The sequence below is a fragment of the Cognatiyoonia sp. IB215182 genome (genome assembly GCF_033963905.1).
In the GTDB taxonomy this organism is placed as follows: Bacteria; Pseudomonadota; Alphaproteobacteria; order Rhodobacterales; family Rhodobacteraceae; genus Yoonia.
Map to the genome: position 1 here is coordinate 57672 of NZ_JAXBMB010000011.1, position 55665 is coordinate 113336.

Consider the following 55665-nt stretch of genomic DNA (forward strand, 5'->3'; position numbering starts at 1 on the left):
GTCAAGAATACATCCTCGTGTACTCTCTCAGCCAGGCAGATCTCGTTTCCCTGCCGAGCCACAGTTTTTCGTTATTGCAACAAGACAAGGTGGACCATGGCAGAGGCTGAACTGCTGACACCCGCAGATATCCGCGATGCCTATCGCGAAAACCCGAAGACCCGCGAACGTGACTTGGCCAACAAGCTGGGTATTAGCGAGGCGGCACTGATGGCCGCCCATTGCGGAGATTTGGTAACCCGGATTGACCCGCATCCCGACACGATCATGGGTCTTGCCTGCCGTCTGGGCGAAGTCATGGCGCTGACCCGCAATGAAAGCTGTGTGCATGAAAAGGTGGGGGTTTACGACAATTACCACCCTGGCGGTCACGCAGCGATGGTTCTGACAGAAGAGATTGATCTGCGGATTTTCCCCGCACACTGGAAGCACGCATTCCTCGTGGAAAAGCACACCGAAGAGCAAATGCGGCGCAGTGTGCAGGTCTTTGATGCGGCGGGCGATGCAGTCCACAAAATCTTCCTGCGTACGGCCGAGGGGCATGATGTGTGGGAGGCGTTCCGAAAAACAAACGCGCATGCCGATCAAAGTCAGCAGATTGAGACCAAACCACGTCAGGCCCCAGAGGTCCCCAAAGCAGATGCCGCAAATGCCGATATCCTGCGCAAGGAATGGGCGCGCATGACCGACACGCATCAATTCATGCGTCTGACCAGCAAGCTGAAGATGAACCGTTTGGGGGCGTATCGGATTGCCGGGCCAGAGTTTACGCGCGCCTTGTCGGTTGATGCGGTCTCGCATGCTTTAGCGAACGTGGCCGCACTCGGAGTTCCGGTCATGATCTTCACAGGCAATCGCGGCTGCATCCAGATCCATACCGGCCCGATTGAAACCTTGCGGCCCATGGGGCCTTGGCAAAACGTGATGGACCCACGTTTCAATCTGCATCTGCGCGGCGATCACATCGCCGAAGTTTGGGCGGTGGAAAAGCCAACCAAGCGAGGGCTTGCCACGTCGCTCGAAGCATTTGACGCCCAAGGCGCTCTGATCTTCCAGATCTTCGGCGTTGGCAAGGAAGGACGGGACCGCAGGCAGGACTGGGCGGATATCGTGAAGGCGCTGCCGGATGCCGCTGAAGAGGAGACTATGGCGTGAAAATCTGGTTGAAAAAGGCGGCCGGTCTGGCGCTCGCAATGATGCCTGCTGTCGCGCAGGCAGAGGGTGAAAAGAACGTCCTTGCCATCGGCGGGTCGGTGACCGAGATCATCTATGCTTTGGGTGAAGGTGACCGGTTGATTGGGCGTGACAGCACTTCTAGCTATCCTCCCGAAGCCACAGGCCTGCCCGATGTCGGTTACATGCGCGCACTCGCGCCCGAGGGCGTGCTGTCGGTCGGGCCGGGCATGATCATCTCGGAAGATGGGGCCGGGCCGCCCGAGACAATTGAAGTGCTGCAAGCCGCTAATATCCCTTTCATTACTGTGCCCGATGGCTATTCAGCCGAAGGCATCGTGCAGAAAATCCTGACAGTGGGTGAGGCGCTGGATGTGGAAGCCGCCTCTATCGCCTTGGCGAGTGATGTGCGGATGAAGCTGCAAGAGGCGGAAGAGGCCGCCGATGCGCTTGCCGGAGATGCACCCAAGCGGGTCCTTTTCATCCTCAGTACGCAGGATGGCCGCATCATGGCGTCTGGCACGAACACCGCTGCATCCGGCATTATTGAAATGGCCGGTGGCGTGAATGCTGTAACAGCCTTTGAGGGGTACAAACCCATGAGCGATGAGGCCGTGATCGCCGCCGCACCTGACGTTATCCTGATGATGGACCGTTCTGGTGATCACTTCGTTTCTGACGACGACCTTTTTGCTTTGCCGGCCATCGCCACGACCCCGGCCGCGCAAACGCAATCGGTCGTACGCATGAACGGGCTTTATCTTCTGGGGTTTGGCCCGCGCACGGCGGATGCGGTGCTTGACCTGACTGCAGCGCTTTACAAAGGCTAGAGTGGCAATCTCAGAAAGGATATCCAGTCCGGTCACGCCGAAGGACCGGCGAGTGGTTGCGCGTCAGGCCCATATCTGGCTGGCGCTCGCACTTATCCTGGTGTCGGTATTCAGTCTGGCCACCGGGCCCACAGGCACCTCACTTTGGGGTGCACTCGGCAAGATGTTCAACGCCGAACCTCTGACCGCGATGGAGCGGGTCGTGCTGTGGGATATCCGGATGCCACGCCTGATCATTGGTATTCTGGTGGGCGCGGGCCTCGCCGTCTCAGGCGCGCTGATGCAAGGGCTTTTCCGCAACCCGCTGGCCGACCCTGGTCTCGTTGGTGTTGGTGCTGGAGGAACGCTCGGCGCGATCCTGGCGATTGTGCTTGGTTCGGCGTTGCCCATTTGGCTCAGCGACATCGTGGGCAACATGCTGATCCCGGTCTCAGCCTTCTTTGGCAGTTGGCTGGTGATTGTGGTCCTTTACCGCGTCTCGACCCGCCATGGCCGCACTTCTGTTGCAACGATGCTGCTTGCAGGCATCGCGCTCGCTGCTTTGGCTGCCGCACTATCGGGCATCATGATCTTTATGGCCGACGATCAGCAATTGCGCGACCTGACATTCTGGAGCCTCGGCTCACTCGCCGGGGCGACATGGACCAAGGTTGTGATTACCGCACCTTTGATCCTGATTGCAATTGGCGGGTCGCTTTTTCTGGGTCGCGGATTAAATGCGCTCGCTTTGGGTGAGGCAACAGCGTCGCATCTGGGCATTGCCGTACAGCGGTTAAAGCTGGTCACGATCCTGATCGTTGCGATGGCGACCGGCGCTGCGGTGGCAGTATCGGGCGGCATTGGCTTTATCGGGATCATCGTGCCACATCTTCTGCGCCTCGCAACGGGGCCGGATCATCAGACGTTGCTTTTGAATGTGGCGCTGCTCGGGGCAACGATCCTTTTAGCGGCGGATATCATCAGCCGTCTGATCATCGCACCCGCCGAACTGCCCATCGGGATCGTCACTGCTGTGCTTGGATCACCTGTCTTCCTCTGGATTCTCCTGCGGCGGCGTGGGCTGGTGGACATGTGAGCGATGATTAACGCACGCGATATCCGGGTGACATTCGGCAAAAAGCCGATCCTGCATGGGGTGGATTTCACAGCACGCCCGGGCGAGGTCACCGCTATTGTCGGCCCGAACGGGTCGGGCAAAACGACGCTTTTGCGCGCGCTGACAGATGAGGTGCGCTGGACTGGGCAAATCAGCGTCAATCACCGCGATATCCGCATCTACAAACCATGGGAACTCGCGGCGATCCGCGCTGTGCTGCCCCAAGCCGCAACGCTTGCTTTCCCATTTACAGTGATTGAAGTCGTCCGACTGGGCCTTATGTCTGGCATCCATGGCGGAAAAGACAGGATCGCGCAATACGCGCTGCAACAGGTCGGTTTGGCTGGCTATGAAAACCGGTTTTTTCAGGAGCTTTCGGGCGGCGAACAGCAGCGCGCGCATCTGGCGCGGGTGCTGTGCCAAGTCTGGGACCCGGTGATTGACGGCGTGCCGCGATGGCTGCTCTTGGACGAACCGGTGGCGAGCCTAGATATCGGTCACCAGCTTCTAATCATGAATTGCGTGCAGAATTTTGCCCGGCGGGGCGGCGGGGTCGTCGCCGTCATGCATGACCTGAACCTGACAGCTATGGTCGCTGATGCCGTTACGATGATCGCGCGGGGTGAGGCGATCGCACAGGGGCCGGTGGCGGAGGTCTTTACAGATCACCGGCTATCGGCGGCCTATCAGTGCGAGCTCAAAACGAATGCCGTGCCACCAAACGCTAGCGCATTCATCCTGCCACAGACTGCTGCACTGCGCGGGCATTGATGCGACAAGGCTTGATCGTACAACCAAAGATCGCCATGGTGACACGGTCACCAATGGTCCCGTTTTCACGCTCTCAGGACTAAAGGCAGCAAATTCTCGACAGCCACCGACCAAAGGGAACCCTATGTTCATCGCCATGAATCGCTTTACCGTCGCCAAAGAAAATGAAGAGGCGTTCGAGGCACTGTGGCTGGGCCGTGACAGTTTTCTCAAGACTATGGACGGGTTTGTTGAGTTTCAGATGCTGAAAGGGCCAGAGGCTGAGGACGGAACGCGTCTTTATGCCTCACACACGGTGTGGTCATCGGAAGAGACCTTTCGCGCCTGGACTCGCTCAGACGCGTTTCGGGCCGCACACAAAGATGCAGGTACAACCGCCAAACTGCATCAAGGCAGTCCGCAATTCGAAGGTTTCAACGTGATCCAGACAATCGCATGAAACCCAATCTTTCACTTGTGAGCTTTCTGACCGGCGAACGGTGGGACCGGATCAAAGCCGGAACCGCCCCAGGCATTGCACTTGGCCAGTCGCCGCAAGTTTAACCAAAGACCATGTAAAGGGCCGTGCGTTTCTAGCGCCTCTATCGCGTATACGGAACCTGTCGGCTGAAACCGGCACGAATGGCCGAGCCATGGAACTTCAGAACCAACTGGAATAAACTGACACATAAGAATTTGTGCTTCAGCGTGAGTCCACTAACGAAGCCACGCGTCAACTTGCTAGGGCATTGTGCTTTAACACCGTCATCGCAGACCCCATGGCTGTCACCCACAAAGCAGAAGGAATCAAAGAATGTCGGACCAGCCTGAACGTATTTTCGAAGGTATTTTAAGTTCTCTGAGAAGGTAAGATCCGCCCCTCGTTAGGCGTGAGCTTTAGCTTTGAGTGGAGCTGACGCTGTGTAACCACCGTTATATGCTTCGCTCTTTCTGCGGACTTGCGCATGTTCAACGATCCGCTCGCGGGCAATGCCTCTGAAATCCTCAATCGACGAAAAACCCTTACGCTGTAGATAGTCGGTCAGATCGTCCTTGAGTTCCTGAATAAGCTTCACCCCAACCCCACCGCTGCCCTTTTCTTCCATCGCTGCCGTGCAGACCTGCAAGTTTCCGGCTCCGTGCACAATGAAATTGAACGCTTCACGAAAACCGCGAATACCGCCGATCCCTGAAATCGACCTGTCCGGATAAGCCTTTGAGATGTCACAGACGCGCTGCAGGGCCTGATGCAAAATAGCCAAACCACCCAGCCCACCGGATGTCACAAGGCCGTCTACCTCAACCTCAAATTTCATGGTCTCAGGATCCATCAACGGCAACGACGGGAAAGTATTGCAGAGCGATATCGAGGATGCCCCCGCCGCATAGGCAGCCCCGGCAGCGTCAACAAGCGTGGATGTGGCCGGGGTCAGCTTGACCCAAATCGGCACGCTCACCGCGCTGGTCACCGCCTTCAGGATGGATCGAATAACATCCTCATCATTGGCGATGTTCGCACCCATGTCTTTGCGGTCCATGTGGGGACAGGACAGGTTCAACTCCAACGCGTCGCAACCGGCGTTCACGCATGCAATAGCAAGTCTCTGCCAGTTGGCCATTTCTTCCAGACCATCGGCGCCGGCCATGATCGAGGCGATCAGCATGCGGTCGGGATAGGTTGTTTTGATCTCTTCCAGATCAGGCAGCCACAAGTCTAACGGCTGATCCGAAATCAGTTCCCAGTTCCACGATGAATGCGACACTGTTTCTGGGCGCTTTGTCCGTGACACATATGGTTTTGCCTCACTTGTGCGTTGGAAAATGGTTTTGGGACCAGCAACATTTTCTACCGGGTGCAGGCCGATCGTCTTTGTGACCACGCCGCCCCAGCCTGACTCAAATGCCTTTAGAATCTTGCGTTTGCTTTCGGTTGGCGGCGCAGACGCCAAAACAAAAGGGTTCACGAATTCGAGGCCGGTAAAACGCGTGGCAAGCATGTTTGACATTGGCTGATCCTTTTCATGACGAAAACCAGCAGGATGATTTTTGACCAAAAAGTCAATATTTGTTGTTCAAACGGTTTTCAACGCGCCCAAAACCAACGGTGGCGCACAAAGTATAAGCATTCGCGTTATGTTTTTGACGCATTCGTAGAGCGCCACAACCAACCCTACCAACGTGAGGTCAGGGTTAAACTTACCTCGCGGCCGCTGCCATAGGAGCAGACAAAGACAGATTGGCATCCCGTCACGTAGACCTCGTCAGAGACGTTCCACACGACTAAATTTGCAGATATGAACTCGTTAAACGCATAGCCACCGTAAAGATCATAGATGGTTGAGCTTGGCACTTCGAGCGTATTTGCCTCATCCGCAAAGCTGGTACCGCGGTGCCGCACACCTGCACCAAGGGTGAGGCCGTCCAGCCCGTCTGCGAACGCATAATCCATCCGGGCAGAGATTTCGCGTTCCGGCACAAGTGTCGGTGTCGTACCGATCAAATCGGGATTTTGGTCCTCTGTAACCTCCTGATCGATGAGACTCGCCGCACCGGCCAACGTCAAACCGTTCTGAAAATCGTAAACGCCTTCAAGTTCAACGCCGCGCGAGCGCACTTCGCCCAATTGGTTGAATGGCGCGAAGGTTCCGACCACGACATTTTCGCGGTTGATCTGGTAAGCGGATGCCGTGATAGAAAAATTATCATCCTCCGGCGCCCATTTAAGTCCGGCCTCAATCTGCTCTGCCGTCTCTGGCTCTGTCACACCATCGGCTTCTGACAGGATCCGTGCATCAAACGAACTGCTGACGGAAACATAGGGCGTCAACCCACTTTCTGCTTCATATGCAAGTGCCGCCCGCCATGATGTTTCATCATCAGACCGGCTGAATGCGGACCCAAAGCCCGAGCGTACGGACTGATCGCTTTCAACCCAATCATGGCGCAGATTGAGCGTTGCGATCCAACCTTGCCCCCAATTGATCTGGTCTTGCGCATAAAGACCAACCTGCTCTTGCTCTGTGATACCGTCACGATAGGGCGGAAATAGGGTCGGCTCACCCGGCGCGACCGGGTCGACCGGCAGCGTTGTCGTGCCACCGGCGGCTTGAGTTTCGTCCAGTTCATAGCGTCGCGCATCCAACCCGAAGAGCAGATCATGCGTAACGGCGCCTGCATCAACTTCGCCGTAAAAGCGCAGATCCACCTGGGCCGTGCGGACTTCGGTGTCGTGTTCAAATGCGACAAGATTCAGGGTGCCATCCGGGTCAGTTGGTGTTGGGCTCGCTGGAAAGCCGGGCGGATAACCGTTGGGGTAGTAGTACCGCTCTTCAACGCTTGCAAAACCGACGCGCCCAATGCCGGTAAAGGTCACGCCATTGTCAAAACTACGCTCAATAATCGAGGACAGCGACAGCTGATTACGTTCATAAACGTCCCAATCGGGATCAGAAAAGTTCACATCTGGATCGATGACACCGTATTCATCAGTTGGCTCAACGGTACCAAAATAGGGCAGGAATGTTGAGCCATTGTGCTGTTCATCAGCGATATGCAAATTTGCAAGAAGTGTCACCTCAGTCCCGCCCACTGTCGCGAACTTTAAGGACGGTGCCAGCGTCCCGCGCACACCATTGTTGAACTGATCGTATTTGTCGCCGCCTTCGATCCGACCTGTGACGCGATAGGCGCTGCCGTTTTCCAACGCATCACCATAATCCAATTCAACCCATGCCGCTGTCGCATCATTGATGCCGAAAGTCAGTTCGCGCACCCGTTCGCCGGGCCGCTTTGAGACATAGTTGACAATGCCGCCCGGGTTGGAACCACCATAGAGGGCCGAGGATGGACCGCGCAGCACCTCGATCCGCTCCAAAGTGTAAGGATCAATGTAAAACGACCCAAAAGCAAATGCCAGGTTTTGCGCATTGTCGAGATAGATGCCGGTCTGGTCGGCCTGGAAACCGCGAATCCGCAGCCAATCATAGTCTGTGTCATTGCCAAACACGTCTGTGGTGACACCAGCGGTATACCTCAACGCCTCAGATACCCGCGTGGCGTTAAAGCGATCAAGATCCTCTCGGCCAAGAACCAAAACAGATTGCGGGATCTCGTTCAGTCGTAAAGGCACCTTTGACCCAGTAGTTGTGGGCGGGTTTCTGTCGCCATCAACCGGTCCGGTCGCATCCTCTTGGTTTCTAAGAACAAGCGTGCCAAGGTCGACAAAATCTTCGTCTGGTTGCGCCAAAGCCAGAGGGCTTGTCGACATCAAAAGCATCATTGCGGCGAGAGCGCGCGTTGAAATGCGCGAAATACTGATCGTTTTCACCATACCATCCCCAAAAATACGCGAGGGTCCCATCAATGAACCCAGCATTTTCGGGCCGCTGATAATCGCGGTCAGTCCTTGTTGTCTTGAACGTTCGGCCCAATCGCTGCTGGCATCTGTCCGATAATCCAACGGCTCGGCACTGTGCCCGTCACCGACTTAAACGTTCGGTTGAAATGTGCTTGATCAGAAAACCCCATCACATCGGCGATTTCGACAAGGGCATGGCCTGTCACCATCATGCGCTGTGCCTCACGGATACGGCGACGCTTGACCCATTGGTAAGGGGAACACCCTGTTTCCGCCCGAAATCTCTGGTTGAACTGCGTCCGCGATAGCCTTGCGCAGTTGGCAAGATCATCGACAGTGATGTGTTGTCCAAGATTTGCATTGATGTACGATTTTGTCCGTTCGAGCCAACCCTGATCAATCGGTCCGGCGAAAGCCGCATCGCGCAGATGAAACACCTCCAACATCAGCGCATCAACAAGCGCGCGAAGATGCGTATCATTTCTGGTCCGTTGCTCACATTCCTGCGCAAGAAGCAGTCCGAGATGAGTGATCTGGGCAGTCTTCGACAGGAATGCAGGTTTTTGCAAATCTACTGACTTATCGACGCGTTTGGCGAGGTAATCGCGATGGATATGGATATCGAGATGCTGAAAGTTTGCAGCGATTTTCATCGCACCGTTCAAGTGCAAACCTGCGGGCACATAGCATGCAGCACAGGAAGTCTCATCGACCCATGACGGCGCCGAAAACGCTAAACTGACGTCACCAAACAGCAATGTCAGGCGTGGATGCAGCGATGCGTATGTGCCATGCGCACCTCTCTGACTACGCACCTTCCAATAGTCGATAACCATATTGTCGAGCGACAGAAAACGCAGTTCATCCAGCGGGACGAAACCTTGCGTTCTAGCATACATTTTTGGATGAAAAGACACCGCACACCTCTTGTTTTTGGCTGCACTGTCTTGCTGGCTACGAAACGTTAACCCTTGGAAAACTGAAGTCAACTGCGCGCGCATGGTTGAAGCGTGCGTCGGCCATCCTTACGTGCCCGGAGGTCCATCAATTCAACCCTTGCGTGAAATAGGCAAGATTGACTTACTGTCATCCGATAACACAGAAGCGTCTTTGCTTAACCTAAGCTGAGGAGACAGACAGACCGAGAGGTTTACATTCAACAAACTGAGAGATTCCATGCACCTGCGTCTCATTTTGATCCCCGTTTTCTTTACACTCTTGAGCGCCTGCGCAGAGTTAACCGATTTTCACTGCGGCAACATCAATTGGTACGATTTTGGTTATAATGCCGGGCTTGAAGGAAAATCTTCCCTCGTCATCACCCGTGAGGCAGCTCTCTGCGATGGTAGCGCGACCTTGCCTCGCGCGGATCGCGCGCTTGAGGGCTACAATGCAGGTTTGCGCAACTATTGCACACCGCGTAACGCTTTCAGTGTGGGCCAACGCGGTGAAGAGCTATCGCCTGCCTGTCCCTCGGCCGAACTGTCGCTTATGCGGCAACCCCACTTGATCGGGTTGAGAGATCACCGTCTTTTGCAGCAGATCAAGGACTTGGAACAAGACAGAGATGCACTCGAAACGCAGCGTGATAGCACCGAAATCGACGAAGACACCCGCCGTCAGATAAGGCGAGATATTCGTGACATTGACGGCCGCATCGACCGGCTAGAGGACCGCAGGCTTCTTTTGCTTATGCTTGTTTCATAATATGAGTCCATTCTTTTCGCGCTGAGGCATATATCACCTGATGAGCATTTCAGAATGTCTTTTGCACAAACGCCCCCAGCGTGCAGGGTTCGCCAATGCGGACGATGTTGTCGAAACCCGGTGACACACCAAACTGATCGACAAACTCGCTGCGGAAGTCAGCGTAGGTTTCGTCTAGAAGGTTGCGGCCGTAGACCCAGACAAGTAAGCCGTCTTCGTTTTCATATGTCAGTTCAGCGTTCAAGAGCCACCGGCTGTCATCCTCAATGGAGTTTTCGACGTCTTGAAAGGCGGCTGCAGTGTAAGACGCATCAACAGCAATGGACCATTCCGGCGTAATTGCATAGCGCCCACCAAGCGATACTGTCAGTGGACTGGCAAAAGGAAAAGCATTCCCATCAGCATCCTCGAACTCTTTGAACTCGGTCTCTACAACGGCCACCGCACCAAAAAGCGACAACGCTTCGCTGACATCGCCTTCAATCGCCAACTCACCACCGAACGTCTCAGAACGACCGGCTTTGTTGCACAAATTGGGGCATGAGCGTACTTCCCCTTTCCCCGGACGGATTTAGCCTACGGCCTCAGTAACCTGTATGCCGAGCGCTGTGTACTTGTTGAGGACGGCAACACGGATTTGGATTTCCGCGACCTGCCTGTCGAAGTCCCGTGCCATTAGGCTTTGCCCCAGCAACTTCACACAATGCATCTTGGTTTCGGCACGGCTTCGTCGGTGATATCCGCTCCACCGTCGCCAGATGGCACGGCCCAGATATCGCGAAGTATTCACTGCCTCGTTTCGGGCGATGGCTCCTGCGCTGGTGGGTTTCCAAGGTTTTGCATTCTTGCGCGGAGGGATGACCGCATGGGCATTACTGGCAGCAATTGCGTCGTGGCATTTGCGCTTATCATAGGCTCCGTCGGCGGTCACTGACCCGATGGTCTGATCAGGCGGAATTTGGTCGAGTAATTCCGGCAGCATGGGGCATCACCGACATTGCTCGTCGTGACCTCGATCGCTCGCACTTCCAGCGTTTCCTCGTCGATTCCTATGTGTATCTTGCGCCAAATCCGGCGTTTGGGGCCGCCATGCTTGCGAGCGTTCCATTCGCCTTCACCCTCGGCTTTGATGCCCGTGCTATCGATCAGAAGGTTCAGTGGACCGGTGCCACGATAGGGCAGGCTCACATTCAGGGTTTTCTGGCGGCGGCATAGGGTGCTGAAATCCGGCACCGATCAATCCAGACCAACAAGCCGAAGCAGGCTCTGCACGAACCCGGTCGTTTGCCTGAGCGGCATCCCGAACAAAACCTTCAGGGTAAGGCAGGCCTGGATCGTAGCATCGCTGAAACGCTGCTGACGACCACGATTGCCGCTCGGTGGAGGCACCCAAATCATCTCAGGATCAAACCAAAGCTCAAGCGATCCGCGTCGCTTCAGGCTGTCATTGTAAGCCGACCAGTTCGTCGTCTTATACTTTGTAGGGGACCAACTGCTCATGGCCTCTGGCTATCATGCTGGATTCGCGAGATGAATCCCATCAGGCGATTTGTGCAACAAAGCCAATTCATCAGCTACCTCTGCTCTAACCAGAAGCGGCAAATAGTGTAGTTACAGCGCTAAGCCCGTTTCGTCCGCGACCATTACCTCCACACCGTTCAGTCCGCTGCGGCATACAGGAATGTCTTGTGTGGATTTATATGGACCCCACCTTATTGCAACGATTTGTTTGGTCTGGTTCAGGATCACGATTGCTGACGTATATCCGGCTTCTGTGAGCGGCCCAATGTATTGTCACCGCAAGCCCCAATGGATTTCCGCTTGCTTCTCCCTCATTGGCTCCAAGGCATCAGCGTTGCTGTGCCGATCCACACATCAGGTTCAAGAAGCAACGGTTCGTGTCGTTGTCACCATCCCATGCCAATTTGCTGCAATATTCAGGTAGTCCGCTTGTTTTTTAAGCCTCCCGTTGACCCGTGAACGCCGGTTGATACCCAGTGCGACCTGACAAGACGGCCCAGACGATCCTGGCGTTCTTGTTGGCAAGCGCGACAGCGACCACATTGGGGTGCCGTCGATCGCGCATCCGTTCGATCCACAAACTTCTCGTATCTGTTTTGCCAGCTGCTTTCTGAAGAACTGCACGAGCGCCATGGATCAACAGGGTGCGTAAGTATCGGTCCCCACGTTTGCTGATCCCGAAGAGGCGGGATTTACCACCGCTGGATCGCTGTTTGGGAACAAGTCCAAGCCAGGCTGCAAATTGACGTCCGTTCTTGAAGCATGTCCGGTCACCAACAGCGGCAACCAGCGCCGTGGCCGTAATTGGCCCGATCCCGTCAATCCTACCAATACGTTGACACATCTCGTTGGACCGAAAGAGGTCTCGGATCCGCTTTGTGTAAGTTGCAATGCGCTGATCCAATTCATTGAGTTCTTCGTGCACGTCACAGACCAATTCGACGAGCATCACGCCCAGCATGTGATCAACACCGTCGGCAATCTGCGACAATGTACTCCGGATCCTTGAGATGTCTCGGGCAACGACGAGGCCATGCTCAGCCAACAGCCCCCGGATTTGGTTCACCAACCTGGTTCGATCTGACACCAATCTTTGACGGATACGATGAACGGCCTGGATCTCAAGCTGTTCCGCGGACTTGACCGGTACAAAGCGCATTGATGGTCGACCGATGGCTTCGCAGATCGCTTCGGCATCGTTGCGGTCATTCTTGTTGGATTTGACGTATGGGGTCACAAACTGCGGTGAGATCAGGCGAACTTCATGACCAAGATCTGCAAAGACCTTTGCCCAGTAGTGCGATCCACTGCAGGCTTCCATTCCAACTATGCATGGCGGCAAATGCGCGAAGTACTGGGTGACAGCATCGCGTCGCAGCGTCTTTTTCAGAACCACTTCATCCTTTGCATTCACGCCGTGAACCTCGAAGACTGTCTTCGCCAAATCCAAACCAATCCGCACAATTTCCATGATATGTCTCCTTGCTTTGCAAATGCGCAATCGTTGCCGCCTGAGGGTGGCGGGGTCCATACCATTGGCTCCTGCATAGCAAGACGTTTTTGAATGGGTTCGCACTGGTCAGAAGCAGACATGTGTCCGGCCTGTTTGCGCGGCACATGCGGCCGCTGGCCCTGATGGTTTCCGCAGACCAAGTCCCATACAGGTTCGCGGACAACGTTGTGTCCTGGACATTCGACGGGGTGTCTTGGTTGGCGGGCTGACTGTGCGCCATCAACTCGTTGGTCTTGCTGTCTCGGTGTTATCTGCTCCTTTTCTTCAGGCGTAGTGTGGGCGGTAGTATTCGTTCCTCGTCAAGACGGCCCATATGATCCGTGCGGTTTTGTTGGCCATCGCGACGGTCGCGAGCCTGGTCGGCTTGCGCTCAAGCAGTCCGATGGCCCATGGGTCGACACGGTCTGGATTCACCTTCATCTGTCGCAGCCGAGCCGTCATTCCGGTGACTAGGAGGCGTCGAAGGTATCGATCACCCATCTTCGAGATCCTGCCCAACCTCTCTTTGCCACCGCTGGATCGGTTGAGCGGTGTCAGGCCAAGCCAAGCTGCGAACTCGCGACCGTTCTTGAACTGGCGCGCGTCGCCGATCGTTGCTGCTATGGCTGAAGCTGTCACCGGACCGACGCCCGGTATCGTCCGAAGCAACATCACGCGCGGGTCCTGTTTTGCCTGAAGGCGCATACGCATTTCGTACCAACGGATCCGCAAGTGCAAAGCCACGAGCTGATTGCTCAAATTCGTCAGCACATCGACTGCAACTTCGGGAATTTCTGGTGGGTCTTTGTCCAACACATCCTTTGCAAATTTCACTGCGCTGCCAATTCCTTGGGCAATTGCAATTCCGAACTCGGCAAGCAGACCACGCAACATATTGCTGACCTGAGTACGCTGGCGAACGATGAGATCACGCGCGCGATGAAGGAACAGGACGCTTTGTTGCTCTTCCGTTTTGATCGCGACAAATCGCATGGTCGGGCGTGTCACGGCTTCGCAGATGGCTTCGGCATCGGCGGCATCAGATTTGCCGCGCTTGACGTAAGGCTTCACGTAATTGGCCGGGATCAAACGGACATCATGCCCGAGAGCGCTCAATTGGCGCGCCCAATAGTGGCTCGAACTGCAAGCTTCCATTCCTACCAGGCAAGCAGGAAGGTCTTCAAAGAAAGCCAAAAGCTGCGCCCGCCTTATCGCGCGATTGAAAACAACATCGCCATTTTCAGCGATGCCATGGACCTGAAAGATGTTCTTGGCGAGATCTATGCCAATCGTTGTAACCTGCATTGGGTGGCTCCTCTCATAGCAGTCATGACAACTGCACTATGGCGCATTGCGACGCCGGTTGGAGCAGGAGCCATCCACCCCATCAGGTCTTTTAAGCCGCGCCGCAGCACCCAATGCCGCGCCCGTTCGGCGACTTTCCCCGCTGCGTGCGCGCAGCACAAAATTACAATGATTGAGCTAGGAGTCTTCGGTCCCCTTCGCCACGCTTTTAACCAAGCGAGTGACCATCACATGCTATCATGCAGCAGTTCTAGCATCTGGCATATGCTGGCAGCAGTCATTGTTGCATGACTGCTTTCCGCCCAGCTGGACGTACCCGATTGCCTTCCAATAATCTGACTATTACAGTCAGGAATTAGCCATGGAGGATTCGCCGGAATTGGTTTCTTCCAAGCCACAAAGCTCAGCGAACGCCGCGCGTGACGGCACCTTTTGGGTTTGGGGATATGCATCGGCTGATCACATTCATGCTGCCCTACAAGGGAACGATGGCGGTTGTTGCGCTCGCCATCCTCGCGGTGACAGCAACTGGGTTGCTGGCCCCGTGGATGGTGCGCGAGATCGTGCTGGTTATCGAAACCGGTGCCGATGGCGCAATCGCTCATCTGACGCTGATCGCCGCTTTATTGATTATCATATATGTTGGGCGCAGCACGGCTGAGGCGGCGGTGTTTCACTATTCACATGTTGTCGCTTTCAACACGTGCCGCGATCTGCGCGATGCGGTCTATGCGCATCTGCAACGGCTGTCGCCGAGTTGGTTTGCTGCACGCAAATCGGGCGATATCACCAAGCGCGTGATTGACGATACACTGAAGCTGGAACCGGTCATTGCCGATGCCGTCTATGGGTTTGTCGTATCAATGATCCTGTCCTTGGGCATCCTGATCATCCTTTTCAACCTCTCACCGCTTCTGACGTTTCTTGCTCTGATCCCCCTACCCTTCTCGCTGGCCATCATGGCTTATGTTGGACGCAAGGCTATCCCATCATTTGACAACGAGGCGGATCGCGAAGGACAATTGGCGGCGTTGGTCCAGGATCACGTCAGCGGCATCCGCGAGATCCAGATCTTCAATCAAGAGGCGCAGACGCGGCAGCGATTTCAGCGCAAATCGGACTTTCTGGCGCGGCGGCAGATCCGGTCACGGACGCTGATTGCCCCTTTTGATCCAGCAGTTGAAGGGGCCATCGGTGTCTCGACTGCGTTGGTGGTGCTGGTCGGCGGGCGCATGGCCTTGGCGGGTCAGATCGCAGTGGCTGACCTTGTTGCCTTCATCCTTTACATCGTGACGCTCTATCAGCCGCTTTTCACGGTGGTTCAAGCAACTGAGGCGGTGCAGCGGGGGTTGTCAGGCCTCAAGCGCGTTAATGATTTGCTGGACACGCAGCCGGACGTCGCTGACCCCGTCACGCCCACTGCCTTGCCTTTGCCCTTGCAGGGGAAAATTGCGCTGAAGGATGTCAGCTTTGCTTACCGCACAGATATGCCTGTGCTGCAAGACGTGTCGCTGACGATCCAACCCGGCGAAACACTTGCGGTGATCGGTGCAACGGGCGCTGGCAAGTCCACGCTCGCCCACTTGATCGCGCGGTTCTACGACGTGACGGAGGGCAAGATCACGCTTGATGGGATCGACTTGCGCGACTTGCGCTTAGCAGACCTCAGGGGTGCCACGTCAATGGTCTTGCAGGATGTCTTCCTCTTCAACGGCACGATCCGGGAGAACATCCGTTTCGGACGCCAGAACGCGGATGAAGATGCAGTCATGGCAGCAGCTAAGGCTGCTGGCGCGCACGCCTTTATCACCGATCTGCCCAAGGGATATGAAACGCTTGTGGGCGAACGGGGCATTCGCCTGTCTGGTGGGCAGAAACAGCGGATTTCTATTGCCCGCGCCCTTTTGAAAAATGCGCCGATCCTGATCCTCGACGAGGCGACCAGCGCTGTCGACACGGAAACCGAGGCGGCCATTCAGGACAATCTGGATCAACTTCTTGCCGGGCGCACCGCAATTGTTATCGCCCATCGTCTTTCCACCATCCGCCGGGCGGACAGGATCGCGGTTCTCGAAAACGGCAGGCTGATCCAACTGGGCGCGCATGACCAGATCGCACACGAGGCAGGGGTCTATGCCCGGCTTTTGCAAGCACAGGAGAGTGCCGCGTAATGACCAGTGAGTTCCCAGCATCACCACTGACGGCCAATGGGTTGTCAGTAGGCTATGGCGATACAACTATACTGAAAAACATTGATCTGGACATTGCCGCTGGCCAGATCACCGCGCTGGTTGGCCCCAATGGTTGCGGAAAATCGACGCTGCTCAAGGCTTTTGCCCGCATCCTGAAGCCTAAATCAGGCCATGTGACGCTGGAAGGCCAGCCCATCACGTCCTATGCCACGCGCGATGTTGCAACGCGGCTGGCCATCTTGCCGCAAGGGCCCGTGGCACCCGAAGGCCTAACCGTCACGGAACTCGTTGCGCAAGGCCGCTTTCCGCACCAGACCCTGTTCCGCCAATGGTCTCCGGGAGATCGGGAGGCCGTCGAACGGGCGATGCGCCTGACCGATCTGGAGGACTTCGCAGAACGCCCAGTGCAATCCCTGTCCGGCGGACAGCGGCAGCGATGTTGGCTTGCAATGGTGCTGGCACAGGATACGCCGCTTTTGCTGCTGGATGAGCCCACGACGTTCCTCGACCTCAAAGTGCAGGTTGATCTGATGGCGCTCTTGTCCCGCATTGTGCACGAGGATGGCCGCACCATGGTGCTGGTCCTGCACGAGTTGAACCTCGCTGCCGCCTTCGCCGACCGGATCGTAATGATGCGGGACGGGCAGATCGTGGCAGAGGGCAGCGGCGCGCAGGTGATCAAGCCGGAAGAACTGCGCGCCGTCTTCGATTTGCGCTCTGATGTGATCGCAGACCCGGCCACAGGGCGCCCGGTCTGCCTGCCGCGCACGTCCGAGCAGGTCGTTCCATTGCGGAGCGCCGCCGAATGAACGCAACCCGCACCATATTTGCCGCCACTGGGTTCTGGCTTTGCATTGCAGGTGTGCTCTTTGCGTTTCTCTGGCACATCTCGGTCGGCGCGAAAGCGATTCCGCTTGGCACCGTCTGGCAGGCGCTGGTGGCACCGGAAGACGGGGTATTCGACCATGTTGTCGTCCGCGATCTGCGCATGCCTCGCGCGATCTTTGCGATTAGTGTCGGCGCAGCCTTGTCCGTGGCCGGGGCGCTGATGCAAGGCGTCACCCGCAATCCACTGGCGGAACCGGGCATTCTAGGCTTAATGGCGGGGGCGACCTTTGCGGTGATCATCGGGATTGGCTGGTTCGGGCTTGCGGGCACGGCTTATGTCCCGCTCTTCGCTGCAATTGGCGCGTTGATCGGCGCGGTGTTGGTCTGGACCATCGCAAGCGCGGCTCCCGGGGGCGCGACACCGCTGACACTGATCCTGTCAGGTGCCGCTGTTGGCGGTTTCCTTTACGCCATCGAGAGCGCGGCGATCTTGCTCAACGAAGATGCCTTCCGCAACTTCCGGGTCTGGCTTTCCGGCTCTCTCGCCGGACGCGATATGGAGACCTATCTCTGGGCCTTACCCTGGTTCATCACCGGCTTGGTCGCCGCAATGGTGATCGCGCGGCAGGTCACAGCGCTCGCGATGGGCGAAGAGACCGCCGCGGGCCTCGGTGTTGATACAGTGAAGATCAAGTTCATCTCGCTCGCGGCGGTAGTCGTCCTGACGGCTGCCGCCGTGTCTGTCGCCGGTCCGCTGGGGTTTGTTGGGCTCGTCATCCCACATGTCGTGCGGCTCTTTGTCGGCTCCGACTACCGGCTGATCGTCCCCTTCTCGGCCATCGTGGGCGCGGGCTATGTCGTCGTCGTCGATATCGCAGCGCGCGTGGTCCTCGCCCCCATCGAAATCTCAACCGGCATTGTGACCACAATGCTCGGCGCACCAATGTTCATCTGGCTGGTAAGGACAAAGCTATGAGCATGACCACGCTGGAAGGGTTCGGCGGGCGCGTCGCTCTGCAGGTTCCGATGAAGGCGCTGATGGTGAGTTGTGGGTTGGCGTTGGCCATTGTCGGCGTGCTGACCTGGAGTCTGATGACCGGCAGCTACCCAATGACCAGTGCAGAAGTCTGGGCAACGCTCTTTGGCGACCCACCCTCTGATACGGCATCAACGGTGGTGTGGGAATTCCGCTTTCCGCGTACACTTGTCGCGTTCATCGTCGGCGCATTCCTCGCCCTGTCGGGGGCGGCCCTGCAATATGTCACCCGCAACCCGTTGGCTGACCCGAGCCTTGTCGGCGTCAGTCAAGGGGCCGCTCTGGTTGTCGTGTCGGTTACCATCCTCGCACCGACAATGGGCTATTTCTGGCGCCCGATGCTCGCCTTTGGTGGATCGCTGACCGTCGCCGCGATCATCCTTGCAGCGGCATCATCGCATCGTGGCGGAGAGACGTTGCGCTTCATCCTGATGGGGATCGGTGTCGCCGCACTGATCTCATCCTTCACACAAGCATTGCTCACCTATGGCGATATCGACCGGGCGATGTCAGCCCTTGGCTGGCTTGCAGGGTCTGTCCACTCCGTCGGCTGGGACGAGGTGCGCTGGCTCACGGCGACGGCTTGCATCGTCATGCCGGCCCTCTTTTTCGCGGCACGTCCTTTGTCAGCGATCCGGTTCGGCGAGGATGTGGCCACTGGCCTTGGCATTCGGGTCCGCGTTGCCCGCTGGGGCCTTGTGATCCTCGCCGTCAGCCTGGCTGCAACGGCCGTTGCCGCTGTTGGTCCGCTGGGCTTTGTCGGTCTCGTCGCCCCGCATCTTGCCCGCAGGCTCGCCCATTCTGGCGTCGGTCTGCACCTTGTCCTCACCGCCCTCACCGGTGCGCTCATGGTCGGTCTCGCCGACTTCGCGGGTCGCGCCGCGTTTGCCCCGATCCAAATCCCCGCAGGTCTGGTCACCGCCATCATCGGCGTGCCGGTCCTCGTGTTCCTGATCCTGCGGACGCAAGCGCGCAGCCAGCTCTGACGCGCCAATAAGACAGACCCCGAAACGGGGCGCCCTGTAGCCAATCCGCAAGGCAGCGCGTCCAGCGCGACCCAGCTTTCACATCACGGAAAGGACGTGACAATGAAAACGCTTGCCTTGCTTCTAGGCGGTGCAGTCGCCTTGATTGCCAGCATTGCGCCCGCGCAGGACACACGCATTGTGGTGGATGATTTGGGGCGGACGGTTGAAGTGCCTCTAAACCCGCAGCGCATCATCTCGGGCGATGACAACACCCTAGGCATGCCGCTCGCTGACTTTGGCGTTGATTTCATTGGCGCGCAGGCTCGCGTGGCGGAAGACGGCAGCTATTTTATGCGCGGGCTGGACGTGAATTACGGTATCAGCTTTGCAGAATCCGGCATCGAGCCTGTGTCGGTTTGGTGGGAATTTGATCTGGAAAAGGTCGCCCTGCTCGACCCCGACCTGATCATCCTGATTGAATGGCAACAAGAACAGGCCGAGCTGTTCGAACAGATCGCTCCAACCTTCTTTGTGTTCGAAACGCCAGAGCCTTGGGCCGTCCAACAGGCAATTGCACGGGCGACAGGCAAGGAAGACGTTTTCGAATATCGGCGGGGCATCTACGAAGATCGGGTTGCGACGCTCAAAGCCTCTCTCGATATCCCTGAAGGCACCACCTATTCCCTGATCGGACCGGGTGACGGGACATTCTGGGCCAGCACCGGCGCCTACAATTTCACGCTCGTTCTACGCGATCTGGGCTTTGTGCCCAGCCCCGGCACGCAAGCGCTGATCGATGCGGGGTCCACTTGGGGGGAGGAGATCAGCGCCGAACGGCTGCAGGATTTCGACGCCGACTACATCTTTATCAGCTACCAGTCACAGCCTGGGCGCACGCCAAGCGAGGTCTTAACGAATATGGATGGCGTCCTGCCCGGCTGGTGCGATTTCGTAACAGCCTGCCAGAACGGCAATGTCATCCTGTATCCCTGGGAAACCATCGGCGCGCCGACCTTTGCGGCGGCCAATGCTGGCATGGACATTATCGCCACCCATTTCGCCAGCAAGTTGTTGCGTGCCCAATAGCCCCGAGCACCTAGGAAAAGGGAGCAGATCATGCATAAACACTTGATCCTTGGAGCTTTGATTTGTCTGGCGTTGTCCGCACCTTCTTTCGCGCAAGATACGCGCACCGTCGTTGACGACCTTGGCCGCACTGTCGAAATCCCAGCAGACCCTCAGCGCGTTGTAATCGCCGGCAATGAAGAACATGCTGCGATGCTCACATCTATCGGCTATGTGCCTTATGGACTGATGTGGGGCTATCATCCTGAGGTGATCCAGACACTGGAAGGGATCGGGGGTGATGTCGGTGACCTTAGCACCGCGCAGATCCTGGGTGACTCCAGCAATCCTGATCACGAAACCATCGCGGCGGCTGATCCCGACCTGATTATCATGTGGAACGATCCTGAAGCAGTCGAAAAGATGGCACTGCTTGCCCCCACACTTGGCTATAACCCACGCCAGAACAATTCCGGCGATTACGGTGATGCAAGTGGCGAACGTTACAGCAAGCAGCGCACCATCGCATCACTTGTCGGCATGGCGGATGCACTTAACGCGCAAATTATTGCATATGAGGCACAACTGGCGGATGTAAAGGCCCGCCATGGCGATCTCATCACAACGCTTGAATGGACATTCATCGACACCGGCGATGATTTCCAGCCGCATATGTATGACGCGGAAACGTATCCGACCTTCGCCTACAACGCCGTGATGACCGACCTTGGTCTCAAACGCGCCAATGCGATGGCAGAGGCGACAAAGGTCGGCCTGGGGTTTGATGACAATTTTGGCTATGCGCAAATTTCGCTTGAGGTCATCCCGGATTACGCCGCCGATCTGATTTTCGTTGGGCGCTACGACGATAAGCCGCTGGACGGGCAGCTTGAAACTGTCCTTAGCGCCACTGCCGCAGCCAAGGCTGATCAGGTGATCCGCGTCGACAGCAATGTGTGGACCTATCACCTTGTGCAGGCCGAAATCCAACTTTTGCGTCAGATCGACGAGATTCTATCGGAAGGCGTCCAAAATCTCGGCGATTTCTGAAACAAACCTACCGCGAGGCAGCGCCGGCGCGCGACCCAGCCAACATCACACCAAAGGAACGACATGATGAGACATCTTGTAGGGCCGATTACGGCTGCTTTTTCCCTTCTGTTCAGCGCATTTCCAGCGCTGGCACAGGAGATGCGCAGCTACACGGATGCAATAGGGCGCACCGTCGAAATTCCGGTCGACCCACAACGCATTGTTGCGCTTGCCGACCATGTGATCGCCCTGCCCCTGGTAGAGCTCGATGCAAATCTCACTGGCTCCTATGGCCGGATTGATGCGGACGGCAATCCATTTTTCCGCTCTTTGCGGGATGTATTTCCAATTTGGCTGGCGCAGAACGACCTCGCTTTTCTGGGCACATACGGCACGCCCGATTTTGAAGCGATGGCAGCACTTCAGCCAGACTTGATCATCGGCGGCACCTGGGCAAGCGAGCAGCTCGATCAGCTGGAACTGATCGCGCCAGTAATCTTTCTACCGCACGGAGAGGTCGAACCACTTGAATACTACCGTCGCTTAGCCGATGTCGCCGGTCGGCTTGAATTGTTTGAGACCATGCGCGCCCGATACGAAGACCAGATCGCACAGGCGAGGGATTGGCTGGGTGATCATGACTACACGTATCAATTGCCGCAATTTGAGCCGGGCGACGCCATTCTCTACGTCTGTGGGCAATATGGCGGCCTGTCCCGGGTGTTGGACGATCTGGGTTTCACGATGATCGGCATCAGCGCTGAGGTTCGGGAAACTGACGAATTTTGTAGCGAAATATCAACCGAACGGTTGCAAGAGGTTGATGCCGATTTCCTTTTCGATACCTATCGCCTTTCTGTGCCCGGCAAGATTGATCAACAGGCAGAGATCAACAACATCCTTCCGGGCGGGTGTGACATTCTCAGCGCGTGCCGCGCCGGACGCATGGCGGTTTTACCACGTGCTTTCGCCTTTCCGACGACGTTCACGACGATGGACATGATGATCCATGATGTGGTCAGTCATGTTGTCGGACGTCCTGGTATCGCTATGCCGGAATAGGCGTGGAACAGATGGAAAGCTGGCTGATCTGGGCGCTGCTCGCGGCTGTCTTTGCCGCGCTGACAGCGATCTTTGGCAAGGTGGGGGTTGAGGGCGTTCATCCCGACCTTGCCACGCTGATCCGCACATGCGTGATTTTGGGCTTTGCGGCCTTGATCGTCGCAGCACAGGGCGCCTGGACGGGGCTGGCCCAGATCACTGGCAGGACGTGGACATTCCTTGTCCTGTCCGGGATGGCAACAGGGGCCTCATGGCTGGCCTATTTCCGCGCGCTGCAACTGGGCCAAGCCGCGCAAGTCGCACCCATCGACAAGCTCTCGGTCGTCTTAGTCGCCGTCTTCGCTGCGGTGTTTCTGGGCGAAAAACTATCCCTGACAAACTGGATCGGCGTCGCTTGTATCGCGACAGGCGCGTGGCTTGTCAGCCGATCTGCATGACACGAAAGGAGACTGCAATGAGACATGCGCTCACTACAATTGGTGTACTGCTCTTGAACCCGGTATCGGCTTTTGCCGATTGCGCAAGCGCGGAGCGGCTGCTTGACCACCATATGCTGGACGCACCCGTCTGCATCCCCGCCGATCCAAAGCGCATCGCCTTTACCATGGAAGAGATCATCGCAGCCTATGCGATGGGCGGCGAAAGCGTGGTTGATAACTGGTATTTCCAATCGTTCCGCGGCAACTTTCCGGGCATGACCAAGACGGTGGATGTGCCGCCGGTTGATGTCAGCTACTACCCGCAGTCAGACATCGAAACGCTCACTCTTGCCGCACCTGACCTGATCGTGTCTTTCACGGAAATTGACAACAACGCCAAGGCAGCCGAGCTCGCGCCCGTGGTCGCGCTGACATGGGAAGATGAGACGACCTGGCGCGACCTCCATCACTTCATAGCGCTCCTGCTGGACAAGGAGGACGAAGGCCAGACCATGCTGGACGCGCTTGATGGGCGGATTGCCAGGCTGAACGCGGATCTTGGTGATATGCCCCGCAGTTTTGCCATTGTGCGCACCATGGATGACGGGGACACGCTTCAAACCTTCACTGCGCTCAATTTCGGTGCATTGATCTTACAGGATGCCGGCTTGCAAATTGGGCCCGACATCCTGTCACCAGAAGCCTCCGCAGAGCTGCGCAATGCATGGTGGTATCCGATGTCGACAGAGAAGTTGCAGACGTTGGATGTGGACCATTTGTTCGTTCTCACCGGATGGGAGCCGGAGATTGAAGCGGCATTTCTGGAAAGCGCGCTTTGGCAGGCCTTGCCCGCCGTCGCCGAAGGGCGCGTCATTCGCCCCCAAGGTGATGGAGAGCAGTTTATCCGCGAAAACATCGTCTACGCACATCGTGTCGTCGATTTCGCCTATGAACATGTTCTTGGGACAACCGCAGAGGTCGCCGGAAACCCCAACCCCTTTGCCGATTGGCTGGCGGAGTGATCACATATGCCGCTGCCACCTGACGCCCATCTGCCAGATGACACGGGCCGCATCATCGCGGACCCGGCGCGCTTTTGCACCGGCCATACGCTGGCTGCGGGCGAGCCGCTGGCAGGCACCGGCGCGCATCAGGCCCACAACATCCTGATCCAGTGGCCCAAGGGCCGGTGGGAGCATTCGTTACGCATCGCAGCCCAGATGCCCGATGATCTGGTTGCCGCGATTGACGCAGCGGTTGAGGCCGGATGGCGCGTAAACCTGATTGACCGCAAGCCTGATCCGGGCGGATGCATCATCGTGTTCCCGCAGGCCTTCCGCTGCGATCTGCCGCTGCAGGATTATCCTGCTCTGATCCAGGCCATTGCAAAGGGACAGGATCTTTCCAGTTTTGCACCTTCCCCCGTCAAACCGTCCAGCATCTTCGTCTGCACGCATGGCAAACATGATGCTTGTTGCGCCAAATGGGGCTTTGCGGCTTACAAGGCACTCTGTGTGGCCGCCCCTGCGCATGGCGACCATTTTGATATCTGGGAAATCACGCATCTGGGCGGATGCAGGCACGCAGGTGGTGCGCTGGTCCTGCCTGCGGGGCGAAAATATGGGCGTCTTGTCCCTGCAGATGCGGCCCCGCTTTTAGCGGCAGAGGTGCGCGATTTGCCCTATCTGCCAGCCTTTCGCGGCACCAATCATCTGCTAGCCCCCGCACAAGTGGCCGAGATCATCGCATTGTCTCAGCTTCCCTCATGGACACGCTGCACCGCGGTGGACGAACACACAAGCTCCGCTGACCGGATCTTCACCGTGCATACCAGCGCCGGGAAGCTCTTGGTGCGCTGTTGGGAAGAGAAGGTGCAATCGTACGGGGCCTGCGCAGATCTAACCGCGCAAAAGCCCATACCAAGCCGCAGCATCTGGCGCGGTACACTGATCGAACACGACAACAAGGTTGACATCTCATGAAATCGCTTCTCGTAACAATCCTTACGCTTCTCTGGACCAGTCTCGCGCTGGCACAGGATTTTCCGCTTACGATCGCGCATAAATTCGGCACAACGGTCATCCCCGAACCGCCGCAGCGCATAGCCAGTGTTGATTACAACGGGGCCGATAATCTTCTCGCACTTGGTATCCAGCCAGTGGCGATCCGCTATTGGTATGGCGATTATGATCAGGCGGTATGGCCTTGGGCGCAGCCGCTTTTGACCACCCAACCACAAGTCCTGGGGCGTCGTTTGAACTTTGAAGACGTGGCCGCGAGCGAACCTGACGTGATCCTCGCGCTCTGGTCGGGCATCACCGAAGAAGAGTATGAACAGCTTTCCAAAATCGCTCCGGTTGTGGCGGTTCCTGAAGGTGTTGGCGACTATGCCCTGCCCTGGGATCAACTAGCCCTGATCGCCGGCGAGGCTACGGGTCGGCGCGACACGGCACAGACGTTGGTGACCGCACTTCAGGCAGAGATGTCCGCCATCGCGGCCCGCAATCCCGATTGGCAGGGCAAAACGGCCGCGGTCGCGTATTACTGGCGCGACGCACCAGGCGTTTATGCGGGCGATGATATCCGACCCCTGCTTCTGTCCAATCTCGGTTTCGAAACACCAAAAGCTGTTGAGGAAGCCGTAGGCGATACTGAATTTGCCGTCACCTTTTCGGAAGAGGAACTGGAGATCATTGATGCCGATCTGCTGATCTGGATCACTGATGGCAGCCGGGGTCAGCTCAACCGGATTGAGGGGTTGGCCCTGCGCCCCGCGCTGACTGCCTATCAGGAAGGGCGCGAAGTCTTCACCGATGATCTGCTGACGGGCGCGTTCAGCCATGCCTCACTGCTCAGCATCCCGTTTGTGCTGGAAACACTCGAACCCCGCATTGCCGCCGCGATTGACGGCGATCCGACAACACAGGTGTCCGAATGATCCGGCGCCGTAAGGAAGGACAATACAAATGAAAAGATTGATCATCACGGTGGGCCTGCTCACCCTCACGCCACTTCTTGCTGGCGCGCAGGATACATGGACAATCGTGGATGATAACGGGACCACGATCACCGTCCCCGCAAATCCCACTCGCATTGTCGCCATCGACAATCAGATCATCACAGCGCCGCTTTACGAGCTGGGTTACAGTGTGGTCGGCACGGTGGGGCGTGAAGACGCCAACATCAACGACGGCAAGCCCTTCATGCGGTCGCTCACCGCGATGCTCGGCCTGCAATTCGACGACGAGAGCGGCATCACCTATATCGGCAACTGGCGAGAGCCGGATCTGGAACTGATCGCCTCTCTTAATCCTGATCTGATCATTACCATTACAGACGCGAATGACGTCTACGATAAGCTCGCCGTGATCGCGCCCACAGCAGCTGTTGAGTTCGAGCAACCGATGCTCGACATCTATGCGAAAGTCGCCGAAATCGTCGGGGAAACAGAACAGTTCGAGGAGCGGCGCGCGCTTTATCAGGCGCGTGTGGCGACAACGCGTGGCCTGCTTGAAGATCAGCTTGGTCCGTTGTCCGACATCACCGTCGCCGTCGTCGAACCTACATTTGACGAAGGTATCTGGATCACCCGTGATCTGCATGCGTTTTCGCAAGTTGCCGCTGACCTCGGCTTCGGCATGCCCGACTTCTACAAAAACATGCCGGAAAGCTGGGCCCAGATCAGCGCCGAAGCCATTCAAGAGTCAGAGGCGGATTTCATGGTCGGCAGCTACACGACCATCTTTCCCGAAGACCAGCCTGCCGACAAACGCGCCGCCTTTGAAGCGAACCTGCCCGGCTGGAATGAGTTTCTACACGCCCCACGCAACAACCAGCATTTCTTCCTGAACCGCGAAGAAATCCGCCCGGTGATGTTCAGCGTGCTGGAAACGACGATGGCCGTTGTCGTTTCGCAAATGGGGACACGAGAATTCGTCCCCTTTGAAGAGTGATCTCGAGAAAGGAACAACCAATGAAAAGACTTTTTTCCATCAGCGCGCTGATCCTCGCAGCACTCCCAGCCCTGGCGCAGGACACCCGCACCGTCACAGATGATCTGGGGCGTTTGGTTGAGGTCCCAGCGGACCCGCAGCGCATCGCCGTCTTGCACGACAAGAACCTTGGCACGCCGCTGATTGAATTAGGCGTTTTACCAATCGGCAGCCACGGACGCACCGCCGATGACGGCACACCGTTTATACGCGGTTCGATGACTGTCACCGGCCTCGATTTTGATAATTCCCCGATCAAATATCTCGGCGGTAATCCGGCTGATATCGAGGTGATCGCCGATACTGGACCCGATCTGATCATCACGTCCACATGGCAGGATACCGATGTCGATCAGCTTTCAGCCATCGCGCCCACTGTCGTTGTGGACACCACGGCCCGCGGCACCATCGGCGTCTTTCCACTGCTCGCCGAAGCGACAAGTCGGGAAGCGGAACTGGCTGTGCTTGAACAACGCTACCAAGCACAAATCGCACAGATCCGACGGATCGTCCCAACAAGCGAGATTACCGTCAGCAAGCTGCAGGGCGCGGACGGAGGTTATCATGTACAGCACACTTATTCGGCCCTTGGCAAAGTGCTGCGTGATGCGGGGTTTCAATTCCCCGAGGCCGTCAATGCCATTCCCGAAGGCACCTTTGAGACGTGGAGCGCAGAACGCCTGACCGATCTGGATGCTGATATCATCTTCATGACCTATCGCACCGACCGCAACCAGGTGCCTCAAGATGCGCTGGATACGGTTAGCGCGGTCTTTCCGGGCTGGTGCGAACAGCTTCATGCCTGCCGCGAGGATCAGATCGTGATCCTGCCTCGCGCTGAAGCAACCTCGGCCTCTTATGACACGCTGATGGCCATGGCGATGGCGGTGCTCGCCACAACATCGTCAACCAGGATTGTTTCCAAACCCGAATAACGACAATCAAAACAGAGAGGACAGTATGAAACTCAGACTAACCCTGGCCAGTCTTCTGACATTGGCCGCCGCCCCTGCCGCAGCACTTGATTGTAACGCAGGCTTTCGCGCCTTCACACACCATCTGGGTGAGACTTGCATCCCCGAACAACCGCAGCGCATCGCAAGTTTGCGTGGTGACAGTGTCACGACCCCCCTTCTGGATATCGGCGCTCCGATTGCGCTGACGGTGATGAACCGGATGGAGGATGGCACCACCTATATACGTGGGGCCGCCGATATCTTTGGAGAGGCGTTTATCGCCGAGTCCGGTGTCGCCTATTTCTCGGACCGTAATCCGGTCGACATCGAGGCGCTCGCCGCGGCAGGCCCAGACCTGATTATCGGGCGCATCTGGAACGAGGAAATTCTGGGCCAGCTTGAGGCGATTGCACCCACCGTTATCATTCCCCCCCAGATGCCGTATCTGGACCATCTGGCTTGGCTTGCAGATGTCTCGGGCAGCCAGCAAACCTTCGATACCGAATTGGCCCGTTATCAAGATCGTATTGCGGATGCGAAGGCGACAATCGGTGATCCGTCTGCCATCACCGTCTCGCGCTTTGATGTCTGGGAAGACGGCCTGTGGTACTATCCGAATTGGGGCGCCATTGATCAGGTGATCAACGATATTGGCTTTGCGAAACCTGCTATTCAGGCCGAAGCAACCGAAGGTATGAACGGTGTCAGCGTCGAACGGATGCAGGAGTTTGACGGCGACGTTCTGATCGCCAGTCGCGCGCCGCGCTTTGGTCAGACCATCCCGATGCTGACCGAACAATGGGATCAGGTCGCCCCGTTCTGGCGCGAACTTGGCGGTGTGAAATCCGGCAATCTCTATTGGTATGAGCGTGACATCCTTGTCGGCTACACATTCGATAGCCTGGACCGGTCGATTGATTTCCTGACAGCAATCACCGCCGGGCGTGACTTCAACTGACCCGTATAAGCCAGCCAAAGGCACCCTCCCCGCCTGAGCCAGCCTTTCTTGTCACAGAAAGGACAGACGATGAAACTACGTTACATCATGATGGCCATCATGGCCCTGACCGCCACACCAGCGCTCGCCCTGGAATGTGAGACCGGAATGCGCCCGTTTACCCACGCCGCTGGCGAAACCTGCATCCCCGCCGATCCGCAAAGGATCGTTACGTTACAGGACCAAAACGGGCTTTTGCCGCTCATGGAATTGGGTGTGCGACCCGTCGGCTCTGCAGGTGCCACGACACAGGATGGTGAAAACATCTTTCGCCGCATGGAAGGTTACGACACAACCGGGATTACATGGGTTGGCACCTATGGTGGCCCTCCAGGTGTGGAAGAGGTCGCCGCGATGGAGCCTGACTTGATCGTCGCCTCACCCTGGCCGCCGGAAGCGCCAGAGCTTTACGGTGATATTGCCCCGGTTGTCGTTATCGACATGTTCGACCAGCCGCTGCCTGACGCGCTCTATCAATTCGCGGATCTCGTCAATCGCACCGACCGCGCGAAAGAGCTTGAGGCCGAACTGAACGCCCGCATCGCCGCGGTGCGCGAAGCACTAGGGCCGGCCCGCTCAGCAACAACCGTTTCGTTCCTCACAGCGCGTCTGGACGATGGGCAGTTCTACCCGGCCAATCCCACGCAAGCGATGGGCGTGATCCTGCGTGGTCTGGACCCCATACGCCCGGCTGCCGAGCAAGGCTTGGGCAGCGAGCGCGAATACAGATCGATCGAAACGATCGGCGATCACAATGCAGATGTGATGTTCCAACTGGTTTTTGATGCGGACAATCTGGGCTTCAGCAGTTCGCATGACGAATTCCTCGCGCACCCGCTGGTCGGAGCGACCGAAGTAGGCAGGGCGAGCCAAGTTTACCAGCTGAACGGGTCAACCATGGTCGGCTCCGCCTGGGGAAAGGTGATGAACGGGTTGGATCAGATCAGCGCGGTCCTGCTGCAGGACGACCTGAACCGCGATCTGGTCGCGGAGTAAGACATATCGCCAGCCAGCCCCATGGGGCATGCCAACCGTTTCATCAGGAAAGGACAGTACATGAAACATTCCATATGGGTCGCCGCGCTTGCGCCTTTGGCAGCCTCACCCGCCTTGGCGCTTGACTGTGACGCAGGGTTCCGCGCCTTCACCCATCTTCAGGGCGAAAGCTGCATCCCCGAAAACCCACAGCGGATCGTATCGCTTGGCTCCAAGAACGTGACGGTTCCGATGATCGAACTTGGTGTCATGCCCGTCGGCAGTCAAGGTACGCTGCCCGACGGGGGGCAACCCACCATCCGCGCATCTGCCACGTCGACAGGCGTGGATTTTGGCAACTCAGACATCGCTTTTGTGGGTGATAACCCGGTCGATCTTGAGGCTGTTGCCGCTCTAAACCCCGATTTGATCATCTGGCCGGATTGGCAGGACGAGGTCAGCATCGATCAACTGGAGCTGATCGCGCCAACAATTACTTATTTCACGGATTCGACACTGCACGAGGCGCAGGAGTTCTATGCTGCCCTTTTTGGCAAAGGGGATGCACTGGCCGCCAATCGCGCCCGTTATGATGCGCAAATTGCGCAACTTGCGTCGCTGGTGCCTGACGATACGTCCTATGCCATCATTCATGGCGGTTCGGACGGTTTCTGGACCTGCACACCCTACGGGAACCTTGATCTCATCTTGCAAGATGCCGGGCTCAACCCTGTAACGTACCCCAATAATCCTGCAGCTGGGGATTGTCCCACCTACTCCGCCGAAGAACTGCAGGCCTTTGACGCAGATTGGGTATTCACCACTTATCGGACGGATCGTGGCCAAATCCCGCAGGATGCGATTGACGCGATGGAGGGCGCGTTTCCGGGTTTTTGCGATGTCCTGAGCGCCTGCCAGCAGGGCCGCCTGATCCCCATCCCGCGCGAAGAGATCACAACGCCGTCTTACGATGCAGTCGGCGGGGCGATCTTTATGCTCACAACTGTGCTGTCCAACCCGTTTTTACAGCCAGAATAGCGTCACGCCGCGCACCGCGTCAGGTGCGCGGCAATGTCTCAACCTGACATCTCCATTTATTCTCGACAGAAATACTCGGAAAATGTCATAGTGCCCACGGACAAGCCAGCGAACCTTCCACATCCAAGCTAGTTCTGAAAACACATCTGGAGAGTTCGATGAGACGGCTGACCTTTGCTGCTGCCCCCACCCCACTGATGACTGCCGCCCCTGCCCGGGACGGTAAGACAGGTTTCAAGGCGTTCACGCACTCGGAAGGCGCGCAGGCCATCTACGCATGGAAGCCTTCACCGAAATCACTGGCCAAAGTAGGCTCAACAGAGACCCCGTGATCGAATGACCCATATTCCCCGCGACCTACAGACGACAGCAGCAACGCTTGTCCCGCTTGAGGGTGATTTTTCGCCCGTTCTTCATCTGACCGGCGCCACGTCTTCTGGCGTGAACATGGCAAACCTATCCGATGATTGCGTGCGCCGTCTGATGGCCGATGCCATTTTGGATGAACCGGGTGGTGACGCGAAACTTGCGGCAGCCTACCTGATGGGCACAGTGTCTTGGAGCATCTGTGAACCACTCGCCGGATTGGCTTTGCGCGGCCTCTGGCTGGCCGCCGCAAGGTCAGAAGCGGTCAGCCTGATGCAACGGTTTGTGCATTGGGAGGAGGACGGAGAGAAAGGCGTCAGCCTTGCGTTCGACGTCCATATCGATCCGGATCGGGCCGCTTTTGTCGACATGCCCGCCCTGCCCGGCTTGGCCACGACACTGGAGCAAATCCATACGCCATTAATCGATCGGCTCTATGTACTATCCGGACTGTCGCGCGCAGCCCTCTGGCGGCTTGTCGCGGACAGCCTTGCGGCAGCGTTCCTTGAGCATGGTCGCGCGATAGGCCAGACAGATCTGGCGATGTCCCATGCACGGAACATCATACGCGACAAAAGCTCCAGACTTTTCAACAAACAGACAGATTTTGCATGGATCGACCTGCCAGAGGCACCGGAGACAGGCGACTGGATGCGCGTACGCGGTGGCTGTTGCCGCTACTACACGGCACCCAGAGAGGACGCTGACTACTGTACGACCTGCGTGCTACGATCCGACGAAAGCCGCCGCGAACGCTACCGCAATTACCTGCGCCGCACGCGCACAGAAGGTTAGGCGAAGTCATCTACTTGCGGCAGTCAAATGATGGGTGGGACTTTCAAAATATGCCTGATTTCGCGCGGCAGACCATCATGCTTTCTTCTGGACCCGCAACCTTTCTGCAGGTTGGATCGGATCATCATAAAACCGTTCTATTGCTTCATGGCGGCGGTCTTGATTGCGCAAGCCTGTCATGGCGGCTGTTGGCACCTGAATTGGCCAAACACTACCATGTCATCGCCCCAAACTGGCCCGGCTATGCCGGTTCGGCAGCGCTAGGGCGACCCTACACAATTGCCGATATCGGGCATTGGCTGATGCGGTTTCTTGATCACCAGAAAATCGACAACGCTGCCATGGTCGGTATCTCAATGGGGGGTGGTGCCGCGCTTTGGTCAGCGATCAACCACCCAATGCGCGTCAACGCGCTGATACCGGTCGGTACGTATGGCGTGGCCCCCCGCGCGCCATATCACCTGTTGTCGTTCTTACTGACGCGATTGCCGTTGAATGCCATCTCATACGCAGCGATGCGACGATATCCCAGTTTGCTGCGGCGCGCTGTCGCAGGACTTTTTGCTGACCCAAACAAGGTGACGCCTGAACTTGTTGCCGAGGTCAGCGACGTACTTGCGTCAGCAGACAATGGCACGCCCTTCACGCATTTTCAGCGGGGCGAGATGACCGCAAGGCGCCTCCGCTCATTTTACAGGGAAGACCTCCATCGCATCGCGCAACCCACTCTTTTCATTCACGGGGCGCAAGATGCTCTCGTTCCTCTTGAAACCGTTCAGATGGCGGCAAAGCAGATGCCGCACGCAAGACTGGAGGTGCTTGATGTTGGACATTGGCCCATGCGCGAACAGCCAGAACAATTCAATCGACTGGTGAGCACATTCTTGGATTCACTCAACAACTAGCGCGCACCGGTTGCCCATCGCGGCACAAGCCGTGGCGTCTTTGCGGCATAGTTCGCCCATGCAGCCCCAAACTGGTCAGCCATCATCCGTTCTTCCGGACCGATGCGGATCAGATATAGCGCGGTAAATGCCACCAAGCCAATTGGCCCCGCGATCCAATTGGTTAAGATCAGAGTCTGCCCAAGCGTGATCAGGAAAATCGCGCTATACATCGGATGGCGGATCCGGCTGTAGATACCATGCGTGATCAGACGATGCCCTTCACGAACTTCTAGATGCGCCGACCACATCGGACCCAGATCAGCATGGGACCGCCAGAACAGATAGACGCCAATGACTGCCACAACTGCTCCGATGGCCAACTGACCGGGCACAGCCGTGTAGGCCGCGAAATCCAGCAATGGCGTCGCCAGTGTCAAAAGCGGGAGGAAAATCATCCCAACACCGACAACCCCGGCAAGTGGGCGTTCGCGCTTGGCATCGCGCTCTTCCTTGACCTCAAGCGATGCGCCTTGCGTCAGTACCATGCGGACGGTGTACCATGCGGCCATGACCACGATGAACAAAGGTGTTGCATAAGGCGCGTCGCGCCAAAGTGCGAAACCTGTTGCTGCAAGCATGATCAGATAAGGAACCAGATTGCCGACCATCGTCGTTCTCCAACGCTTTGTTCCGATGGCTGGCGCAGTATGGCTGGCGCGTAATTTGACATACCTCACTTGCGAACGATTCTCAACTAAGAATTAACCCTCCACAAACCATGTTAGCCCAATGCCTGACTGGCCAAAGCAAAGGCAGACGGTAGATCATCCGCACCAATCCGCATCGCTGTGGCAGGTTCAACCTCGATGAGACCATGCGCAGCCAACCACGGGGACAAGCCGTGCGTGGCGGGCGTGTCTATCCGCAAAAACTGACCCGTATAGCGGTCAAGGAAGAGTGCAATAAGCGCCTTTGCTGTCAAAGTGTCAGATGCGACGACCGGACCAATGACACGGCCCATTCCGAACGCGCGGCAGAGCGCGTAACCCGACAACTCTCCCGACGCATCCGTTGATATTGCAACGTCACTGACCGTGACCAGCGTTTCCAAGATGTGGGAGCGTTGCAAACCGGTGACCCTTTGATCAAACTCCATGATCTGCGAGGCGACATAGCGCCCTGCAAGAACCGCATCGCCGGTTTCGCCTGTGCCCCGCGCAATACCCTGGTTCTGGCAAATCACCCCCACATCGCGAAACCCGGCACCCTGGTAAAGCGCCATGCCCTCTGGCGTCGCGTTCAATCGCAGCGTCTTGCCGGTGTTGGCCGCCAAAGCCGCTTGCATCAATCTTGTGCCAACCCCCTGCCCCTGCAGATGTTTTGGCACCATCACCATACCCAATGTCGCCGTATTCGGCCCAAGCGGCCACCACATCACAGTCCCAGCCAGCGCGTCATCAGGCTGGATTTTTAATCCCACTCCGATCCGCAGCATCAGCGCCCAGTCTTCTTGCCGATGAGGCCAACCAAACGTCGCGGACAGGGCCGCTGCGGCAGACACATCCTCTCGCGTTAATGGGACAACGTCGGTTTTCGCATCCATGCGTGTCGTCATGCCGACACCGCTGTCAGATGTATCGTTTCTGGAGGGACATTGATCGTCAGTTTCATAGCCACATCATCCGCGTTGATGCCCTGGCTAATGATCTGACTGGAGCAGTCACAGGCTATTATTGGCGCACTGATTGTCAATCATGAACACGCGTGTCATTTGGCGCGTGGACCATGATCAGTGAATCTGCAATGGGACCGTTACGACGGTGCCAGACGGATTTGCGCAATGTCGAATGCACAAAACCAAACCGTTTATAGAAACGGATAGCACCGGAATTGTCCGCAGCGACCGCAAGCCAGATTGGCAGTGGCAAGCCTTCTCTGATCACCGCGTCCAACACCAGCCCAAAGAAACGGCCCCCCACCCTGTGGCCCTGAATTTTGACGCCGAATTCTTCTACCTTTGTCCCTTTTGCTGTCTGGGTGAGCCAACAAAAACCGCACCGTTCCGCATTTTCGTCCCAGATAAAAAACCTTGCTCTGCGCGCCAGCGATCACGGCATAGATGGTGTCGTCAGAATAGGCTTCCAACTTGTCCCAATTCTCTGGCGCATTCAGGATTGACTGGATCAGAGGGATATCTGCTGGATCAGCAAGGCGTAACATCGAACGGTCTGTTTATACCATAATGCATTGAAAACATGTCAGAAATAGTCATCTGGTTGCAGAGTTCAGCCGCTTCATCACGTCGCTAAGCGGCGCGGCCCGCACACCCCCCTGCCCCGGCGCTGCGCGGTCACTGGCATAGACAAGCAATCGTTCTGTCACGTTCAGTTCCTTTGCGGCAATATGGAACCCGCGTGTGACTTTCGGGCTGGTCGTTCGCTTGACCTCGATCGCCCATAATGCGCCGTCTGGCAGTTTCAAAATCAGGTCAATCTCTGCCCCGGCAGATGACCGATAAAAGCTCGCCTCGGTTCCCCGAGGGGCAGCTGCGATCAAGTTTTCGATGCAGAACCCCTCCCAGGATCCGCCGACAACAGGATGGCCCAGCAAGGCTTCAGTCGTTTCAATTCCCAACAAAGCATGGGTCAGACCGGCATCGCGGATGTAGACCTTAGGTGATTTGACCAACCGCTTTCCGGTATTGGCATGCCAAGGCGGCAGGCGTCTGACCAACATAAGGTCGACCAAAAGATCCAAGTACCGCGCCACACTTTGGCCAGAGACGCCAAGGCCAGCAGCAAGTTTGGCGGCATTCAATAACCCGCCCTGTTCATGTGCCAGCATTGTCCAGAAACGGCGCAAGGTTTCCGCAGGGATGCGCAGACCGAAGGCCGGAATATCGCGTTCCAGATACGTTCGGATGAAATCGTCGCGCCAGGTAAGGCTGGTGCGGTCATCAGCCGCCAAAAAACTGTCTGGAAACCCGCCCCGGAGCCAAAGTTGCGCCAAGGCCCCCTGCCCTACTTCGTCCAGCATGAATGGTGTCAGCTCACGATAACTCACGCGCCCGGCAAGGGATTCCGCACTTTGCTGCAACAGTGTGTTTGAGGCTGACCCCAGCAGTAAAAACTGTCCTGTCCGATGCCCTGCCCGCCGGCGCCGATCGATCTGCCCTCGCAGCGCGCCAAACAGGCCCGGCATCAACTGCACTTCGTCTATAACAACCAGCTTGCCCACCTGTTCGTCCAGATAAAGGTCCGGCTCTGCCAATACCTGCCGATCTGCCGCCCGCTCCAGATCAAGATAAACGGCATCGCGGGCTTCTGCGATGTCTTGTGCGAGCGTCGTCTTGCCCACTTGGCGTGGACCGAGCAGCACAACGCCAGCCTGCGTTGCAAGCGCCGTTTCAAGACGGTTCAGGTGATGTCGTGCGATCATACCTTGCATTTATGCCATCACATGGAACATTTGCAATGTTTTAACAGACAGATCATGCCGCCAAACCATTCAACCGCCCCAAAAAGCTCCGCTCCAAATACAGCTCCCCTGTCTCGGCTTTTGCTACCATCCCGCGCAAATATCCGCCGGGTTAATTCACCTCGCCACCATGAACCTTCTCAAATACCAGTGCGAGTGCAGCCGCGGCCTGGATGATGACTGACAATTCGACACTAGGGTCGGGACCCATTGATTTCCGTCTAGCGGCATGGTTCACGGCTCAAAAACGAGCGGTGAATATGTCTGATCTATTCTGGCTGACGGATGCACAGACGGCACGTCTTAAGCCATTTCTTCCGAAGTCCCACGGCAAGCCTCGCGTCGATGATCGAAGTGTATTGAGCGGGATTATCTTCATAAATCGCAATGGCTTAAGGTGGCGGGATGCGCCTGCAGCGTATGGGCCGCAAAAGACGCTCTACAATCGCTGGAAGAGCTGGAGCGATAAAGGTATCTTCGCCCAGATGATGATCGGGTTGCCCGCCGATCATGGGGAAGAAAAGACCGTTATGATCGACGCCACCTATCTGAAGGCCCACCCTACTGCGACCAACATGGGCGTCAAAAAGGGGGGCGTGGACGCCTGATTGGCCGGACCAAGGGCGGCATGATCACAAAGCTGCATGCCATCTGCGACAGCAAAGGCCGCCCGCTGAACCTGTTCGTCACCGCAGGTCAGGTCAGCGATTACATCGGCGCGCGGGCATTGCTGAGCAGCCTACCGACTGTCGATTGGCTGATCGGGAAGCGCGGATATGATGCCGACTGGTTCAGGTAAGCGTTTAAAGACAAAAGAATACGCGCCTGCATCCCTGGACGGAAGCAGCGCAGAAAGGCCGTCAAATACGACAAGCGCCGCTAAAAACGACGTAACCGGATTCAGATCATGTTCGGCAGGCTGAAAGACTGGCGCAGGGTGGCAACCCGGTACGACCGATGCCCGAAGGTCTTCGTCTCAGCAATCGCTCCCGCCGCACTCGTTATTTATTGGCTATGAGATGCTGTAACGGGGCCTGCGTCACGCACCGCCGTTGCTACTTGTCAGATCAGCGCCGCGCTGCCGTCATTCCCGTATTTGAACCCAGATGAAGGATGACAGGATGAGACTGTTTATTGGATTGGATGTATCGCTTGATAAAACTGCGATCTGCGTGATCAGCGAGCATGGTCAGATAATCAGAGAGGCTGAGGCCGCGAGTGAACCTGAGGTTTTGTCGCGTTGGCTGTACGAACTGGAAGGGCGCATTGCAGCGGTTGGTCTAGAAGCCGGGCCTTTGTCGCAATGGCTGCACCGTGGTCTGATGGAGGCGGGCTTGGATGCTGTACTGATGGAAACGCGCCAGGTGAAGGGCGCTTTGAAGGCAATGCCGATCAAGACGGATCGACGCGATGCCGAAGGGATCGCTCGACTTCTCCATCTCGGTTGGTTCCGTCCGGTTCACTGTAAATCTATCTCGGCTCAAGAAACTCGCGCTGTCCTCGGCGCTCGGAAAGCTATTCAACAGAATATGATCGCACTGGAGATGTCTCTGAGAGGTCTGCTTCGGAACTTCGGCCTCAAGGTCGGCGCGATCTCTCGCGGTAGGTTCGAGGTCCGGATTCGGGAATTGGCAGATGGCAATCCGATGCTGGAAACCGCAACAGCACCAATGCTGCGCGCCAGGGAAACTCTGCGGCAGGAACTTGCGACCCTTGAGAAGCACGTGCGCCAGTTTGCTCAAGACGATCCCGTTTGTCGCCGTCTGATGACGATGCCTGGGATCGGTGCGGTCGTAGCGCTGACCTTCCGCTCTGCAGTCGACAATCCAGCCCGCTTTCGGTCTTCGAAGAGGGTTGGTCCCTGGGTTGGCTTGACGCCCTCACGCAATCAGTCTGGTGAGCGAGATGTGTCCGGCGGCATCACGAAGGCTGGGGATGTCAATCTGCGGCGAGCGCTGTGCCAGGCTGCGACAGTCATGATGAACCGTGGCCGGTCGACATGGCTGAGAACATGGGGAGCCCAACTCGCGCAGCGACGTGGTCGGAAAATTGCGATGGTCGCCCTCGCACGCCGCATTGCTGTCATTCTCCATCGGATCTGGATCGATGGCTCCGTGTTCCAACAAGATGCAGCGCCGGAAATGATCTGATCTCTGGCCCAAAACCGTTGCCTGCTTAATCGCAAGCTTTCGAGGTCCCGCAGGGACGTGGTTCCGATGATGCCGTGGTCAGGACTGTCGCTGACACACGTCAAGCACGCCTATGAGATGGGCACATCGGAATTACATCGAACCAGCATCATGTTGGCAGCCGTCGCGCTGACCACGAACCGAAGCATGTACCCAAAGGACCTCAGCCCAAGGCTTTGTGAGAAAGCAGGGCCGACACGACGAACCAAATGCACCGCTCTGGCGGATCACTCTGTTTGCGCGAAATCTCTTGACAGAAACGGTCCCGTTACCGAAGTCCTGACCCTAATCTCGCTATGTTCGGGCAATGACCCATCTGCACGCCCTTTGCTCAGAAACTGACCCGATACGCCAAACAACTCTGCCACCTCGGTCGCGCTGATCGGGAGCGTAAACCTGTTGCAAATGTGCGGACAGCGCAGTGCCAAGCCGCTCCGCCATTTCGCAGGTGACATCGGATTGCAAACCAGCGGCGATTGGCCCGGTTTGGAACATGGTTGCTATTTCCTCGCTCTTTGCTGCTTATTTTCGCAACTTCAGAACAGTCAACGCGTGACGCATCAGGCTAAGTCAAGGAAATTGTCCACAATTTGGCGCGGGGCAGACCCCTGCGTTAAGATATAGCGGATACCAGCCCGGTAAACGTAACTGCACCTGCCATAATTCGGGTAAAGATCGTGCTATTCTGGTAAGCAGCCCAACAAAAAGTCCCCAAAAAAAGATGCTTGATTTTTCCTTATTAAAATAGTCAGGATATAGCATACGATCATATCGCCCTTGTCGAGCCCTGATTCCAGAATTGCCAGATAGGACGCCATCCTGATGCAAAAGAGGTTTCGACATGCCCCAATCCAAAAGCCAGTCCCATTGCGGTCGGCGCCCTGATCAAAAAGAAATCCTGCGCACCGATGCAAGATTCGATTATGCAGAGGATCACATCCTCACGATTGCGCGTTTCTTTTTTCAATCCTTTGCGTGCCCGCAATCGCATGCATGGCTCAGGGCATCCGATATTGCGCAAACAGCCTTTGGGGATGAGATAGGGCCGATCATCGCCGCGCGCCTTGTCGACGTCTTGCGCAGCGTGCGCGAGGCACGGCGATCTGTCTTTCATTTCAACTCACCGGTCTGCGAAGGCTGTGCTGCCATTGTCAGCGAACATGAGCGTCGGTTGATGGGTGCGCTGCAGGCTGTGTGCCGCGGAAATGCGGGTCGCGCGCAGACTGAGCTAATGATGCTGTGCGAAGGGAACAATATCACCCAAAGCCTGGGTGCGATGACACGGCTGTCGCTGATGCTGCCCCTGGCGCAGATGCAGGCGGAGGTGCCCGCCGATGTCTAGAAGTCTGATTGATCTGTTGGCCATGGATGCGTTCGCCCAGCGGACCGGTGTGGGCCTGAACCCCCGGTTGCGCACCGCGATTGAAGCGGACGTACGGTTTCCGGCGAAAAGGGCTGGGCCAATCCCTGAGATTGCACCGGACGACCTGCCAGAGGACATCGCTGTATTCCGAAAATGCGATGTCGCCGAAAGGAAAAAGGCATGAAGGCCATGCATACCGATATGGCCCCGCGCGCAGAGCAGCTTGATGCGGCCAGCAAGGCGCTGTTGCCCGTTATGCGCCATTTTCTAAACGCTTACCTTCATCCTGAAACACTTGGATGGCGCACCGGCTTTGCCACAGCCACTGGCACTTGGGGGGAAGCAAGGGGGCTAGCGATTGCCAACGCTGTGCAAACGTTTCTGTCAGCCGTCTTGCTCAACCGACCAGTGCCGCTACGCTACAACGATCCGCTGGATGTGGACGCGCGCAAACACCTGACGACAGATGAGGTTGAGCTGTTGGCGCTAATCGCGGCCATGCGCGCTGACAAGACTGGCCACGCCCGCACCATCATCGCCCGTCTGACCGGCGGTTCGGTCAAGGCGGCAGTTGTAAGGACGGGTCTGTCGCTTGCCACGATACTCGATCCGACAGCGGCACAGCCCGCGCGAACAAAGCGCCCGGTCTTGCGCGCCGTGACATGATTGATCTCATCCAAGCAGCTGCGCAGGGTTAGAAAAGGAGGAAGCCATATGAAGCTGACCACGAAAGGCCGCTATGCCATGGTTGCCTTGACGGATCTGGCATTAGAGGCGCGCAGTCACCCGGTCAATCTGTCTGAATTGTCCAAGCGTCAGGATATCTCGCTGACCTATCTCGAACAGCTTTTCGTGAAATTGCGCCGCGCTGGACTGGTTGTCTCGGCCCGCGGACCTGCCGGAGGGTACCAGCTGGCGCGGGCCCCATCGGATATCCGAATTGTCGATATTCTGGCCGCGGTGGATGAGACCGTATCGGCTTTGCATACCGGCGCAGGGGTGTCGGGCGGGGCGTCTGGTTCACAGGCGCAATCCATGGCCAATCGGCTTTGGGAGGGGCTGAGCGCGCATGTCTATGTGTTCTTGCATCAGGCGCGGCTGTCTGACGTCGTTGGCAACGATCTGGCCCCCTGTCCGGCGGTTCCAGCCTTGTTCGAACTGGTGGACCAGACCTGAGATAGGGGGTCGCTTCTGGTAAGGGGCAGGATTGTATCTTTAGCTGCCATTGGCGGCGTTTGCGGCGAAATCTGACTGTGAGCCCAACTTGCTCGTTCGTCAGCGTGCGGCGAAGGTCCGGTTTCGGTCCTCCGCCTTGATCTTTCAGCCAATGATACGCTGTGCTGTGACATAGACCGCATCACGTGTACGGTTCTCAAAGTCGGCGACAAAGCCTTCCCATTCGGGGCCAGTCATTTCGTCGTCAACTTCGTCACCGCCCGTCGATTTAATTGCGACCACGTACTTGTAGGGTGGGACCTTGCCCTCAAGCGTTTCTTCCGCCCGATAATAGACGGGATCGCTCATTGATTTGACCTTCTCATAGCCGGGAAGATCAACTTCATGCAGCCATTCTTCGAAATCGGCCTGATCCTGATCCGGCGCGAGGTTGTACATCACAATCATAGTGTCCATAGGTTTACTCCTTTTCTTAGGTTAGGGACGCCCGGTACTTTGTCAGCCCCGGGAACTCGTGATCGAAATACGCGCCATGAAAGGTCGCGAAGGGTTCGAAGTGTTTCTCATAGAGAGCTTGCGCACCGTCATTGCCGTGAATGACCATGATCCCGATGCTGTCCGCGCCAAGCTCGCGACCGCACGCAAACGCTGCATGCATCAAGGCTGTGCCAAGGCCCTTGCCGCGATGGTTGGGCGCAACGGCGACAGTTTCGATGATCAGATCAGCTTGAGGCTTCAAGAAGCCAGTGTCTCCGCTCCAAGCTTTCTCATAGGCCGCGCGGAAGGTGTTCTTTGTGTCATCAGACCAGGATAACGCCCATGCGAGCTGATCGACCTTTTCAAGGTTCAGAGGTCCTTCACTGGCAGGCGTTGGCTCCGGCTTAAACACGGCGCAGGTAGCCACCGGCACACCATCACTTTCCAAGATGATGAAGTCCGACACATCACCCCAGTTTGAAGCCGCTTCGCGAAACATTGCCTCCAGGAATGTCAGCGTATCCGTTCCAGTGCCTTCAAGCAGCTCATCCCAGAAGGATGTACCAAAGGGCGGCAGAGACGCTTCCACGTCCATTTTTGCAAGAAATGGAATGTCTTGGGCCGTTGCGGCTCTCACAGTTGGAGCGATCTTTTGTTGCATGTTCATCGCAGATTCCTTAACATACGTCATGTATGTGAGATATAACATACGAACCGTATGTCAACGAAAAAGAGAGGTTCTTCCTCATGAATCTGCGGGAACAGAAGAAGGCGGAAACCTCTGCACGGCTCTTGGCAACGGCCCGGAAATGGTTCTTTGAGAAAGGCTACGCAGGCACATCTATGGATGACCTATGTGCGGAAGCTGGCGTGACCCGTGGTGCGCTTTATCATAACTTTGGCGGTAAGGAGGGGCTGTTAGAAGCCGCGATCCGGCAGATTGATGGAGAGATCGGCGAGCGCCTTTTGGTAGCGAGTGGCGACACTGTAGATCGAGATAGTTTCATCAAAACATGTCTCACTTATCTCGAAGCTGCCTTGGACCCCGAAGTTCGCCGAATTGTGTTTCAGGATGGTCCGGCTGTGCTTGGCCAAAGGCTGCGCGATATCGATCAGGAGGGAAGTGTAGAACCGCTCAGAGAGGCTATTGTGGAGCTTCAAGGGCAGGATGCATTTGTCAAAGGCGATGCAGCGGCCTTAGCTGTACTGGTCAACGGCGCGATGATTGACGCGGCACTATGGGTCGCTGATGGCGAAGAAACTAAACAGCGGCACGAAGCTGCTTCCGACGCGCTGCGGTCTATGCTCTCCAAACTATGCTCTTGAAAAGCCGTCATACAGCCAACGGCAGCTAAGTCCCGCATCTAGCCCCTTTACCGGCTTGGGGCGCAACGGCAGGTGTACAGATAAGACCCGGCATTTGAGACTACTCCCGTACGATCTATCTAAGACGCAGTGCAGCGCTGTCACGTTGAACGCGTCTCTTGTGATGCAATCCTGCCCCTTACCGGAAGCGACCCCAAGACAAAATGGGTTGCGGCTGGTGCTACTGGGTGCCACCATGCCTCTATGACTGTTAAATCCTCCATATCCTTAACCGACCAGCAGGATGGGTTCGTTCGCCATCTGGTAGCCGAAGGGCGATATGCCAGCGCCAGCGCGGTGATCCAGAAAGGTCTTGATCTGTTACAGCAGCAAACCGAGGCTGAAACGGCCGATACTGCTGCGCTAAAGGCTATCCTGGCGGAACGCGCGACGGGTGAATTCTTGGACGCAGACGCGATACGTCAGCAGCTTGATGTGATGATTGCCGAGAGACAAAGCGCCCGTGTGGCGGATTGAATTTGCGGCGGATGTCGCACACGACTTCGCGCTAATCTTCGATCATCTGGTTGCAGCCTATGTTGATTTTGGTGACCCAAGTGACGTTGCGCTGGACCGTGCCGCCGAGCGCATCAGGGCTATTCAGGCTGACGCAGAGAAACTGGCAGAATTACCGTTCCAGGGGACATTGCGCCATGACATCTTGCCCGATGTTCGCTTTGTCCGGCGAAATAACGCGGCCTTTTGGTTTCGTCCCGAAGCCGACGCGCAGATAGTCCGGGTGCTGGCGGTGTTCTTTGGTGCGCAGGATCATATCCGGCATATGATGGTGCGTATTTTGGACCGCAAAGCGTCGCAGTAACTAACCCAATGACACCAGATGATTGTCCCATTGCAGTGATGGCACATCCCGGCTGCGCTGGGTTGCGAGATCGACCAACTGACCGGTGCCAGTAGTGATGATAACGCCCTGTGGCGTCGCAGCAGCCCCGCAGGCATCGGTCAGTTCCACTTGGTCAAACAACGCGAGCGTTTTTGTATCATAGCGCTGCACCCGCCCGCCACGCGGGGAAGTTGCGATGATGTGCATGCCGTCACCGGTGAAGGTGATGCTGCCGACATAGCCTTGCATCTGACGCTCGGATGTCAGGGCCAATCGCAAAGAGGCACCCCTTTGATGCACACCCACCAATGGTGGGACAGCGGCATCGCCTTGCCATTGCATGCCCAAGGCAACGGTTCCGTCCTGCGCGACCGACAAATGCCGGATAGAGTTTTTGTGGTGGATTTGGTCGAGTTCCACCGTCTCAGCCAACTCTCCGTTGGTAATATAGGCAAGGTTAGGCCGCATGGTCGGGATGTTCAGCTTTGTCCGCCCACTGTCAGGATGCGTGTCGATCCCGCCATTGGCCACGACAAGCACATCGCTGTCGGGCAAGCGTTTGATGTCGTGCGGGCCGATCCCGCCGCTGGCGAACTCACCTGCACGGGCAAATCCGGCGGCGGCATCCCAGACCCCAACACGGCCCGCGCCTGTGTCGTAGTCATTTTCTGTTGTGTAGAGCCACGCGCCATCCTGGCTAAAGACACCATGCCCGTAGAAATGGCGGCCCTGTGGCGCATCAAGTGTGGCCCTTGGCTGTCCTGTGCTGCAGTCAATCACTTGGGCAAAACGCCCAGGGCGGCGGGCAAAGGCCACGGCAAGCGGTCTTGTTGGATGGGCCGCCGCCGCGTGCCCACGAGCGGGCAGAGGGATCTGAAAGAGCACCTGCATCGCGTCGCTGATGCCACAGAGTACATAGGTCCCATCATCGCGCAGGGCCGCTGACAAAAGGGCCGGCGCGCCCACATCGGCCCAGCTTGGCACGGGCGCGAGTCCGGTTGCCAGAAGCCCCGCAATGAACTGCCGCCGGTTCGCCATTTCAATCGCCGTCGAGGGCGTTGAAGCCAGACGCCACCCCAAGGCTTGGCCCCAATTCGTTTTCGGCGATGGCGCGGATTTCTTCCACGCGGCTGCGGATCGCCTCCACCTTGATGCGTGACACGGCGTCCGCGACACCGGCGAAAGCCGGATCATCGAGGGCCGCGATCTGTGTCAGCGCGCGCGTGAAGGCGGCATTCAGGCTCTCCTGCAACGCGGGATCATCCGCAGAAAGACGGCTGCCAAGGTCGGCAAGGCTTTCAAGTGCGACCGTCACATGCCGCGCGGAGCGGCCAGAGCGCCAGGCCTCGGCCCGGCGGGGGCGAGGCTGGTCAAACGTGCCCAAGGGGCGGCCCAGCCGTGCTTCGGATGTGAGTTGCAGGCCGGTTGTGAGCGCTTTGAAAAGCTCTTGCATCGCTTCCAGATCAGTCCGGTAGAGGCCATCAGCCGATGGGTTGGTTAGCAGCGCTGCGTAACCATCGGCCCAATCGGTGGCGATGTCTTGCGTCAGATTGGCGATATCTGCGGCGACCGTTTGCACAAGCTGGCACCGGTAATCGGCGTCGCCTGCGGTGCTGATGGTCTCGTCATAGAGCAGGAACTCCATCGCGTAGAACCCGCGCGCGGCGATGGACATGTCGCGATAGGCATCGGCACTGTCTGCGATGGGGTCTTCGTCGCGGATCAGGGCGCCAAGCGCCTTGGGCGTCGCACTCCGGCTGTCGGGCCAAAAGGAAATTGCAAATGCGCGGTCGTCGGTCTCGGATGGACCAAAGCGCATGTGGCTGGCGGCGATCCAGGCATCAAAAGCGGCGCCATAGGCCATGCGCAACGGGTTGGAGGTTGCCGCGCAATCCGTCGCGGCGGCATCCGACAGGGCCTTCCCTGCCTCTGCCAAAGCAGCGTAGCGGGGCAGGACGTGATTGTTGACGATGTCAGCGGTGATGCTCTGGGCCGCCACAAAGCAGGGCAGGATGGCAAGAATGCTTGCGGTGATCAGGTGTTTCATAGGCTTTCCACGAACCGGATCAGCGCGTCCCGGTCTTCTTTCGACATCTCGATAACCGCATCGCGCTGCGCCTGCGCCTCGCCACCATGCCAAAGGATCGCCTCCAAGAGGGACCGCGCGCGACCGTCATGCAGGAAATAGGTGTGGCCGCTGACCTGTTCGGTCAGGCCGATGCCCCAAAGCGGCGGGGTGCGCCATTCATAGCCGTTTGCCATGGCCTCTGGCCGGTGATCAGCCAACCCTTCGCCCATATCGTGCAGCAGCATGTCCGTGTAGGGCCAGATCAGTTGAAAGCTCTGTTCGGGCTGGTTTTCCAGCCGGTGGGTCACATAGCTGGGCGTATGGCAGGCGGCGCAGCCGGTGGTGTGGAAGACTTCCTTGCCACGCAGCACCTCTGGATCGTCTACATCGCGGCGGGCAGGCACGGCGAGGTTGCGGCTGTAGAACGCAACGAGGTCGAGCATTTCGGCGTCAACCTCATGCACGCGCTCGTCTCCATCGCCATGGATCGCATTCTGACAGGCGGTTTGTGTGGGCATGCACTCACCGGCACCACCCGGATTGATGGGGGAGGAGATGCCGATATCCCCTGCAAACGCATCCGCCGTTTGCTGGCGGATCGTTGGGGTTCCCGCTTTCAGCCCGAACCGGCCCAGCATGTATCGGTCAAATTCCTTGGACCAGACGATATTGGGGCGCCCGGAAATGCCATCGCCATCCAGATCACCCGGGTCGGCATTGGCAAGGATATCCGCCGCAGGGATCGCCTCTAGCAAGCCAAGGCCGATCATCTGCGGCGCGATACGCGGACTGAGCATGATGTCAGGATGCAGCGGCCCGTAACTCAGGTTGGTCAGCGTGTAATCTGGGCGGCGGAGAGATACGGTTTCCCCCTCCGACAATGTGATGACTTCTTCGGTGTAGGTAATCGCAATCTGCGCTTCGGCTGCGTGGCCCTGAATCGAGAAATCCTGGATCTGGTTGCCGTAATTGGGGTCGGGCAAGGTGGCCAGATACGCCTCTAGCTCATCTGTCTTTTCCTGGTAACTGCCGGGGATGGAGACGCGCATGAGCATCGAAATCGCGTTGTCATCACCGGGCTCAGGCGGGTGCCCGCGCCCGTCCTTGAGGTGGCAACGCTGGCAAGACCGGGCGTTAAAGAGTGGACCAAGCCCATCTGACGCAAGCGTAGAGGCGGGCGATGACACCCACAGCTTGCGGAAAAGACCGTTGCCGACCTTAAAGGTCAGCTCGTCCTCGAACGCGATGTTGCCGGACGGTTGCGAAAACGCATCGGCGTTGGGCCGCACGCGTACGGTAGCGGCGCCGGCAGTGTTTTCCTCAAACTGACTAGGGGTAGAGAAATCTGTGGGGGGTGCGGTTACGGCTGCGATTCGCGCGGCTTCTTCGTCGGTTCGGGGGATGATTTGCAGATGAGGCTCGGAGAATATGTCCGCCTGGGCAAGATTAGCCGTGAAAATGGCCACAATCGTTGCGGTTTTTGAGGCGTGTCGCACGGTTAGACCTTCACATTTCGTTAATTCCTTATAAATATGGTCAGGAAATAAGCGCAATACGCGATTGGCACCTGCGTCAATAAAGGCACCTGAACATGCACTCTGTCGCCATCCTTGCCGAACCGGTGGTCGCAAAGCGACCGGCAGCACTTTTGCCCGGTAAATGGCGTGGTGTATTGAACGCCCTGCGTGTGGTCGCATTGGATTGCAGGGCTGCCGCACGCACTGACCTTTTCGAGGCTTGCGCGCTGATCTCAAACAAACAAAACACGGCACAAGACGCGTTTGCGCAGGCTCTATTGAAGTGCATCAGCGATGTGGTTGGCAGCAAACCCGTGTTTTTCAGGCCTGGCACTGTCGAGCTGTCTTTTGATGAATCCTGGCTCATGCGGGCAATAATGGCGGCGGCTGAAGATGACCGGGACAGCCTGGCATTCCTGATCCGCTCTCGCGTACCAAAAATCCACCAGCGCCATATCAGTTTCCTGATCAACGGAATTTCCGAGCAGTTTTCTCAGGTTTAGAATAATTCTAAAAAGTTCTTGCCTTCAGCAAAATGCAGGTTATGTAAGGCGTCAAGCGAGCCAGCCTGACGCCAGCCAGCAAAATTTTTGCACCCGGAGTAACACGATGACACAGACAGCGATGGCGCTGAATTCTGATGCGAAAACAGCGATTGCCGAGGCTTTGAACCAGTCGGTGGCAGAGACTGCTGTGACAACTATGCTTGCACAGAACTTTCATTGGAACGTCAAAGGCATGGCGTTTGGCCCGCTGCACGATCTGTTCCAGAAGATTTACGAAGATCATTTCGAAGGTCAGGATGATCTGGCAGAGCGTATTCGCGCGATTGACATGCATGCCGAAGGGACCTTGGCGGGCATGATCAAGCGGTCAAAGATTGCAGAGCATAACGGGCATGCGACAGACAAAGAGATGATCAAGATCATGCAAGATGCGCAGGAAACACTGGCAGCGACGCTTGCTGGCTGCGGTGAATTGGCCGCCAAGCATGGCGATACACTGACCGAGGATTTGTGCATCGCGCGCGGTCAGACGCATGAGAAGTTCGCATGGTTCCTGCGGTCGCATTTGGCCTGAGACCAGCAACCAATTGCTAGGAAGAGCGGGCCTTCGCGGCCCGTTTTTTTCAGTTAGCCGCGTCCTTCAATCCTGATGCTGAAACTGCGCTGCGCACCTGGCGGCGGTGGCGGGAATGGTGCTGCGCGCTGGATGACCTGCATCGCCGCACGGTCGAGGCGCGCAGAGCCAGAGCTTTGTGCAATCGACACACCGGCAAGCGCACCATTTCCTGAAATTGAAAAGCGAACGACAGCAATACCACTTGCACGTACACGCGGCTGTCCAATCCGCGTAATGCGCTGCATCACCTCACCAGGATAGTTGTTGGCCGCGGCATTCCCAGCTGACGCGGCCTGCCCGGTATTACCTGATTGTTGCGGCGCTGTTGCGCGCGTATTGCCGGTGGCGCTGCCTGCGGTGGCGTTTTGCTGGCTGTTGCCGGGCGGTGGTTGCACCGGCCTTTCTGGGCGCGCCACGGGGCGTTGTGACGTCTCAACAGCGCTTTCGGTCGTGGCTGTGACTGTTTCGGGCGCGGCTGGGGTCAGTGTTTCGGGCTGCGCAGTGGGCTGCGGTGTCAGCGTGGGGATGGTTGGTGCCGTTGCGGAGAGAGGCACGGCAGCGATGGCAGAGGTCGTCGGTGCCACCGTCTGGGTCGGGGTGACCGGGGCGGCCTCTGCAAGCGGTGGCGTTTCTGCGACAAGCGCCGGGTCGGGTGTTTGTGGCGCTTGCGTGCCCTGAACAAGATCGGCAAAGCTGTTGCCCAATCTTGCGTTGATCGCACCCGTCGCGCCGCCTGCGATTTCGACTGTTTGCTCTTCGTAAAAGGCGGCCATAAGGCCAATATGCAAGGCGGCGGACACAAAAATGACCCCTGCTTTGACAAAGGCGGAGGAGCGGATCATTGCAGCGCCCGTTCAGTCACGATGATCACGGATTGCGCGCCGCCTTCACGTAGATTACGCGACACTTCCACAAGCCGATCTGCCGCGAGCGCGCGGTCAGGGACGATGCGGACTTCCGCCAATTGGTCTTCTGCCCTGTCCTGCAAAAACGCTACCACATCGGGCAGCGCCGTGCCGCGATAGCTGAGGTCGCCAGCGGCGTTGATCACCAGTGCGTCGGGCGGTTCTCGACCGTCGAGCGCGCTGGTTTCAACCAGCTCAAGCTCTCGGTCAAGCGGTTGTGCAAGGGTCCCTGCCACCAGAAAGAAGATCAGCATCAGAAAAACAATGTTGATCAGCGCGATTGTCGGCTCTGCCTTCTTTTTGCGCGTGATCTGCCGCATCAGGACGACCCCAGAACAGCGACATCGAGGTCCGGGAAAGCACGCAGTGCGACCAGAAGATCGGTCAGACGCTGTGCGGTGACATCTGTTTGCAGGGCCACCAGCAGAGTCTGTCCCGCCTGCGATTCAAGCACAAGCCCGTCCAACCGCTGCGTCTGGCCGTTGACCGTCAGCCGGTCGGGATAGAGCTGCAGGAAGATTGGCGGCGTTCCGGGTGCCGCACTCCCGGCGGAGGCGGCACTTAGCTCCACTTCTGCGAATTTTGAGAAAGTTGATGTCAGCATGAAAAACAGCAAAAGCAGGAAGATGACGTCAACAAGTGGCGTCATCGAAACCGCCCGCTTTTGCCGCTTTGCTTTAAGCATGGGCCGCTTGAAGGGTCACAGCACCCCGTCCCGCCCTTGGCCGCAGGATCGTCTGGATCGCCTGATCCGCCACGCCGCGTTCTGCATCCATGCGGGATTCAAGCCATGAATGCAGGATGGATGTCGGCATCGCAACAGCCAGCCCTGCTGCGGTGGTCATCAGGGCCACCCAGATGCCCCCAGCAAGGATTGATGGGTCCACCTGAGAGCCTGCATCTTGCAGCGCTTGAAACGCCTCGATCATCCCCAGCACCGTCCCGAAAAGGCCCAGAAGCGGCGCGAGTTGCGCGACATTATCGAGGATGCGCAGCCCGCGTTCGAGACGGGCAAAGCGTGCCTCAGCTTCGCTGATTAGCCTACCAGTATCATCGCTCCCGGCGCTTAACGCCATTTCGACGACAGGTACAAGATAACTGGTTGAGCGGCTCAGATAGGCATTCGTGCCCGTCTCATCGCCCGCATCCCACGCCTGCACAGCTTGCATCAGCGCGCGGTGCCGTCCGACACCGGCCACCCGGAATTGCCAGAGTTTGTAAAGCGCGATGGCCAGAACCGCGATTGACGTCACCATCAGAATGACAATGACGGGTCCGCCAAGGTCAACGATCTGGCTGAGTATCTGGAAAATATCGTTCACCCCAGCAACTCCACATCCGTACGGCTCGTCAGTGTCAGGCCGGTGGCACAGGCGGTGTTCTCAGCGCTGCCGATCTGGCAGGCATTGACCCCGTTAAACAGAAGCTGTCCCAGATTTGCGCATTCAAGCTGCGGCAAAACGAACTGTCTGACCCGCGGCGCGCGCGCCGGGATTTCCCCAAAATCAAAAAGTGTTAGGCGATCCACTGCACCTTCTGTAGTAAAAAGCACCGTCTCAAAAACGAGCTTTTCGATACCGTCCGCATGTGTCGTTGAGGCAACGAAGGTAAGCTGGCAGCCCCCCTCGACAGGTTGAAGCGTGTTCAGATCAATCGTGATACCTGCGCCGCCGGTTTCATCGGCGTTGGCGATACTGGCCGCAAAGAATAAGGCCAAAGCGATGAGTAGGCCGCGCATCCATCTCTCCTTGTCTCGATTACCTGACTATTATTGTAGGTTTTTAGGGAAGGCCAGAGAATGGGTTAAAAAAGATTTAATGCGGGAGAGCAAAACACTGCGATGCGACAACGTCAGGGTTCGGGAACTACCTGACGAAACGCGCCAAATGATGATCTGCGGTCGTGGCGCGAGATAACGTCGCACATGCATGTGTGGACATCGCTGCGCGCGCCGCTTAACCATTGCCCCAGCCAGGTTGTATGTCGTGCATGTCGTGGCCTGATCCGGAGCTGCAGCAAACGACACCGTCAAGCTACTGATCCACGTAATCTGAGCAGGCGGATATGACCAGAAACCTTCTCCCGACGCTGCGCGTTGCCCTTGCCCTTTTTGGGGGCTTCATTCTTGCAGTAGCTGTGGCCGCGGCGGGGGCGCATCTGTTTGTCACACAAGGCGGCACATCGACGTCGGATGCATTTTTTTGGGGTGCCTACATCGCGTTTGTTGTCTACGTCGCGGCAATGATCTGGGTTTTTGCGGCCCGGGATTTGCGGCTGGTGACACTGGTTTTTGCGGGCACCATTCTGCTGTCGGGACTGATTGTGCGGCTGGCGGGTGGGGACGCCAATTTTGGTTATGGCGCTGCCTTGGGCCAAGCGATGTTGCTGATCGTGCTATTGTGGAGCCTTTGGATTGGCTTTGCAGCTTTTGCCCTTTCACAAGTCAAGCACTGGCAGGCCATTATGGGGCGGCGCGATCTGCCAGCCGTGACCGCACGGGCAGCGCGCTGGCTTGGTTGGACCCTGCTAAGTCTATCGGTCGTGGTGGCTTTGCTGCGCGATGGTTGGGGGTTTGGGCTGTTGCTGTGGCCGATGGCAGCATTCTTTGTAGCACTGGCTGTGTCTTTCACCGTTGCTTATGCGCCGCAAATGCTCGCCCGGCTGGGACAGACCATCTACAGCCTCACCGTCATTGAGGGAAAACCGGCACAATGAAGCAGGGTTTTCGCGACAGCATGGATTGGGTGCATACCTGGTCAGGTGTGATCCTGGGCGTGATCATGTTTGTGATCTTCTTCATGGGCACGCTGAGCGTCTTCAAGGACGAAACGGATCAGTGGTTGCTGCCCCAGGCGCGCCATGTTGGTGCGCCCCCTGATGTGAGTTTGGACCTCATGTATGATACCGCGCTAGGGATCACCGGGCTGCATCCGCATTTTATTGTGCTGAGTGCCCCGACAGAGCGTGCACCGATACCCACCGTGACCGTCGCACCCGAGGAAGGGCGCACGTGGATCTACTTTCTCGATCCTGAAACGTACGAGGTGATCGCACCGCTTGATTCTGCGGCGGCAAGCCAGTTCTTCTACCCGATGCATTACCGGCTGCACATTCCCGGCGGCAGGTGGATTGTCGGTGCCGTCTCAATGTTTCTGATGCTCGCCCTGATTTCGGGGATCGTGATCCACCGAAAGATTTTCGTTGATTTCTTCACTTATCGACGTGGGAAAAAGCTGCCACGTCTGTCGCTCGATCTTCATAACCTGACCTCGGTGCTGGCTTTACCGTTTCATCTGGCAATCACGGTCACGGGCATACTGATCTTTGCCTCGCTGTACCTTCAGCCATCGCTTTCGGCGCTTTATCCGGGCGAAGAGGAGCCGCGCGCGCGGCTGAGTGAAGAAGCTTTTGCCTATGCGTCACGAGAGACCAGCGGCGAGACGAACCTGCGGGTCAGTTCAATCGACGCCATGCTGATCCGCGCGCAACCTTACTGGGATGGTGAGCCGTTGAGCGACGTTTTTCTGGACCACCCGCATGATGAAGATGGATCGGTCAGGTTAAGGCGGCTGGGCGAGGGTATGGTCGCCGATGAACGCGCACCGGTCCTGTTTGACGCAGATACAGGACAGATTATCGCTGAACCTGCTGTCACATCTGCCGGTGCGGTGCAGAGCTTTATCGTCGGCATGCATGAAATCCATTTTGATCATTTCCTGCTGCGATGGCTTTACTTCTTTGGCGGGGTCGCAGGATCCATCATGATCGCGACCGGTTACATCTACTGGCTGGAAACGCGCAGGCTGAAGCATGCGCGCGGCGCACGCAACGGTGTGCCGGTGGTTGAGGCGCTGACGATCTGGGGTGTGATGGGTCTGTTGACGGCGACGTCCGCCTATTTCGTCGTGAACCAGCTCTTGCCGCGCGGCGATTGGCGATTTCTGGGAATTGAACGGATTTTCCTAGAGATTGTGATCTTCTACCTGATCTGGCTGGCAGCACTCCCACATGGTGCGTTTCGGCAGCGCAAAGCATGGTTTGATCAGGCTGTTCTACTGGCGGTCCTATGTACCTTGGCCCCGCTTCTGAATTGGATCGTGACGGGCGATCACCTGCTGCGCACGATCTGGACAGGACAATGGGCTATCGCAATCATTGATCTTATCTTGTTTGGCACCGCAGCCACAGCCACCTATGCCGCACGACGATTGCAGGTGAATTGGGCCGCAGAGGCGCAGGCAGGAAACCGGAGGGTTGTTGTCACCCCAGCCCGGAAGGATTCCGTACCAGAACCAATGGCAGTTGCGGGCGAGTAGAGCGGCCTAGAACGTGTATTCAGCAAAGACACCGATTTGTCGGCGGTCGCCCAGGCTGAACGCATATGTGCCAGCACCATCGGGATCATCATTATCAGCTGCAACGAAGCGGCGGCTGGTAACGTATTTTTCGTCAAACAGGTTGTTGGCGTAAACACCAACCCTGAGACCGTTGCCCGCATCATAGTTCAGCCGCGCATTTGTGATGGTGCGTTCGTCGCTTTTCTCATTGGCGTTGTTTTCGGGATCAAGGAAGCCTTCATCAGTGTAGTTGATGTCCATCCCGAAGCTCACGCCGTTGTCCCAGCGATACTCACCACCCAGCTTTGCCGTCGTTTCGGGCTCCCCAAAGCTGTTCCCGTCAAACGATACGCCGTTGCTCTCAAAATCGACGAATTCGGATCTGTTGAAACCCAACCCGCCAAATACTGACAATTGATCGGTCGGCCTAGCCTCAACGCTGAGTTCAAAACCATAAAGCTCGGATTCGCCGGCATTGCGCGTTTCGGTAACGGGCTGTCCAAAGAACGTGCGCCCAGTGCGCACATTGACCTGCTGGTCCTCGTAATTGGTGAAGTAGACATTGCCGCCCACGATCAGTGTCTCGTCTCGGAAAGTCCCGCGATAGGCAACTTCGTAGTTCGTGGTGAATTCGGGATCAAAATCGAATGTCGTTCCGTCAATGGCTGTGCCCGATCCGCCAGAGCGATAGCCCCGCTGGACGGTGAAACTAACCGATTGCGCCGCGGTCAGGTCATAGGTGATGCCCAACTTCGGAAGGAACGCATCGAATTCAGTATCGTTCGATGACGACTCATCCTGCAAAAGTGGGCAAATCTGGTCAAGCGGCGGGGGCAAAACGGGCTGGTCGCAGGCAGGGACATCAAAGACGGTTTCACTGCTGCTATCCGAAGATTCGCGGTCATAGCGGCCGCCCACCGTCAACGTCAGATTGGGTGAGACCACATCCAGCGGGATATCAGCCTCACCAAAGATCGCAAAGTTGCTTTCAGAATCGTCGCGTGAAGTAATTTGCGCGCCCGGCACACCAATGGGTGTGCCGATATCGGGGACTGCAGCCCCGACATCACCCGATGTGACGCTGCGCCATTCATTATCGATCTCGGTGTAAAAGAGCCCAACAACACCGGTTGCAAAGTCATTGTCAAACTTCAATTGAACGTCCTGTTCGAACACGCGATCGCTGATATCCCGTTCAAATGTCACAAGCGGCTGCGGTGTGTCGTCCCCATCCTCGTCGCGGACATAGTCGCTGTCGTAATAGCTTGTTTCAGTCTCCAGCCGCAGCGTGTCGCTGATATCGTAGGCAAGCCGCAAGCTCGTGATGCTCAGGTCGTTGCCTTCGACGCGTGGGAAGTCGTTTGTCACCTCCTCATCAGGATAAAAGCCCGGCGGCAGCTCATCTGCACTGTCGACCCGGTTGTTGACGATGAATTCGCCACGGGTGAAGTCGCTGTCGGTATGGCTGAAGATCATCTCAAAGTTGTCACTTGGTGCCCATAGCAGCTTGGCCCGATATGTGCGGCCTTCTTCGGGCGTCGCGGGTTCATCAAGCGTCGTATTCTCGATAAAATTGTCGTCCTCGATCCCTTCAGCGGTAAAGCGGAGGGCGAAATCTTCACCCAGCGGTGTATTGGCCATCAGCGCCAGCCGCCGCCGGTCTTCGTTACCGACATCGGCACGCAGGCGGTATTCGGGCGAGAAGATCGGATCATTTGACCGGACAATCACCGCACCAGCAAGCGCGTTGCGGCCCTGCTGTGTTGATTGAGGCCCACGCAGCACCTCGACCTGATCGATGTCCCACGCGCTGAAAGGGCCACCAAAAAATGCCTGGTTCGATGGCAGCGCGACCCCGTCAACCTGTGTAGATATGACCAGTCCATCGCCTGCGCCAACACCACGCTGATCGATCCCGCGGATGACGAAGCCGCCAAACCCCGGGGATGTCGAGGCGCCGATGGTGCGGTCAAGAACCTCTTCCACGCT

The 55665-nt window shown here is 57.2% G+C and carries 58 protein-coding genes and 2 pseudogenes (1 of these 60 cut by a window edge); 37 read left to right on the forward strand and 23 right to left on the reverse strand.

Features of this window, described 5'->3' with window-relative positions:
- Positions 1 to 96: 96 nt before the first annotated feature.
- The 5 genes from SLH47_RS20535 to SLH47_RS20555 all read left to right on the forward strand — a co-directional run bounded on the left by SLH47_RS20535 (position 97) and on the right by SLH47_RS20555 (position 4309).
- Positions 97 to 1155: a hemin-degrading factor gene (locus SLH47_RS20535; protein WP_320242235.1), complete on the forward strand. Its 1059-nt coding sequence runs from the start codon at positions 97 to 99 to the stop codon at positions 1153 to 1155.
- Positions 1156 to 1193: 38 nt separating this feature from the next.
- Positions 1194 to 2003 (forward strand): heme/hemin ABC transporter substrate-binding protein, encoded by an 810-nt coding sequence (locus tag SLH47_RS20540; protein WP_320242383.1) that lies wholly within the window; start codon positions 1194 to 1196, stop codon positions 2001 to 2003.
- Between the two features lies 1 nt (position 2004).
- On the forward strand, positions 2005 to 3078 hold the full coding sequence (locus tag SLH47_RS20545; protein ID WP_320242236.1) for an iron ABC transporter permease: 1074 nt from the start codon (positions 2005 to 2007) through the stop codon (positions 3076 to 3078).
- Between the two features lie 3 nt (positions 3079 to 3081).
- A complete protein-coding gene (locus SLH47_RS20550; protein WP_320242238.1) occupies positions 3082 to 3870 on the forward strand; it encodes a heme ABC transporter ATP-binding protein in 789 nt (262 codons plus the stop codon).
- A gap of 124 nt (positions 3871 to 3994) precedes the next feature.
- Entirely contained in the window at positions 3995 to 4309 is a 315-nt protein-coding gene (locus SLH47_RS20555; RefSeq protein WP_320242240.1) for an antibiotic biosynthesis monooxygenase, read from the forward strand.
- Positions 4310 to 4320: 11 nt separating this feature from the next.
- Here SLH47_RS20555 and yidD read toward each other — a convergent pair whose 3' ends face one another.
- The 4 genes from yidD to SLH47_RS20575 form a co-directional block, all read right to left on the reverse strand.
- Positions 4321 to 4539 (reverse strand): membrane protein insertion efficiency factor YidD, encoded by a 219-nt coding sequence (gene yidD / locus SLH47_RS20560; protein ID WP_320242242.1) that lies wholly within the window; start codon positions 4537 to 4539, stop codon positions 4321 to 4323.
- A gap of 194 nt (positions 4540 to 4733) precedes the next feature.
- A complete protein-coding gene (locus tag SLH47_RS20565; protein ID WP_320242244.1) occupies positions 4734 to 5855 on the reverse strand; it encodes a tRNA-dihydrouridine synthase in 1122 nt (373 codons plus the stop codon).
- Positions 5856 to 6019: 164 nt separating this feature from the next.
- Positions 6020 to 8116, reverse strand: coding sequence for a TonB-dependent siderophore receptor (locus tag SLH47_RS20570; protein WP_320242246.1), 2097 nt, complete (start codon positions 8114 to 8116; stop codon positions 6020 to 6022).
- A gap of 131 nt (positions 8117 to 8247) precedes the next feature.
- Positions 8248 to 9105, reverse strand: coding sequence for an AraC family transcriptional regulator (locus SLH47_RS20575; protein WP_320242248.1), 858 nt, complete (start codon positions 9103 to 9105; stop codon positions 8248 to 8250).
- Between the two features lie 277 nt (positions 9106 to 9382).
- On the opposite strand from SLH47_RS20575, the gene SLH47_RS20580 reads away from it, so the two are divergent.
- Positions 9383 to 9913, forward strand: coding sequence for a DUF2799 domain-containing protein (locus SLH47_RS20580; RefSeq protein ID WP_320242249.1), 531 nt, complete (start codon positions 9383 to 9385; stop codon positions 9911 to 9913).
- Positions 9914 to 9962: 49 nt separating this feature from the next.
- Here the strand turns inward: SLH47_RS20580 and SLH47_RS20585 are convergent, their stop codons facing one another.
- From SLH47_RS20585 to SLH47_RS20600, 4 genes and pseudogenes are all read right to left on the reverse strand, one after another.
- Positions 9963 to 10445, reverse strand: a complete 483-nt coding sequence (locus SLH47_RS20585) for a TonB-dependent receptor (RefSeq protein ID WP_320242251.1) — start codon at positions 10443 to 10445, stop codon at positions 9963 to 9965.
- 39 nt (positions 10446 to 10484) lie between these two features.
- A pseudogene (locus SLH47_RS20590) lies at positions 10485 to 11413 on the reverse strand (IS5 family transposase).
- A gap of 457 nt (positions 11414 to 11870) precedes the next feature.
- Positions 11871 to 12905, reverse strand: coding sequence for an IS110 family transposase (locus tag SLH47_RS20595; protein WP_320242253.1), 1035 nt, complete (start codon positions 12903 to 12905; stop codon positions 11871 to 11873).
- A 306-nt stretch (positions 12906 to 13211) separates the two neighbouring features.
- Positions 13212 to 14231, reverse strand: a complete 1020-nt coding sequence (locus SLH47_RS20600; RefSeq protein ID WP_320242256.1) for an IS110 family transposase — start codon at positions 14229 to 14231, stop codon at positions 13212 to 13214.
- Positions 14232 to 14650: 419 nt separating this feature from the next.
- Here SLH47_RS20600 and SLH47_RS20605 point away from each other — a divergent pair, with 419 nt between their 5' ends.
- The 18 genes from SLH47_RS20605 to SLH47_RS20690 all read left to right on the forward strand — a co-directional run bounded on the left by SLH47_RS20605 (position 14651) and on the right by SLH47_RS20690 (position 32857).
- Positions 14651 to 16402: an ABC transporter ATP-binding protein gene (locus tag SLH47_RS20605; RefSeq protein ID WP_320242258.1), complete on the forward strand. Its 1752-nt coding sequence runs from the start codon at positions 14651 to 14653 to the stop codon at positions 16400 to 16402.
- Positions 16402 to 17232: an ABC transporter ATP-binding protein gene (locus tag SLH47_RS20610; RefSeq protein WP_320242260.1), complete on the forward strand. Its 831-nt coding sequence runs from the start codon at positions 16402 to 16404 to the stop codon at positions 17230 to 17232. The genes SLH47_RS20605 and SLH47_RS20610 overlap by 1 nt, the downstream gene beginning before the upstream one ends.
- Complete coding sequence (locus SLH47_RS20615) at positions 17229 to 18227, forward strand: iron ABC transporter permease (protein WP_320242262.1); 999 nt, start codon at positions 17229 to 17231, stop codon at positions 18225 to 18227. Before SLH47_RS20610 ends, SLH47_RS20615 begins: the two co-directional genes overlap by 4 nt.
- The gene (locus SLH47_RS20620) at positions 18224 to 19273 is read left to right on the forward strand and encodes an iron ABC transporter permease (RefSeq protein ID WP_320242263.1); all 1050 of its coding nucleotides are present in this window, start codon (positions 18224 to 18226) and stop codon (positions 19271 to 19273) included. The genes SLH47_RS20615 and SLH47_RS20620 overlap by 4 nt, the downstream gene beginning before the upstream one ends.
- 102 nt (positions 19274 to 19375) lie before the next feature.
- Positions 19376 to 20341 carry an ABC transporter substrate-binding protein gene (locus tag SLH47_RS20625; protein WP_320242264.1) on the forward strand — a complete coding sequence of 322 codons (966 nt, stop codon included), beginning with the start codon at positions 19376 to 19378 and terminating at the stop codon, positions 20339 to 20341.
- Positions 20342 to 20371: 30 nt separating this feature from the next.
- Positions 20372 to 21370, forward strand: coding sequence for an ABC transporter substrate-binding protein (locus SLH47_RS20630; protein ID WP_320242265.1), 999 nt, complete (start codon positions 20372 to 20374; stop codon positions 21368 to 21370).
- Between the two features lie 66 nt (positions 21371 to 21436).
- Positions 21437 to 22414 carry an ABC transporter substrate-binding protein gene (locus tag SLH47_RS20635; RefSeq protein WP_320242267.1) on the forward strand — a complete coding sequence of 326 codons (978 nt, stop codon included), beginning with the start codon at positions 21437 to 21439 and terminating at the stop codon, positions 22412 to 22414.
- Positions 22415 to 22425: 11 nt separating this feature from the next.
- Complete coding sequence (locus SLH47_RS20640) at positions 22426 to 22851, forward strand: EamA family transporter (protein ID WP_320242268.1); 426 nt, start codon at positions 22426 to 22428, stop codon at positions 22849 to 22851.
- 17 nt (positions 22852 to 22868) lie between these two features.
- Positions 22869 to 23855 (forward strand): ABC transporter substrate-binding protein, encoded by a 987-nt coding sequence (locus SLH47_RS20645; protein WP_320242270.1) that lies wholly within the window; start codon positions 22869 to 22871, stop codon positions 23853 to 23855.
- A 6-nt stretch (positions 23856 to 23861) separates the two neighbouring features.
- Complete coding sequence (locus SLH47_RS20650) at positions 23862 to 24815, forward strand: sucrase ferredoxin (protein WP_320242272.1); 954 nt, start codon at positions 23862 to 23864, stop codon at positions 24813 to 24815.
- Positions 24812 to 25771, forward strand: a complete 960-nt coding sequence (locus tag SLH47_RS20655) for an ABC transporter substrate-binding protein (RefSeq protein ID WP_320242273.1) — start codon at positions 24812 to 24814, stop codon at positions 25769 to 25771. The genes SLH47_RS20650 and SLH47_RS20655 overlap by 4 nt, the downstream gene beginning before the upstream one ends.
- Positions 25772 to 25799: 28 nt before the next feature.
- Positions 25800 to 26786 carry an ABC transporter substrate-binding protein gene (locus SLH47_RS20660; RefSeq protein ID WP_320242274.1) on the forward strand — a complete coding sequence of 329 codons (987 nt, stop codon included), beginning with the start codon at positions 25800 to 25802 and terminating at the stop codon, positions 26784 to 26786.
- Between the two features lie 20 nt (positions 26787 to 26806).
- Positions 26807 to 27760 carry an ABC transporter substrate-binding protein gene (locus tag SLH47_RS20665; RefSeq protein ID WP_320242276.1) on the forward strand — a complete coding sequence of 318 codons (954 nt, stop codon included), beginning with the start codon at positions 26807 to 26809 and terminating at the stop codon, positions 27758 to 27760.
- 25 nt (positions 27761 to 27785) lie between these two features.
- Positions 27786 to 28739: an ABC transporter substrate-binding protein gene (locus SLH47_RS20670; protein ID WP_320242278.1), complete on the forward strand. Its 954-nt coding sequence runs from the start codon at positions 27786 to 27788 to the stop codon at positions 28737 to 28739.
- 69 nt (positions 28740 to 28808) lie between these two features.
- Positions 28809 to 29774, forward strand: coding sequence for an ABC transporter substrate-binding protein (locus SLH47_RS20675; protein ID WP_320242280.1), 966 nt, complete (start codon positions 28809 to 28811; stop codon positions 29772 to 29774).
- Positions 29775 to 29834: 60 nt separating this feature from the next.
- Positions 29835 to 30791, forward strand: a complete 957-nt coding sequence (locus tag SLH47_RS20680; RefSeq protein WP_320242282.1) for an ABC transporter substrate-binding protein — start codon at positions 29835 to 29837, stop codon at positions 30789 to 30791.
- A 336-nt stretch (positions 30792 to 31127) separates the two neighbouring features.
- Complete coding sequence (locus SLH47_RS20685; protein ID WP_320242284.1) at positions 31128 to 31952, forward strand: (2Fe-2S)-binding protein; 825 nt, start codon at positions 31128 to 31130, stop codon at positions 31950 to 31952.
- A 77-nt stretch (positions 31953 to 32029) separates the two neighbouring features.
- A complete protein-coding gene (locus SLH47_RS20690) occupies positions 32030 to 32857 on the forward strand; it encodes an alpha/beta hydrolase (protein WP_320242286.1) in 828 nt (275 codons plus the stop codon).
- On the opposite strand, the gene SLH47_RS20695 is transcribed toward SLH47_RS20690, so the two are convergent.
- From SLH47_RS20695 to SLH47_RS20705, 4 genes are all read right to left on the reverse strand, one after another.
- The gene (locus SLH47_RS20695) at positions 32854 to 33507 is read right to left on the reverse strand and encodes a protein-S-isoprenylcysteine O-methyltransferase (protein ID WP_320242288.1); all 654 of its coding nucleotides are present in this window, start codon (positions 33505 to 33507) and stop codon (positions 32854 to 32856) included. The two genes, SLH47_RS20690 and SLH47_RS20695, sit on opposite strands and share 4 nt — an antisense overlap.
- A 113-nt stretch (positions 33508 to 33620) precedes the next feature.
- Entirely contained in the window at positions 33621 to 34454 is an 834-nt protein-coding gene (locus tag SLH47_RS20700) for a GNAT family N-acetyltransferase (protein WP_320242289.1), read from the reverse strand.
- A 133-nt stretch (positions 34455 to 34587) separates the two neighbouring features.
- Positions 34588 to 34944, reverse strand: a complete 357-nt coding sequence (locus tag SLH47_RS26405) for a GNAT family N-acetyltransferase (protein WP_413785665.1) — start codon at positions 34942 to 34944, stop codon at positions 34588 to 34590.
- A gap of 163 nt (positions 34945 to 35107) precedes the next feature.
- The gene (locus SLH47_RS20705) at positions 35108 to 36277 is read right to left on the reverse strand and encodes an ATP-binding protein (RefSeq protein ID WP_320242291.1); all 1170 of its coding nucleotides are present in this window, start codon (positions 36275 to 36277) and stop codon (positions 35108 to 35110) included.
- 299 nt (positions 36278 to 36576) lie between these two features.
- On the opposite strand from SLH47_RS20705, the pseudogene SLH47_RS20710 reads away from it, so the two are divergent.
- The 6 genes and pseudogenes from SLH47_RS20710 (at position 36577) to SLH47_RS20735 (ending at position 41044) form a co-directional block, all read left to right on the forward strand.
- Positions 36577 to 37334 (forward strand): annotated as a pseudogene (locus SLH47_RS20710) (IS5 family transposase).
- A gap of 103 nt (positions 37335 to 37437) precedes the next feature.
- Positions 37438 to 38466, forward strand: coding sequence for an IS110 family transposase (locus SLH47_RS20715; protein ID WP_320242293.1), 1029 nt, complete (start codon positions 37438 to 37440; stop codon positions 38464 to 38466).
- Between the two features lie 880 nt (positions 38467 to 39346).
- Entirely contained in the window at positions 39347 to 39847 is a 501-nt protein-coding gene (locus tag SLH47_RS20720; protein ID WP_320242294.1) for a hypothetical protein, read from the forward strand.
- Positions 39840 to 40052, forward strand: a complete 213-nt coding sequence (locus SLH47_RS20725) for a hypothetical protein (RefSeq protein ID WP_320242296.1) — start codon at positions 39840 to 39842, stop codon at positions 40050 to 40052. The genes SLH47_RS20720 and SLH47_RS20725 overlap by 8 nt, the downstream gene beginning before the upstream one ends.
- Positions 40049 to 40534, forward strand: coding sequence for a hypothetical protein (locus SLH47_RS20730; RefSeq protein WP_320242298.1), 486 nt, complete (start codon positions 40049 to 40051; stop codon positions 40532 to 40534). Before SLH47_RS20725 ends, SLH47_RS20730 begins: the two co-directional genes overlap by 4 nt.
- Before the next feature lie 48 nt (positions 40535 to 40582).
- Positions 40583 to 41044, forward strand: coding sequence for an Rrf2 family transcriptional regulator (locus SLH47_RS20735; protein WP_320242299.1), 462 nt, complete (start codon positions 40583 to 40585; stop codon positions 41042 to 41044).
- 144 nt (positions 41045 to 41188) lie between these two features.
- Here the strand turns inward: SLH47_RS20735 and SLH47_RS20740 are convergent, their stop codons facing one another.
- Positions 41189 to 41500, reverse strand: coding sequence for a hypothetical protein (locus SLH47_RS20740; RefSeq protein WP_320242300.1), 312 nt, complete (start codon positions 41498 to 41500; stop codon positions 41189 to 41191).
- A 16-nt stretch (positions 41501 to 41516) separates the two neighbouring features.
- A complete protein-coding gene (locus SLH47_RS20745) occupies positions 41517 to 42188 on the reverse strand; it encodes a GNAT family N-acetyltransferase (RefSeq protein ID WP_320242302.1) in 672 nt (223 codons plus the stop codon).
- 80 nt (positions 42189 to 42268) lie between these two features.
- Between SLH47_RS20745 and SLH47_RS20750 the strand changes: the two genes are divergently transcribed.
- The 3 genes from SLH47_RS20750 (at position 42269) to SLH47_RS20760 (ending at position 43706) form a co-directional block, all read left to right on the forward strand.
- Positions 42269 to 42847 (forward strand): TetR/AcrR family transcriptional regulator, encoded by a 579-nt coding sequence (locus SLH47_RS20750; RefSeq protein WP_320242303.1) that lies wholly within the window; start codon positions 42269 to 42271, stop codon positions 42845 to 42847.
- A gap of 243 nt (positions 42848 to 43090) precedes the next feature.
- Positions 43091 to 43363: a type II toxin-antitoxin system ParD family antitoxin gene (locus tag SLH47_RS20755; protein ID WP_320242305.1), complete on the forward strand. Its 273-nt coding sequence runs from the start codon at positions 43091 to 43093 to the stop codon at positions 43361 to 43363.
- Positions 43350 to 43706, forward strand: a complete 357-nt coding sequence (locus tag SLH47_RS20760) for a type II toxin-antitoxin system RelE/ParE family toxin (protein WP_320242307.1) — start codon at positions 43350 to 43352, stop codon at positions 43704 to 43706. The genes SLH47_RS20755 and SLH47_RS20760 overlap by 14 nt, the downstream gene beginning before the upstream one ends.
- Here the strand turns inward: SLH47_RS20760 and SLH47_RS20765 are convergent, their stop codons facing one another.
- The 3 genes from SLH47_RS20765 to SLH47_RS20775 are packed head-to-tail and all read right to left on the reverse strand — an operon-like array spanning position 43707 to position 47261.
- Positions 43707 to 44765, reverse strand: a complete 1059-nt coding sequence (locus SLH47_RS20765; protein WP_320242308.1) for a DUF1513 domain-containing protein — start codon at positions 44763 to 44765, stop codon at positions 43707 to 43709. It lies immediately after the preceding gene.
- A 1-nt stretch (position 44766) separates the two neighbouring features.
- Positions 44767 to 45774 carry an imelysin family protein gene (locus SLH47_RS20770; protein WP_320242309.1) on the reverse strand — a complete coding sequence of 336 codons (1008 nt, stop codon included), beginning with the start codon at positions 45772 to 45774 and terminating at the stop codon, positions 44767 to 44769.
- On the reverse strand, positions 45771 to 47261 hold the full coding sequence (locus SLH47_RS20775) for a di-heme oxidoredictase family protein (RefSeq protein WP_320242384.1): 1491 nt from the start codon (positions 47259 to 47261) through the stop codon (positions 45771 to 45773). The genes SLH47_RS20770 and SLH47_RS20775 overlap by 4 nt, the downstream gene beginning before the upstream one ends.
- A 125-nt stretch (positions 47262 to 47386) precedes the next feature.
- Here SLH47_RS20775 and SLH47_RS20780 point away from each other — a divergent pair, with 125 nt between their 5' ends.
- Complete coding sequence (locus SLH47_RS20780) at positions 47387 to 47815, forward strand: hypothetical protein (RefSeq protein WP_320242311.1); 429 nt, start codon at positions 47387 to 47389, stop codon at positions 47813 to 47815.
- 106 nt (positions 47816 to 47921) lie between these two features.
- Positions 47922 to 48392 (forward strand): DNA starvation/stationary phase protection protein, encoded by a 471-nt coding sequence (locus SLH47_RS20785; protein ID WP_320242313.1) that lies wholly within the window; start codon positions 47922 to 47924, stop codon positions 48390 to 48392.
- A gap of 53 nt (positions 48393 to 48445) precedes the next feature.
- On the opposite strand, the gene SLH47_RS20790 is transcribed toward SLH47_RS20785, so the two are convergent.
- Genes SLH47_RS20790 through SLH47_RS20810 form a run of 5 tightly spaced genes read right to left on the reverse strand, consistent with a single transcriptional unit; the run spans position 48446 to position 51077 of the window.
- A complete protein-coding gene (locus tag SLH47_RS20790; protein ID WP_320242315.1) occupies positions 48446 to 49276 on the reverse strand; it encodes a TonB family protein in 831 nt (276 codons plus the stop codon).
- On the reverse strand, positions 49273 to 49659 hold the full coding sequence (locus SLH47_RS20795; RefSeq protein ID WP_320242316.1) for an ExbD/TolR family protein: 387 nt from the start codon (positions 49657 to 49659) through the stop codon (positions 49273 to 49275). Before SLH47_RS20795 ends, SLH47_RS20790 begins: the two co-directional genes overlap by 4 nt.
- Positions 49659 to 50024, reverse strand: coding sequence for a biopolymer transporter ExbD (locus SLH47_RS20800; RefSeq protein ID WP_320242318.1), 366 nt, complete (start codon positions 50022 to 50024; stop codon positions 49659 to 49661). The genes SLH47_RS20795 and SLH47_RS20800 overlap by 1 nt, the downstream gene beginning before the upstream one ends.
- Complete coding sequence (locus SLH47_RS20805; protein ID WP_413785662.1) at positions 50017 to 50661, reverse strand: MotA/TolQ/ExbB proton channel family protein; 645 nt, start codon at positions 50659 to 50661, stop codon at positions 50017 to 50019. The genes SLH47_RS20800 and SLH47_RS20805 overlap by 8 nt, the downstream gene beginning before the upstream one ends.
- On the reverse strand, positions 50658 to 51077 hold the full coding sequence (locus SLH47_RS20810; protein ID WP_320242320.1) for a hypothetical protein: 420 nt from the start codon (positions 51075 to 51077) through the stop codon (positions 50658 to 50660). Before SLH47_RS20810 ends, SLH47_RS20805 begins: the two co-directional genes overlap by 4 nt.
- Positions 51078 to 51403: 326 nt before the next feature.
- Here SLH47_RS20810 and SLH47_RS20815 point away from each other — a divergent pair, with 326 nt between their 5' ends.
- Together SLH47_RS20815 and SLH47_RS20820 are read left to right on the forward strand one after the other, a co-directional pair.
- Positions 51404 to 52054 (forward strand): DUF3325 domain-containing protein, encoded by a 651-nt coding sequence (locus SLH47_RS20815; RefSeq protein ID WP_320242322.1) that lies wholly within the window; start codon positions 51404 to 51406, stop codon positions 52052 to 52054.
- Positions 52051 to 53655 carry a PepSY-associated TM helix domain-containing protein gene (locus tag SLH47_RS20820; protein WP_320242324.1) on the forward strand — a complete coding sequence of 535 codons (1605 nt, stop codon included), beginning with the start codon at positions 52051 to 52053 and terminating at the stop codon, positions 53653 to 53655. The genes SLH47_RS20815 and SLH47_RS20820 overlap by 4 nt, the downstream gene beginning before the upstream one ends.
- A 6-nt stretch (positions 53656 to 53661) precedes the next feature.
- On the opposite strand, the gene SLH47_RS20825 is transcribed toward SLH47_RS20820, so the two are convergent.
- On the reverse strand, positions 53662 to 55665 hold the 3' portion of the coding sequence (locus tag SLH47_RS20825) for a TonB-dependent receptor (protein ID WP_320242325.1). It continues 201 nt past the right edge of the window; only the last 2004 of its 2205 coding nucleotides appear in the window; the start codon falls outside the window, past its right edge; the stop codon is at positions 53662 to 53664.

Bases quoted from the DNA above. Each gene is read 5' to 3' on its own strand.
- SLH47_RS20575 (WP_320242248.1), bottom strand. From the start codon at position 9,105: ATGTATGCTAGAACGCAAGGTTTCGTCCCGCTGGATGAACTGCGTTTT.
- SLH47_RS20535 (WP_320242235.1), top strand. From the start codon at position 97: ATGGCAGAGGCTGAACTGCTGACACCCGCAGATATCCGCGATGCCTAT.
- SLH47_RS20740 (WP_320242300.1), bottom strand. From the start codon at position 41,500: ATGGACACTATGATTGTGATGTACAACCTCGCGCCGGATCAGGATCAG.
- SLH47_RS20705 (WP_320242291.1), bottom strand. From the start codon at position 36,277: ATGATCGCACGACATCACCTGAACCGTCTTGAAACGGCGCTTGCAACG.
- SLH47_RS20650 (WP_320242272.1), top strand. From the start codon at position 23,862: ATGCCGCTGCCACCTGACGCCCATCTGCCAGATGACACGGGCCGCATC.
- SLH47_RS20555 (WP_320242240.1), top strand. From the start codon at position 3,995: ATGTTCATCGCCATGAATCGCTTTACCGTCGCCAAAGAAAATGAAGAG.
- SLH47_RS20615 (WP_320242262.1), top strand. From the start codon at position 17,229: ATGAACGCAACCCGCACCATATTTGCCGCCACTGGGTTCTGGCTTTGC.
- SLH47_RS20735 (WP_320242299.1), top strand. From the start codon at position 40,583: ATGAAGCTGACCACGAAAGGCCGCTATGCCATGGTTGCCTTGACGGAT.
- SLH47_RS20660 (WP_320242274.1), top strand. From the start codon at position 25,800: ATGAAAAGATTGATCATCACGGTGGGCCTGCTCACCCTCACGCCACTT.
- SLH47_RS20725 (WP_320242296.1), top strand. From the start codon at position 39,840: ATGTCTAGAAGTCTGATTGATCTGTTGGCCATGGATGCGTTCGCCCAG.
- SLH47_RS20600 (WP_320242256.1), bottom strand. From the start codon at position 14,231: ATGCAGGTTACAACGATTGGCATAGATCTCGCCAAGAACATCTTTCAG.
- SLH47_RS20540 (WP_320242383.1), top strand. From the start codon at position 1,194: ATGATGCCTGCTGTCGCGCAGGCAGAGGGTGAAAAGAACGTCCTTGCC.
- SLH47_RS20820 (WP_320242324.1), top strand. From the start codon at position 52,051: ATGAAGCAGGGTTTTCGCGACAGCATGGATTGGGTGCATACCTGGTCA.
- SLH47_RS20715 (WP_320242293.1), top strand. From the start codon at position 37,438: ATGAGACTGTTTATTGGATTGGATGTATCGCTTGATAAAACTGCGATC.
- SLH47_RS20695 (WP_320242288.1), bottom strand. From the start codon at position 33,507: ATGGTCGGCAATCTGGTTCCTTATCTGATCATGCTTGCAGCAACAGGT.
- SLH47_RS20690 (WP_320242286.1), top strand. From the start codon at position 32,030: ATGCTTTCTTCTGGACCCGCAACCTTTCTGCAGGTTGGATCGGATCAT.
- SLH47_RS20795 (WP_320242316.1), bottom strand. From the start codon at position 49,659: ATGCGGCAGATCACGCGCAAAAAGAAGGCAGAGCCGACAATCGCGCTG.
- SLH47_RS20640 (WP_320242268.1), top strand. From the start codon at position 22,426: ATGGAAAGCTGGCTGATCTGGGCGCTGCTCGCGGCTGTCTTTGCCGCG.
- SLH47_RS20625 (WP_320242264.1), top strand. From the start codon at position 19,376: ATGAAAACGCTTGCCTTGCTTCTAGGCGGTGCAGTCGCCTTGATTGCC.
- SLH47_RS20810 (WP_320242320.1), bottom strand. From the start codon at position 51,077: ATGCGCGGCCTACTCATCGCTTTGGCCTTATTCTTTGCGGCCAGTATC.
- SLH47_RS20635 (WP_320242267.1), top strand. From the start codon at position 21,437: ATGAGACATCTTGTAGGGCCGATTACGGCTGCTTTTTCCCTTCTGTTC.
- SLH47_RS20645 (WP_320242270.1), top strand. From the start codon at position 22,869: ATGAGACATGCGCTCACTACAATTGGTGTACTGCTCTTGAACCCGGTA.
- SLH47_RS20700 (WP_320242289.1), bottom strand. From the start codon at position 34,454: ATGACGACACGCATGGATGCGAAAACCGACGTTGTCCCATTAACGCGA.
- SLH47_RS20655 (WP_320242273.1), top strand. From the start codon at position 24,812: ATGAAATCGCTTCTCGTAACAATCCTTACGCTTCTCTGGACCAGTCTC.
- SLH47_RS20630 (WP_320242265.1), top strand. From the start codon at position 20,372: ATGCATAAACACTTGATCCTTGGAGCTTTGATTTGTCTGGCGTTGTCC.
- SLH47_RS20815 (WP_320242322.1), top strand. From the start codon at position 51,404: ATGACCAGAAACCTTCTCCCGACGCTGCGCGTTGCCCTTGCCCTTTTT.
- SLH47_RS20670 (WP_320242278.1), top strand. From the start codon at position 27,786: ATGAAACTCAGACTAACCCTGGCCAGTCTTCTGACATTGGCCGCCGCC.
- SLH47_RS20780 (WP_320242311.1), top strand. From the start codon at position 47,387: ATGCACTCTGTCGCCATCCTTGCCGAACCGGTGGTCGCAAAGCGACCG.
- SLH47_RS20770 (WP_320242309.1), bottom strand. From the start codon at position 45,774: ATGAAACACCTGATCACCGCAAGCATTCTTGCCATCCTGCCCTGCTTT.
- SLH47_RS20685 (WP_320242284.1), top strand. From the start codon at position 31,128: ATGACCCATATTCCCCGCGACCTACAGACGACAGCAGCAACGCTTGTC.
- SLH47_RS20680 (WP_320242282.1), top strand. From the start codon at position 29,835: ATGAAACATTCCATATGGGTCGCCGCGCTTGCGCCTTTGGCAGCCTCA.
- SLH47_RS20755 (WP_320242305.1), top strand. From the start codon at position 43,091: ATGACTGTTAAATCCTCCATATCCTTAACCGACCAGCAGGATGGGTTC.
- SLH47_RS20565 (WP_320242244.1), bottom strand. From the start codon at position 5,855: ATGTCAAACATGCTTGCCACGCGTTTTACCGGCCTCGAATTCGTGAAC.
- yidD (WP_320242242.1), bottom strand. From the start codon at position 4,539: ATGTGTCAGTTTATTCCAGTTGGTTCTGAAGTTCCATGGCTCGGCCAT.
- SLH47_RS20550 (WP_320242238.1), top strand. From the start codon at position 3,082: ATGATTAACGCACGCGATATCCGGGTGACATTCGGCAAAAAGCCGATC.
- SLH47_RS20745 (WP_320242302.1), bottom strand. From the start codon at position 42,188: ATGAACATGCAACAAAAGATCGCTCCAACTGTGAGAGCCGCAACGGCC.
- SLH47_RS20785 (WP_320242313.1), top strand. From the start codon at position 47,922: ATGACACAGACAGCGATGGCGCTGAATTCTGATGCGAAAACAGCGATT.
- SLH47_RS20620 (WP_320242263.1), top strand. From the start codon at position 18,224: ATGAGCATGACCACGCTGGAAGGGTTCGGCGGGCGCGTCGCTCTGCAG.
- SLH47_RS20580 (WP_320242249.1), top strand. From the start codon at position 9,383: ATGCACCTGCGTCTCATTTTGATCCCCGTTTTCTTTACACTCTTGAGC.
- SLH47_RS20765 (WP_320242308.1), bottom strand. From the start codon at position 44,765: ATGGCGAACCGGCGGCAGTTCATTGCGGGGCTTCTGGCAACCGGACTC.
- SLH47_RS20665 (WP_320242276.1), top strand. From the start codon at position 26,807: ATGAAAAGACTTTTTTCCATCAGCGCGCTGATCCTCGCAGCACTCCCA.
- SLH47_RS20570 (WP_320242246.1), bottom strand. From the start codon at position 8,116: ATGTCGACAAGCCCTCTGGCTTTGGCGCAACCAGACGAAGATTTTGTC.
- SLH47_RS20610 (WP_320242260.1), top strand. From the start codon at position 16,402: ATGACCAGTGAGTTCCCAGCATCACCACTGACGGCCAATGGGTTGTCA.
- SLH47_RS20675 (WP_320242280.1), top strand. From the start codon at position 28,809: ATGAAACTACGTTACATCATGATGGCCATCATGGCCCTGACCGCCACA.
- SLH47_RS20790 (WP_320242315.1), bottom strand. From the start codon at position 49,276: ATGATCCGCTCCTCCGCCTTTGTCAAAGCAGGGGTCATTTTTGTGTCC.
- SLH47_RS20730 (WP_320242298.1), top strand. From the start codon at position 40,049: ATGAAGGCCATGCATACCGATATGGCCCCGCGCGCAGAGCAGCTTGAT.
- SLH47_RS20720 (WP_320242294.1), top strand. From the start codon at position 39,347: ATGCCCCAATCCAAAAGCCAGTCCCATTGCGGTCGGCGCCCTGATCAA.
- SLH47_RS20750 (WP_320242303.1), top strand. From the start codon at position 42,269: ATGAATCTGCGGGAACAGAAGAAGGCGGAAACCTCTGCACGGCTCTTG.
- SLH47_RS20800 (WP_320242318.1), bottom strand. From the start codon at position 50,024: ATGCTTAAAGCAAAGCGGCAAAAGCGGGCGGTTTCGATGACGCCACTT.
- SLH47_RS20595 (WP_320242253.1), bottom strand. From the start codon at position 12,905: ATGGAAATTGTGCGGATTGGTTTGGATTTGGCGAAGACAGTCTTCGAG.